Consider the following 55,930-nt stretch of genomic DNA (forward strand, 5'->3'; position numbering starts at 1 on the left):
ATCGCTGTCGATCGCTGTCAACCGCTGTCAATCGCTGCCGGAACGATCGTTGCCGTCCCATCCCGGTAGCTGCCCGGCACCACGAGACGGACGCGCGGAGGTCACCCGACCGTCACCAGGAGTGGTGACGGCGATCCTGGTCGCCTGGTCATCGGGTTACCCACCCGGCTGACACTTCCACCGGGTTGCCCACCCGGCTGATACTTCCCGGCAGACAGCCCATCGGCTCGACCTGACCGTGTTGGTCGGCACCGTCGCGGCCCTGCCGGGCACGTGGCCGACCAACGAGACCGGCCCTGGGGCGAACGCGCCGGGTCCGACCTCATCGAGTTCCTGGCACACCGTGAGCTCGGTCGCCGATGACGTGGCGCTGGTCTCCCTGCTGCGCTCGAGCCCGCACCCGTGCCTGACGGTCGGCCTCCGTCCACCTGAGGCGCCGGACGAGCGCCAGGGCCGACGCTGCCTACCGTGCTCAAGCCCTGCGCCGCCCAGTCGCCGCTGCCAGGCCGATGGCCACGCACCTGCTGTGACCGGGCATCGCGCCGCTGCACGACGCAGCCCGCGGCGAGCGTTCCGAGCGCACACCCACACCGCGGACGCGGCCGCCCCTCGGTGCCGACACATCGCCCACGGTCGCCCCTCGGTGCCGACACATCGCCCACGGCCGCCTCTCGGTGCCGACGACGCGCCGTCGGCACCGAGAGCAAGGATCAGCCGGCCGCCCCGTCGCGCACCTGCTTGGCCACGCGCAGGATCGCCTCCGCCGACCGCTCCACGTCGGCCGTGGTGGTGCCGTAGTTGGACACCGAGAGCCGGAGCAACCGCTGCCCCCGCCAGGTCGTCGCGCCCAGCCAGCAGGTCCCCTCCTGGCGCACCGCGGCCGCGACCGCGTCGGCATCGGCGTGCACGTCGACCAGAACCTGATTCAGCACGACGTCGTTCACCACGCGTGCTCCGCCTGTGGCCAGCACGTCCGCGAAATGCCGCGCGTGGCGACAGCACCGGTCGACCAGCTCCGCGACACCTTCCCGGCCCAGCTCACGCAGCGCCGCCCACACCGCGAACCCGCGCCCGCGGCGGGACGAGCCCAGCACGAAGCTCGAGCCGGCGACCTGCTCGGCCGATCCGGTCAGATACGCCGCGGAATGACTCATCGTGCCGGCATGGGCCTCCGGCCGGGACACGAACACGAAGCCGGAGTCGTAGGGGACGTTCAGCCACTTGTGCGCGTCGCAGCCCCATGAGTCCGCCTTCTCGATTCCCGCGACCAGATGCGCGGTGCGCGGATTGGCGGCGGCCCACAGCCCGAAGGCACCGTCGACGTGCACCCACGCGCCGTGCCGGTGCGCGATGTCGGCAGCTTCGCCGAGCGGATCGCACGCGCCCGTGTTGACGTTGCCCGCCTGCAGGCAGACGATCAACGGCCCGGGTTCGCCGTCGGCCAGCACGCGGTCCAGCTGAGCCGGGTCGATCGCACCGTTGTCGTCGGCGGGCACCAGCTCCAGCACCCGGTCGCCGAACCCCAGCAGGCGCAACGCGCGGTCGATCGTGGCGTGCCGTTCCTCGCCCGCGACCACCCGGATGCGCGGGGCGCCGACCAGGCCGTCCCGCTCGACGTCCCACCCCGCGGTGGCGAGCACGTGGTGCCGGGCGGCCGCCAGCCCCACGGTGTTGGCCTCCTGAGCACCGGTGACGAAGCCCGCCGACGCGGTCCGCGGGATGCCCAGCAGCTGTTTGATCCAGTCCGCCGCCACCTCTTCCGCGGCGATCGCCGCTGGCGCGAGCACGCCGTTGAACGCGCACTGGTCCCAACCGACGGCCAGCATGTCGGCCGCCGTCGCGCTCGGCAGCCCACCGCCGATGACGAACCCGAAGAACCGTGGCCCGGCGTTGGCCGTCAAGCCGGGATCCGCGGTGCGGATCAGCTCGTCGACCACCTCGGATGCCGGTGTCGGGGTTTCCGGTAGCGGCGCGGCGAAGGCAGCCCGCATGGCGTCCACGTCGGCTCGAGCGGCCACCGGCCGCTCCGGGAGCCCGGTGCGGAACTCCGCGGCTGTCCTCGCCGCCTTCTGCAGCAGATCGGTCAACGCATCGGTCACACGGCCGACGCTACCGCGTCCCGGGCGCCGGCAGCGCGGACCGAACGGGCCGGATGGCGTCAGGACGGGTCAGCAGCGCGCCGGACAGGACCCGCGTCGTCCCCGCATCGCGTGCAGTCGCAGCCACCGACGAGCCCGAACGCCACCTCGTCGGCGACACACACCTCGAACTCCTCCACTTTCAGGCCGTCGCCGGACACCAGCAGCCGCACGCCGCGTCCACCCTCGACCGGCGTGTACTCGGTGTGGCTGCTGTCGTGATGCATCAAGCCGATCACGCGGTACAGCGCATCGGGACGGAGCTTGCGATCCAGGGCCTCGTACGCCAGCCGGACGTCGGCCCGGCCCGCCAGTGATTCGCCGGACTGGAGCCAGTCGGAGTGGCCGGCCGTGATGTGCCACCCCATCGCTTCGAGTACGTACGACTCCTGCGCCGTCATGACCACCCCATTCGCTTCTGTCCCGTGCAGTCGCCGGGGCAGGCGGGTTTGTTACTCCTCCGTAGACAGACCGCGGGCAGACCACGACATGGGACACAAATCGGGCGCCAGTTCGGACATTTTTCCCTGGCGCGACGGCCGCAGGTGCGAGAATCTGCAACCCGTGACCCCCTCGCGAAGCTTCTCCGATCACACGCTCGGGCGATTGCTCCGGCGCACGCTCGGCTGGGCGCTGATGCGCACCGCGGCTTTGGCCTTGGCGCTGTTCCTCGGGGCGTACCTGACCCGCCAGCTCGGTGGTGACCCGGCCGCACTGGTGGTGCTCGGGATCGTGCTCCCCGCGGTGTGGCTGCTCGCCGAGCTGCTCGTGCCGCGGACACTGCCGGTGGCCACCGGAAGCGATCTTCTGGTCGGCAGGGCGGCGGCGGCCGACGACGTGTTCGCCGCGACCTACCGGTCACTGCGTGACCAGCACGCCGCACCGGTGGCGATCCATCCCCGGCGGGCCAGGGTGGGCGGCCCCGTTCCCGGCGTGCGCAACGTGCTGCGCTTGCGGATGGGTGCCTACGCGGGCGTGGTCGCGGTCGCACCGTTCGGCAACGACCTGCACGTCGGCTGGCGCCTGACGTTCCGCCACGTGCCACTGGTGACCACGCTCCGGTGGCTGGTGGCAGTGGTGGCCGTCGACAACGGCTACATCGACCTCATCGAGCTGGAGCCAGCTCGCGCCCTGACCGACGTCGTGCGGCACGCCGTCCACGTCGGCGCGAACACGCCCACGGCCCAGCCCGGCGAGATCTTCGTCACGACTTTCGGCTCCGACCTGCCCATGGAGCAAGCCGACCACCGCTCGTCCGCCTGACCCGGCTACCGTGGGGCCGTGAGCTCCCGCCCGTACGTGCTGCTGTCGGTCGCGGTGTCGCTCGACGGATACATCGACGACGCGAGCGCCGAGCGCCTGGTGCTGTCGAACGAGCAAGACCTGGCTCGGGTCGACGAGGTGCGCGCCGGCGTGGACGCGATCCTGGTCGGCGCGAACACCGTACGGTGCGACAACCCGCGGCTGGTGGTCCGCGCACCCCGGCTGCGCGAGCGACGCCGGGCCAGGGGCGAGCCGCCGGACCCGATCAAGGTCACCATCACCGGCAGCGGCGACTTGGACCCCGCGGCCAACTTCTTCCAACTCGGCGAAAGCCCGAAGATCGTCTACGCGCTCACCTCTGCGGTGCCCAAGGCCGCCGAACGGCTCGGCGCGCTTGCCGACGTGGTCGACGCCGGTGATCCACTGGACGTGCCAGGAATGCTCGCCGACCTGGCATCGCGCGGAGTGCGCAGGCTCATGGTCGAAGGGGGCGGAGCCATCCACACCCTGTTCCTCGCTGCCGGCTTCGTCGACGAACTCCACGTGGTCGTGGCACCGCTGTTCGTGGCAGACGAGCGTGCGCCCCGATTCGTCAACCCAGGAGCCTTCCCGGTGACCGAACGGATGACCTTGGCCGAGGTACGGCAGATCGGAGACTGTGCGCTGCTGCGCTACCTTCCCGGAGCGGCGGATGCCTGACCTCACCCAAGCCGATCTCCGGTTGCTCCGCCAGGCCGTCGAGTTGTCCAGGCGCAGCCCGCGCGGCCACACCTACGCCGTCGGAGCGGTGATCGCGGACGCCGAGCATCGGGTGCTGGCCACCGGCTACACCCGCGAGACCGGCCCGGCTGACCACGCCGAGGAAGTCGCGCTGGCCAAGCTGGCCGCCGACGACCCGAGGCTGGCCACCGCGACCATCTACACCTCGCTCGAACCATGCAGCGTGCGGTTGTCCCGGCCGCGGTCGTGCACCGACCTGATCCTCGCCTCCGGCATTCCCCGGGTGGTGTTCGCGTGGCGTGAGCCGGAGCTGATCGTGGTCTGTGAGGGCGCGGAACGACTCACCGCGGCCGGGCGCACGGTGATCGAGGTTCCCGAGCTGGCTCCCCGGGTGCGGGAGATCAACGCCGACGTCCTGCGGGTGCTGGAAACGGTCGAGCCGAGCCGCGACGTGTGACGATCGCGCAATCGCGGGGTAACGCCCCCGCGACCCGAGTACGACACTCCGGGTACGCCGGAGGCCCTGTCCCCGACCGGCACGGGACCGCCGACGGAAGGAGCGGTGCCATGGCAGCGAATCGTCGCATCTCCGATTCGATGCGCACCAGCATGCCTGCCAACCTCGCGACGTGGGCCTTGCAGCTCGCGCTGGCCATCTACCTCGGGGTCTTCTCCGCGCTACCCATGTTGCGTGGCGACGCCTACGTCACCGAGACGTTCGATCGCATCGGCTTCGGCGACTGGTTCCGGCACCTGACCGGTTTGATCGAGCTCGCCGGCGCGGTCGGCTTGCTGATCCCGCTGCTGTGCGGCCTCGCGGCGCTGGGCCTGACCGCCGTGATGATCGGTGCGATCGTCGCCGAGTTCGCGGTGCGCTCGCCCGGCGGCGCGGTCGTGCCCGCCGTCCTGCTGGTGCTGTTCGCCTTCGTCGCCTGGTACCGCTGGCCCCATACGCTCGCGTTTGCCGACCGCGTCCGCAGGTAGTACCACCAGGCCAGGTGTGCACGCCACCAGGCCGAGCACGCCGAACACCACAGCGGCCGCGACCCCGTGCGCGGCGCCGAAACCCGCGGCGGCGAAACCGGCCGCGCATGCCGCCTCCCGCGGCCCCCAGCCGCCGACGCCGATCGGCAGCGACATCGCCACCAGCGCCAGCACCGCCAGCGGAAACATGTCGGCCACCGGCGCGGTGTCGTCAACCGCCCGGGCGGCGACGACGAACACCACGAGATGTCCGGCCACGGCAAGCACGGAGAGCACCAGTACGACCAGCGCACCTGTTCCGGTCAGGGCGGAGCTGATCTCCGCGCGCAACGCGCGGACCCTCTCGGTACCGGCGGCCACGGCCACGACGGCGACGAGCAGCATGCCCGCGACGACCACCAGCGCCGCATTCTTCGTCGCGAGTTCGGCGAAGATCCGGCGCAGCTGGGGGTGTCCGATCAGGGCCACCGTGCCGAGGATCAGCAGCGCCACCTGGCCGGCAAGTCGTTCGTAGACCACCGTCCGCACCCCGCGGGCGACGTTTCCGGTGAGGCGGCCGAACCGGATCCCGCGATGCGCGTCCCCCACGACGCCCGCGGGCAACACGGAGTTGAGCAGCTGGGCACGGTAGTACTCGGCGAGCGCCGGGCCGAAACGCAGTTCGCAGCCGGTTCGGCGAGCGATCAGGCACCACCTGGCCGCGCAGCACGCCGTCGCCGCCAGTCCGATGCCCGACGCGATCAGCATCTCGGCGCTGCCGACCCTGGCGAATCCGGCGGCGACACCGTCCGCACCGAACTGCACGACGAGCAGCGCCACGACGGCCGCGGCCACCACCCAGCGGAAGGCCGGACGCAACCGCCGGTTCACAGCTGCCGCTCGTAGGAGGCCCAGGCCACGTGGGACTCGCGCAGCGTGACCTTGAGTCCGGTCAGGTTCGGCATGGCCAGGTGAGCGATGCGGTCCGCGAGCCGGTCGGCGATGACCTTGGCCAGGAACTCGGTCGACGTGTTCCGGCCCGCGAAGGCGGGCTCGTCGTCCAGATTGCGGTAGTTGAGCTCGGCGACGACCGCGGACAGTTCCCGGGCGGCGAGCCCGATGTCCAGCAGGATGCCGTCCTCGGTGAGTTCCGGGCCGCTGAACGTCGCGTCGACCACGTAGGTCGCGCCGTGCAGCCGCTGCGCGGGGCCGAACACCTCGCCACGGAAACTGTGGGCGATCATCAGGTGATCGCGCACGGTCACGGTGAACATGCGATCACCGTACGCCGCCGGGGGCACGATCTCCGAGGATCGCCTCGCCCTTGGTCAGCCACGCGACGCCGAACGCCACCGTGGCGATCGCCTCCAGCCACAGCACCGGCCGCAGGTCGTCCAGGCCGCCGATCAGCTCGACGACGGCGACGAGCACCAGGCACGCCACGATGATCAGTCCGGTGACCAGGTACATCTCGTTGCGGCGGCGTTTGCGGCCTGCCGGGCGTGCCGTGTCGCTCTTGCGGAACTCGATCAGGCAGAAGTAGGCGAAGGTCGCGAACAGCACGACGGCGAAGGCGATGTGCAGCACGCCGCTCACCGTGCTGGTGACCCGCGCATTCCCGGGGACCGGGAACAGCGCCACCCCGATCGCCGAGATTCCGGCGACGATGCTGGCCACCCGGTCGCTGCGGGCGTAGCCGCGGTAGAACAGCAGGAACACGCCGATGGCGCACATCGTGCCGACGTAGACGTCGCGCATGCTCGAGTGGTAGTAGCCGCTGATCGAATACAACAGCTCGCCGTCGGCGATCGCGGTGCCGAGGATCAGCACGAACGGCAGCGCGATCCCCATCAGGCCGAGCCCGCGGCGCAGGAACAGATAGGAACGAACCAGCTGAGTGGCGTCGTGCACCGGGTCAGCGTAAACCCGGGCAAGATCAGTACACCACGCGATGGCACAGCGCAGGCAACGATCCGTCGGCCAGCGCGGGCAGCACGCGGGGCAGGTCGTCGAAGCGGCTTTCCCCCGTGATCAACGCGTCGAACCGGGCATCCCGCAGCATGCTCAGCGCCAATGCCATCCGCTCGGCGTGCGTCCTGTCGGGCCGGGCCACCGTGCCGACCTGGCTCGATCGCACCGACAGCCGCGCCGAGTGGAAGCGCTCGCCGAGCGGCAGGCGTACCTCCTGGTCGCCGTACCAGCTCAGCTCGATCACCCGGCCATCGGTGCGGAGCAGGTCGAGGGCGGTGCGCAGCCCTTGCTCGGTGGCGCTGGCGTGCAGCACGAGATCACAGTCGCGCGCCGCCTCGTGCGGCGCCACGAACTCCGCTCCGATGGCCTCTGCCACGGATCGGCGAGCCGGATCGACGTCGACCAGCTGCAGCCGGAGCCCGGGGAAGGCGGCCAGCAGGGCCGCCACGGCACAACCGACCATGCCGGCACCGACGACCGCCACCCGGTCGCCGATCAGCGGCCTGGCGTCCCACAAAGCGTTGATCGCTGTCTCGACGGTGCCCGCCAGGACGGCACGAGCGGCAGGCACCTCGTCCGGTACCACGGCCACGGCGGCCGCAGGCACGACGTAGTGCGTCTGATGCGGGTAGAGGCAGAAGACGGTCCGGCCGGCCAGGTGCGGCGGCCCCTCCCGGACCACGCCGACATTGAGGTAGCCGTACTTCACCGGTCCGCCGAAGTTCCCTTCCTGGAACGGAGCGCGCATCACCTCGTACTGGCCGACCGGAACGCGTCCGGTGAACACCAGGGTTTCGGTCCCCCGGCTGATCGCGCTGTAGCGGGTATCGACCAGCACGTCGTCCGGGTCGGTGCGTTCCACCGAGCACGGCCTGATCTCACCGACGCCCGGTGCACTGACCCAGAACGCGCGCGCCGGTGTCACTGCTGCCCTCCAGGAATGCGTGCTCGTCGGCGGCCGAGTTCGACCGTGGAGTCCCACCATAGATCGACTGCACACGACGCGCCGGTCGCCGTCGGACTCCGTCAGCCCGGTCGAGCCCAGCCCTCCCCGTGCCGTGAATCGCCCCGCCACCAGCCCGCGCATCCGGTTGGGCTTCGTGGCGGGACGTCACGTTCGCCATCCCGGACCACGGGGGTCCGCATACGTTCCGGAGTCCGCATACGGTCCCGGTGCCCGCGCTGGTCAGCAGTACTTGGCGCTTCCCTTACTGCCCCAGGAGCACTTGTCCAGCAGCCGGTTGTTGGGCGACCGCAGGTAGGCGGTGTCCCCCGTGTTGTTCCAGACGTGCCAGCTGCGTCCCCAGTACCGATTCAGGTAGTTGTTCGTGCCCTTGCCGGTCCGGACGTAGATGACCTTGCCCGGCTTCAGCTTGGTGGTGCCGAACACGTACCGGTGACCGGCTTCGTCCTGCAGCCGGTATCCGGTGATCGTCTTGGTCTGCTTCGAGGTGTTCTTGATGACGACGTACTCGCCGTTCAAGCTCTTGTTGGACCTGGTGTCCGTCCCCGGAGAGTTGTACTGCACCTTGTAGATCACCACTGCCCCGGCAGCTTGCGCCGTCGCCGAGGACACCATCGTTCCGGCCAGGGTCAGCACCGCCACCCCCAGCACGGCCGCTACTCTCCGCATTCACTTCTCCTCACTTCGGTAACCGTCCGCGAGAATGTGATCGACCGAGACCGACCAGCAGTTACCCACTGCTACAAGTTCACCGGATCTGCTGTTAGTCAGTGACTCGTTGCCAAGGCCGCTGCGCAGCACGCGCAGCCGCCAACCGGAATCGGATCGGCCGTCGCCCGGCGGTACAGTCACCACCGTGCTGGAGCATCCCAACGTCATCCGCGTCGTCGAGGCGCTGCGCGCGCACGGGGAGACCTCCGAAGTCCGCGCCTTCACCGAGCCGGTGCCCACCGCCACGGCCGCGGCCGAGCAGCTCGGCGTGGAAGTCGGCGCGATCGCCAACAGCTTGATCTTCGACGCCGACGGTGAGGCGGTGCTGATCCTGGCCAGCGGCGCGCACCGGGTGGACACCGAGCGCTGCGCCAAGCTGCTGGAGGTCGGCAAGCTCCGCCGGGCGAAGCCGGAATTCGTCCGCCAGGCCACCGGGCAGCCCATCGGCGGGGTCGCCCCGGTCGGCCACCCGGCTCCGCTGCGCACACTGGTGGACACCTGGCTCCGTCGCTACGAGACGGTCTGGGCCGCTGCCGGCCATCCCAACACCGTCTTCCCCACCACCTTCGACACACTGCTGCGCATCACCGGCGGGACCGCTGCCGACGTCGGCGACTGACGCGGACCCGGCTCACTGAGCCGGTGACCCCTCCCACCCCACACCCGCGTCGCCCGTCGAAGCCTTGACGGCACACCACCCGACAGGCGAAAGTGAACCATCTTCACGTTTGGGTGGTCGTCATGAGCACGGTGCTGGTCGAGCCGACCGAGAACGTCCGCTGGCCGTGGACGCTGCGCTACAACACGGCCTGGGTCGGCGTGATGGTCGGCTTCTACGGGCCGATCCAGGTGCTGCTGCCGAACCAGGCGGAAGCCATCGCCGCCGAGTCGAAGGAAACCGTGCTGGCGTGGGTGTTCGGCGTCGGCGCAGCCTTCTCGACGGTGTTCAACCCGCTGTGGGGTGCGCTGTCGGACCGGACGCTGTCCCGCTTCGGCAGGCGGCTGCCGTGGATCGCGGTCGGTGGGCTGGCCGGCGCGGCAAGCCTGGTCCTGCTCTCGGCCGCCGACACGGTCGCCGAGCTGGTCATCGGCTGGTGCCTGGTGCAGACCGCGCTCAACGCCCCGTGGGCCGCACTCACCGCCGTAGTGCCCGATCAAGTGCCGCGGAGGCAACGCGGCACCGCCGCGGGGTATCTCGGGTTGGCGCAGATGCTGGGCGTGGTGATCGCCACCGGGCTGGCCGGTGTGCTGCCCGGTGCCGCGGGCTACCTCGCCTGCGCGGTGGTGCTGCTGGTCAGCCTGGTGCCGTTCCTGCTGCAGCGGCGTGACCCGCCGTTGCCACCCGAGCAGCGACCACCGTGGGACCTGCGCGCTTTCCTCCGCGGCTTCTGGGTCAGCCCGCGCCGGTACCCGGACTTCGGCTGGGCGTGGCTGACCAGGTTCCTGCTGAACTTGTCCAACGGGCTGCTGCTGGCGTATCTGCTGTACTACCTGCGCGACGAACTGGGCATCGCCGACGCCGAGGGCGCCCTGCTGGTGCTGACCGTGGTCAACGTGCTCGGCGTGATGGCCGCGGTGCTGATCGCCGGCGTGTGGTCGGACCGGCTGGCTCGCCGCAAGGTCTTCGTCATCGTCTCCGGCCTGATCATGGCCGCGGCCGCGTTCCTGCTGGCCGGCGTCGCCACCTACCCGGTCGCGATCATCGCCGCCGCGGTGGTCGGCATCGGCTTCGGCGTCTACACCTCGGTGGACTTCGCGTTGATCACCCAGGTGCTGCCCGCGGCCGCGGACCGCGGCAAGGACCTCGGCGTGCTCAACATCTCCAACACGCTGCCGCAGGTGGTGGCTCCCGCGCTGGCCGCGCCGCTGGTCACCCAGCTCGGCGGCTATCCGGCGCTGTTCGCCGCGTCCGGGCTGGTCGCGGTCCTCGGCGCGGTGCTCGTCGGCAGGATCACCTCGGTGGCGTGACAGGCACATGAAAAGTCACACGACGAACCGGAAAGGCAGCCGATGATCCCGCGCGAATTCCTCTGGGGTGTGGCCAGCGCAGCGTTCCAGGTCGAAGGCGCCCTCACCGCCGACGGCCGGGGCCGTTCCATCTGGGACACCTTCTGCGCCCAACCCGGTCGTATTCGCAACGGCGACAACGCCGACGTGGCAGCGGACCACTATCACCGATACCGCGAAGACGTGGCGCTGATGCGCGAACTCGGCGTGGACGCCTACCGGTTCTCCATCTCCTGGCCACGAGTGCAACCCACCGGCTCGGGCCCGGCCAACCCGGCGGGACTCGACTTCTACGACCGCCTGGTCGACGAGCTGCTGGCAGCGGGGATCAAACCCGTGGTGACCCTGTACCACTGGGATCTGCCGCAGGAGCTGCAGGACGCCGGCGGCTGGCAGTCCCGGGACACCGCGGCCCGGCTGGCCGACTACGCCGCGCTGGTGGCCAGGCGGCTGGGCGACCGGGTGCACCTGTGGATGCCGATCAACGAACCGGTCGTGGTGACGATGTTCGGACACGCGGTCGGCAGGCACGCACCCGGCCTGGAGCTCGGTTTCGGCGCGCTGCCGGTCGCCCATCACCTGCTGCTCGGCCACGGCCAGGCGGTGCGCGCGCTCCGCGCCGAGGGCGCCGGCACGATCGGGATCGCCTCCAACCACGCGCCGACCTGGCCGGCCAGCGACGACCCCGCCGACGTCGAGGCTGCGAACGGCTACGACACCCTGGTGAACTGGCTGTTCGCGGATCCGATCCTGCGCGGCGAGTACCCCGATCCCCTGCTGGCCGCCGCGATGCCCGGCCCCGTCGAGGAGGATCTGCGGATCATCGCCGAGCCCCTGGACTTCTTCGGCATCAACTACTACCAGCCCACCCTGGTCGGAGCGCCCGACCCGGACGGCGAGGCCGACTCGTCCGTCCTGGAAGGGGCGCAGCTGCCCGCCGGCCTGCCGTTCGCACCGCGCGCCCTGACCGGCTACCCCACGACCGCGTTCGGCTGGCCCGTCGTGCCGGACGGGTTGCGGCAGATTCTCACCACGTTCAAGTCCCGCTACGGCGAGCAGCTCCCTCCGGTCTACATCACCGAAAGCGGCTGCTCGTATCACGACGAAGTGGGGCCGGACGGCAAGGTCGACGACCAAGAACGCATCGCCTACCACAGGGCCCACATCGACGCCCTCGGCCAGGCGATCGCGGAAGGTGTCGACGTGCGCGGCTACTTCGTCTGGTCGATCACCGACAACTTCGAATGGGCCGAGGGGTACAGCCAGCGATTCGGCCTGATCCACATCGATTACCAGACCCAGCGCCGCACGCCGAAGAACTCCTACTACTGGTACCGCGACATGATCCGGCAGCACAAGGAAGCCGCATGACCGGTCCCTGGGGACCGGTCATGCCCTGGAGTGAGCCCGAGGGCGCACGGAACGCCCACGCGCCCTCGGGCTCACCGGCACCTGACCTCCAGCGCTCAGCCCGTGACGACGCGCTCGAGGATGGCTTTGGTGTTCACACCGGCAGGCAGGGTCCCGAAGGCGACGCCCCAGTCGCGGCTCAACCGCGTGGCGCAGAAGGCGTCCGCGACCGCGGCGTTGCCCTGCATGTGCAGCAGGGCCCCCTGCAGCACCATGGCCATCAGCTCGACCACCCGCCGGGTTCGGTACTCCAGGTTGCCGGGGTCCGACAGTTCCTTGCGCACCAGCGCGATGGCCTCGTCCAACCGCGGGTCCACCCCAGCGGCCTTGTCGACCTCGTCGAAGTAGGCCTGCAACGACTCCGGCTGCTTGGCCATGGCGCGCAGCGCGTCCAGCGCCGCGACGTTGCCGGAGCCTTCCCAGATGGACATCAGCGGGGACTCCCGGAACAGCCGCGGCATCCCGGATTCCTCCACGTAACCGTTGCCGCCGAGGCATTCCAGCGCTTCCGCGGCGTGCGCGGGCGCTCGCTTGCACACCCAGTACTTCGACACCGCCAGGGCCATGCGGCGCAGCTGCGCTTCGTGCTCGTCGCCAGCCGCCGCCCGGTCGACGGCCGCAGCCAACCGCATCGCGACGGTCGTCGCTGCTTCCGCCTCGATCGCCAGGTCGGCCAGCACGTTGGCCATCAGTGGCTTGTCGATCAGCAGGCCGCCGAATGCCGAGCGGTGCCGCGCGTGGTGCACCGCCTGCAGCAGGCCCGCGTACATCCCGGCGGCCGAGCCGATGGTGCAGTCCAGCCGGGTCATGTTGACCATGTGAATGATCGTCTGGATGCCGCGGCCCTCTTCCCCGACCAGGTAGCCGACCGCTTCGTCGTACTCGATCTCGGCGGACGCGTTCGACCGGTTGCCCAGCTTGTCCTTCAGCCGCTGCAGGCGCATCGGGTTGCGCGTGCCGTCCGGCAGGATCCGCGGCACCAGGAAACACGACAGGCCACCGGGCGCCTGCGCCAGCGCCAGGAAGATGTCCGACATCGGCGCGGACGTGAACCACTTGTGCCCGACGAGCAGGTAGTGATCGCCGTTGGGGGTGGCCCGCGTGGTGTTGGCGCGCACGTCCGAGCCACCCTGCTTCTCCGTCATCGACATGCCCGCGATGAGACCGCGCTTGGACATGGGTTCGCGCAACCCGTAGTCGTACACACGGGACGCAAGCAGCGGCTCGAACCGCTCGGCCAGCTCCGGCTCTTCGCGCAGCGCAGGCACCGCCGCATACGTCATCGAGATCGGGCAGATGTGCCCGGGATCGGCCAGCGTCCACACGAACGTCTTGGCGGCGCGGGCCAGATGAGCCCCCGGCCTGCTGTCGGCCCACGGTGCGGCGTGCAAGCCGTTCTCCACCGCCACCCGCATCAGTTCGTGCCAGTACGGGTGGAACTCGACCTCGTCGATGCGATGCCCGTAGCGGTCATGGGTGCGCAGCACCGGCGGGTTCTGCTCCGCCAGCCGTCCCCATTCCTGCGCCTGCTCGCTGCCGGCCAGCCGCCCCAGCGTATGCAGCTCCGCCTCCGCCCACTCCGCTCCCCCGGCGCGCACGCTCTCCAGCAACGCCGGATAGTTGGCGACGTCGTGACCGGCTAGTGGCGGGACCTGGTTGGTGACCTCATGGGTTGGGGGCATGCTGCACTCCTAACGCTCGCAGGGTGAACGCGGTCATCGCGGGCACGATGTCGGGGTGATCGCCGGTGGACAGCGGGCCGATCAGCGCTTCCGCCACGGCCCCGACCAGCGCGGCGGCGGTCAGCTCCGCATCCTGTGGCGGCAGGACCCCGGCGGCGACGCCTTCGGCGACGTGCTTGGCGATGATGTCGCGGAATGCGCGCCGGTAGACCAGCCGTTCGGCGTCCACCGCGGGGTCGACCGGCTCGGCCAGCAGCGCGTAGGCCAGCCGGGGCGCCTTGAGCGCGCGCCGGGCGAACGTCTCGGTGACGGCCACGACCCGCTCGAGAGCATCACCGGACGCGCTCGCCTCGGCCACCGCGGACACCTCCCGGTCCACCACGGCCCGGAACAGCTCCACGGCCAGCGCCGACTTGCTGGGGAAATGCCGGTAGATGGTGCCGGTGGCAACACCTGCCCTGGCCGCGACCGCAGCCATCGTGCACCCTGTGTAGCCGTGTTCGGCCAGGACGTCGTGGGCGGCCTGCACGATCGCAGCCCGCTGGGCGTCCAGCCGGGCTTGCACGGCCGGTGTCCGGCGATACGCCATGCAAGAAGTGAATCACGAATTCACTTCTTCGCCAAGGGAATCGCCGCGCCGTCGTGGCCGTTGCACACGGCATGCTCGACCATGCGCAACGAGACCTGTTGGACAAGGTGCGGCACGGTGTGCTGACCACGCTCAAGCGCGACGGCACCCCGCAGATGTCGATCGTCGGGTTCGCCTACGACGACCAGGACCGGCTGATCCGCATTTCCGTCACCGACTCGCGGGCCAAGACGCGCAACCTGCGGCGGGATCCGCGCGCCAGCCTGCTGGTCACCCCGCCGTCCATGCGCGGTTACGTCGTCCTGGAAGGCACGGCCGAGCTCACGCCGGTCGCGCGGCAACCCGACGACGCGACGGTCGACGAGCTGGTCGACCTCTATCGCACGATCGCCGGGGAGCATCCGGACTGGGCGGAGTTTCGCCAGGCCATGGTGGACGAGCGCAGGCTGGTGCTGCGTATCGCGGTCAGCCACACCTACGGGTGGCTCGCCTGATCACCGCGTGCGGGTCCGCCAGAGCAGGTAGACGAAGTACGGCGTGCCGATCAACGCGGCCAGCAGGCCGGCCGGGATCTGTGCCGGGGCGATCACCGTCCGGCCCACCGTGTCGGCAAGCGAGATGACCAGGGCGCCGATGAGCGCGGCCACCGGGATCATCCGGGCGTGTTTGCTCCCGACCAAGCCGCGCGCGATGTGCGGGGCGACCAGCCCGACGAACCCGACGACGCCCACCGCGGCGACGGCGGTCGCGGTGAGGACGGCCGCCGCCCCGAGCGCGAGCAGCCGGGCCCGTTCCAGTCGCACCCCGAGCACCCGCGGGGTGTCGTCGTCGAGGGCGAGCAGATCGAGCTCCCGGCGCGCCAGCACGATCAGCGGCGTCAGCACCAACAGCGCGACGCCCACCGGGAGCAGCTGCTCCGGTGTCCGACCGTAGGTGGACCCGGACAGCCAGGTCAGCGCCTTGACCGTGTTCCACGGATCGAACGCGACGATGAGGAACGTGCTGATCGCGTTGCAGCCCATCCACATGCCGACGCCGATGAGCACCAGCCGGTCGGAATTGAGCCCGCCGCGGTACGCCAGCAGGTAGACCGTGCCGAACGCAAGCAGCGCGGAGCCGGTGGCGATCACCGTCATGGTGACCGTCCCGGCCATCGGCACCACGGTGATCAGGGTGACCGCACCGACCCCGGCTCCCGCGGTGACGCCGAGGATCCCGGGTTCGGCGAGCGGATTGCGGCACACCGCTTGCACCACCGACCCGGCGATCGCCAACGCCAGACCCGCCAGCAGCGCTGCCGCCACCCGCGGCCAGCGGCCTTCCAGCATCGCCGCCATGCCGACGCTGCTGTTGCCGGTGAGCCAGTTGACGATGTCGCCGGTCAGCACCCAGCGGTCGCCGAGCAGCATGCCCGCCAACAGCGCCGCACCGAGCAGGACGGCCAGGACCGCCACCACGGTGAGCACGAAACGACGCGAACGCACCGCCGCCGAATGCGGTGTCGGTGGCCTGCGGGTCGGTCCCGCGTCCCGGTAACGACGGGCGAGCGCGATCAGCACCCCGGCGCCGAGGATCGTCGTCACGACCCCTGCCGGAACGTCCACGCCCGCCTGCCCGCCGAGCACGGCACGCACCGCGATGTCCGAGCTCAGCACGATCACCACGCCGACGAGCGAGGACAGCGGGAACAGCACCCGGTGCCGCATCAGACCGGGGATGCGCGCGCCCATCAGCCGCACGACCGCGGGGGCGACCAGTCCGATGAACGGGATCGGCCCGGCGAGGCTGACCGCGGCGGCGGCCAGCAGCACGGCCAGCATCGCGGTGATCAACCGGGTCTGCCGCACCCGCACCCCGAGCACCGATGCGGTGTCGCTGCCCAGCGCCAGGATGTCCAGCCGATGACCGAGCAGCATGCAGCAGGCGACGCACAGCAGCACCACCGGCGCGAGCTGCACGACCGGGGTGACGTCGGCCTGGACCAGGGATCCCATCCCCCATGCGAACAGCCCGTGCGTCTCCTCCTCGTAGAGCAGCAGGAAGAGGTAGGTCACCGACTGCACGGCCATGGTGATCGCCGAGCCGGCCAGAATGATCCTGGTCGGCGAGGTCCCCCCGGACGACAGCAGCAGCACCAGCCCGGCGGCGAGCAGTCCGCCGACGAAGGCCGAGCCGAGCGCGGCCAGCCCGCTCAGCAGAGAACTGCCCGCGGTCAACGAGATGCCGAGCGCCGCCGACAGCACGACCGCAAGGTGAGCGCCCGCGTTCACCGCCAGGGTGTCCGGCGAGGCCAGCGCGTTGCGCGCCACCGACTGCAGCGCGGCGCCTGCGCAGCCGAGCGCCACGCCCACCAACAGCGCGGCGAGCATGCGCGGCAGCCGTGAGCCGCTGAGGATGTCGAGCACCTGCTGATCGGCCGGGCCGGCCAGCAGCTCCAGCAGATCGAGCGCGCCGACCCCGGACGTGCCCTGCGTGAGGTGCACCGCCGCGAGCACCACCACCGCCGCGGTGGCCACGACGAACGCCGTGGCCACCGGGATGGGCCGAAGCGGCGGGGGTGCCTGATCCGCCTGCGGTGCCGCGACGGTCTGGCTCAAGACGTCAGGATCCGCACGAGCTCGTTGGCGTACTGGGCGCAGGACTTCGGGCCGCCGAAGGTCCAGATGCCGTCGGTCAGCTTGTGCACGTTGCCCGCCTTGACGAACGGCAGCGACTTCCAGATCGGGTTGCTGCTGAGCCCGTCGGCGAACACGTCGTTGCCGTCGGAGGCGTTGTAGAAGAAATGCACGTCGGCGTCCTTGATGGTGGTCAGGCCCTCGACGTCGGTGGCGCCAAGGCCCCACATCTCGTCGACCTTGCCCTGCCAGGCGTTCTCCAGCCCGATCTCCTGCGCGACCCGCGACACCAGCGCGCCCTGCCCGAACGGCCGGATGGAGATGACGTTGCCTTCCTTGTAGCCGTCGGCCATGACGAATTTGGCGCCGTCCTTGCCCGCGTCGGCCAGCTTCTGTTTCGCCTCGGCAAGCGTGGCGTCCAGTTCCTCCAGCAGCTGCTCGGCCTTGTCCTCGGTACCGGTCGCGGTGGCGATCATCATCAGGTCGTCACGCATCCGGTCCAGCTCGCCGCGCTTGGCGTCGGCACCCTTGGTGACCAGCACCGGGATGCCCTTGTCCTCCAGCCGCTTGCTCAGGTTGGAGTCCCGGTTCTCCTCCATGACGACCAGATCGGGCGTCAGGCCGAGGATCGAGTCCTCGCTCGGCTCGGCGCGGGTGCCGACGTCCTTGACGCCGGCGTCCAGCTTCTCGGCGGTCACCCAGGTGGAATAGCCCTTGACGTCGGCGACGCCGACCGGCATGACCCCGAGGCTGGCCAGCATTTCCGCCTCGCCCCACTCCAGCGCCACGACCTTCTTGGCCGGGGCCTTCAGTTCGATGGTCTTGCCGCGGCTGTCGGTCACCGTGACCGGGCCGGACGACGCGGCGGAGCCGGAGTCGGCGACCTGCTCCGGGTTCTCGGTCGTGCCGCAGGCGCCGAGCGCGAGCAGCATGGCAGACGCCGCGAACGCGGCGATCCGGGTCCTCATCATCATGTCCTGACTACTCGATGGGTGTGTTTGCCGACCGGGACAGCGGTGAGCTGGCCGGTCGTGTGATCGGTGGTGACGTCGATGCGGATGCCGTAGGTCTCGGTCAAGTGCTCGCTGGTCAGCACGTCGGCCGGGGGACCGAAGGCACGCACCCGCCCCCGGTGCAGCAGCACCACCTCGTCGGCCACCTGGGCCGCTTGGTTCAGGTCGTGCAGCACCACACCGACGGCGACGTTGTGCTCGTCGGCCAGGTCACGCACCAGGTCCAGGATTTCCACCTGATAACGCAGGTCGAGGAACGTGGTCGGCTCGTCCAGCAGCAGCACGCCGGTGTCCTGGGCCAGGCAGGTCGCCAGCCACACCCGCTGCAGCTCACCGCCGGACAGCTCGTCCACCGGGCGGTGCGCCATCGGCGTCGTCCCGGTGACCTCCAACGCGTGCTCCACCGCCCGCAGGCCGTCCGGGTCTTCGCCGCTGAACCGGCTCCGGTAGGGGTACCGCCCGTAGCTGACCACGTCCCGGACAGTGATGCCGGTCGGGGTCGGCCGGCTCTGTGCCAGCAGCGTCACGCGCCGCGCGAACTCCTTCGGCGCCAACGCGAACGCGGACTCGCCGTCCTCCAGCAGGACGTCGCCGCAGGTCGGCTTGTGCAAGCGGGCGAGTGCGCGCAGCAACGTCGACTTCCCACTGCCGTTCGGTCCGACCAGGGCAGTCACCTTGCCCGCCGTCAACGTCAGGGAAGCCGCGTGCACGACGGTGGTGCCGTGATAGCCGACGTCGAGTGCGTGACCGCTGAGCACATTCACGGCTAGTGAGGCTAGCCTAACCTCACTTCCCTGCCAATGTCCGATTCGGCATGAATGTGGCGACGCGCGTCACAATCAGGACTCGGCCGGTAGCCCGGCCGCCTCGGCGAGCAACTGCGCGGACCGCAACCGGGTGTCCACGGTCGGGCTCTGGAGGGCGACGATCAGCTCGTCGGCGTCGGCGTGGTCGGCGAACTTGGCCAGGTACTCCACCACACGATCCGGGGTGCCCGCCGCGGTGTAGGTGAGCATTTCGTCCACCTGCGCCGCATGCGGCCCGCGCAGGATCTCGTCCGCCTGCTCGTCGGTGATCTTGCGGTCCCTGCGGCCGAACAACACCCGCACCCGGGTGCGGCGGGCGGCCTGCAGATGCTCCTGCGCCTCCTCCTCGGTGTCGGTGGCGATGACGTTGACCGCGGCGATGACGTAAGGGCGCTCGAGCTGATCGGAAGGCCGGAATCGCTCGCGGTAGATGCGCACCGCCTGCTGCAGCGCGGCGGGCGCGAAGTGAGAGGCGAACGCGTACGGCAGCCCGAGCTGGGCAGCCAGTTGAGCGCCGAACAACGACGAGCCGAGGATGTAGAGCGGGACGTTGGTGCCACGGCCGGGTATCGCCTGAACGCCGGGGACCCGGCTGTCCCCGGTCAGGTAGCCCTGCAGCTCGAGGACGTCCTCCGGGAAGGTGTCGGCCGCCTGCGGGTCCCGTCGCAGCGCTCGCACGGTGACCGGGTCGGTGCCGGGGGCCCGGCCGAGACCGAGGTCGATCCGGCCCGGATGCAGGCTGGCGAGCGTGCCGAACTGCTCGGCGATCACCAGCGGCGCATGGTTGGGCAGCATCACCCCGCCCGCGCCGACCCGGATGCGCGTGGTGTTGGCCGCGACGTGCGCGATGAGCACGGCCGTCGCCGAGGAGGCGATCGACGCGAAGTTGTGATGTTCGGCGTACCAGACGCGGCGGTAGCCGGCCCGCTCGGCCAGCTGGGCAAGCCGGACACTGCCTTGCAAGCTCGCGCTCACCGTCGACCCACGGTCGACGGTGGCCAGGTCGAGCACCGACAACGGAACCGGAAGCATCACGCCGTCCTCGCCACTGGGAGATCACGTCGGATCACGACACTGCCAGCTGCAACGGCCACCGCAGGCCGGGATATTCCGAGACGTTCGCACGGAGTTGCGCACAGACTTCCGCACGGACTTCCGCACGGCGGCTTTCGTGCCGCCCGAGTCACAGCTCGGGCACCGACCGGCGCGGGTCCACGGGTTCGTCGGCCGACCCGGTTAACCTTCTCGCTCGTGACTGCCACCGTGGAGCCCCTGTACGGGGCGGACGACCTGACCCACCTCGAAGGCCTGGAAGCGGTACGCAAGCGGCCCGGAATGTACATCGGGTCCACCGACAGCAGGGGAATCAACCACCTGCTGTCGGAGATCCTGGACAACTCCACCGACGAGGGCATAGCCGGGCACGCCACCCGCATCGTGGTGACGTTGCACGCCGACGGCAGCGTCCAGGTCGACGACGACGGCCGGGGCATCCCGACCGACGTGCACGCCAAGTCCGGGCTCAGCGGTGTCGAGCTGGTGCTCACCAAGCTGCACGCGGGCGGCAAGTTCGGCGGGGCAGGCTACAAGACGTCCGGTGGCCTGCACGGCGTCGGCGCGTCCGCGGTCAACGCGCTGTCACACCGCATGGACGTGGTGGTGAAACGGGACGGGAAGGTCCACGAGATCTCGTTCGCCCACGGCACGCCGGGCGAGTTCCACGGTCCGGGGCCGAAAGCCCGGTTCACCGAGCGGTCCGGGCTGCGCGTGGTGCGCAAGATGAAGCGCGGCGAGCCCACCGGCACGTCGGTGCGGTACTGGCACGACTCCCGCTACTTCGAATCCGGTGCCGCGCTGGACGTGGAGGCGGTGCGGCAGAAGATGCGGCACACCGCGTTCCTGGTGCCCGGTGTGACGTACGTGCTGCGCCTGGCCGGCGAGGACGGCATCTCCGAGGAGGTCTTCCACTATCCGCGAGGCCTGGCGGACATGGTGGAGTTCCTGGCGCCGAGCGACGAGAAGCCGGTGTCCGGGACGCTGGTCATCGCCGGGGAGGGCACTTACCGGGAGAACGCGGCCGACGCCAACGGCGTCATGCGGTCCAACGTGGAACGCCGCGCCGAGGTCGAGGTCGCCCTGCGCTGGGGCACCGGCTACGAGCGCATCGTCGAGTGCTTCACCAACACCATCCGCAACCAGCACGGCGGCACGCATCGCAAAGGGTTCGAGCGGGGCGTGCTGCGCGCGATCAACGACGCGATCTCCCGCAGCCGCGGCCTGCTGAAGCCGAAAGAGGCGCTGCCGACGCTGGAAGACGTGCTGGAGGGCATGACGGCGGTGGTGCACGTCAAGCTGCCCGAACCGCAGTTCACCTCGCAGACCAAGGACGAGCTCTCCACGGCGGGCATCACCAAGGTCGTCCAGCAGATCGTCGAGCGCGAGGTCAAGGCGTGGACCCAGGCGCGCAGGACGAAGTCCGAGGCCAAAGTCGTGCTGCAGAAGGTGGTCGACGCGGCCCGGGTGCGCCTGGTGCAGAAGCAGCAGAAGGACGCCGCCCGGCGCAAGACGGCGCTGGAGGGCGCGGCCATGCCCGCCAAGCTGGTGGACTGCCGGTCCACCGGGATCGAGCGCAGCGAGCTGTTCCTGGTCGAGGGCGACAGCGCGCTCGGCTCGGCCAGGCTGGCGCGGTCCTCGGAGTACCAGGCGCTGCTGCCGCTGCGCGGCAAGATCCTCAACGTGCAGAAGGCCAGCCTGGCCGACACGTTGAAGAACGCCGAGATCGCCGCGATCGTGCAGGTGCTCGGCGCGGGCACCGGCCGCACGTTCGACCTGTCCGCCATGCGCTACGGCCGGGTGATCATCATGGCCGACGCGGACGTGGACGGCTCGCACATCCGCACGCTGCTGATCACGCTGTTCGCCAAGTACATGCGGCCGGTGATCACCGCGGGCAGGCTGTACGCGGCGATGCCGCCGCTGCACAAGGTGATGACCAAGGGTCGCAATCCGCAGACCCACTACACGTTCACCCAGCGGGAGATGGAGCAGACCGTGGCCAGGCTGGAGGCGGCCGGCCATCAGGTGGTCAAACCGGTGCCCCGGTTCAAGGGCCTCGGCGAGATGGACCCGGACGAGTTATGGGAGACCACCATGAATCCCGCGACCAGGTCGGTCCGCCGGATCACGCTGGAGGACGCCGAGGCCGCGGAAGCGGCGCTGGAGCTGCTGATGGGCGAGAAGGTGGAGCCCCGGCGCAACTGGCTGGTGGAGTCGTCCTCCCGCGTCGACCAGGAAGCCATCGACATCTGATCCCACACGCGTAGCGCTACACGAGGAGCCGCAGCATGGCACGCCGCACCGGCCCTACCACCCGCATCGACCCCGCTGCGTTCGACAAGGCGGGCGCGCACGTCTACGACAGCCCGGTCAAGCAGGAGATCGAGCAGTCGTACCTGGAATACGCGTACTCGGTCATCCACTCCCGTGCCCTGCCCGATGCGCGGGACGGGTTGAAGCCGGTCCATCGGCGGATCCTGTACTCGATGAACGAGAACGGCTACCGGCCGGGGCACGCCTACGTGAAGTCCTCGCGGGTGGTCGGCGACGTGATGGGCAAGTACCACCCGCACGGTGACGCCGCGATCTACGACGCCATGGTGCGGATGGCGCAGGACTTCTCGCTCAACGTTCCGCTGGTCGACGGCCACGGCAACTTCGGCTCCCCCGACGACGGCCCGGCGGCCAGCCGCTACACCGAGGCCCGCCTGTCGGCGGAGGCCATGCTGATGGTGGGCGAGCTGGACGAGGACACCGTCGACTTCCGGCCGAACTACGACGGGTCGCTGCAGGAGCCCGCGGTGCTGCCTGCGGCGTTCCCGAACCTGCTGGTCAACGGCACGTCGGGGATCGCAGTCGGCATGGCGACCAACATGATTCCGCACAACCTGGGCGAGGTGATCGACGCCGCCAGGTGGCTGATCGACCACCCGGACGCCTCGCTGGACAAGCTGATGGAGTTCGTGCCGGGCCCCGACCTGCCGACCGGTGGTCAGCTGCTCGGGCTGGACGAGGTGCGCAAGGCGTACGAGACCGGCCGTGGCGTGGTGCGGATGCGGGCCAAGGTGCAGATCGGGCCGCTGCCCGGCAGCCGGGGCAGGCAGGCGATCACCATCACCGAGCTGCCGTACGCGGTCGGCCCGGAGAAGATCATCGAGAAGATCACCGAAGAGGTCACCAAGACCAAGCGGCTGACCGGCATCGCCGACGTGAAGGACCTGACCGACCGGGAGAACGGCACCCGGGTGGTCATCGAGTGCAAGGTCGGGGTGAACCCGCAGGCGCTGCTGGCCGACCTGTACCGGCTGACGCCGATGGAGCAGTCGTTCGGCATCAACAACCTGGTGCTGGTCGACGGCCAGCCCAGGACGCTGGGGCTCAAGCAGCTGCTCGAGGTCTTCCTGCGCCACCGCTACGACGTGGTGACCCGGCGCACCAAGTACCGGCGGCGCAAGCGCGAGGAACGGCTGCACCTGGTCGAGGGCCTGCTCAAGGCCCTGTTGGACATCGACCGGGTGATCGCGTTGATCCGCGGCAGCGAGAACGCGCAGGCGGCCAAGGAAGCCCTGATGGCCGAGTTCGACCTGACCGAGGTGCAGGCCACCTACATCCTGGACACCCCGCTGCGCAGGCTGACCAAGTACGACAAGCTCGAGCTGGACGCCGAGCACGCCAAGCTGCGGTCCGAGATCGCCGAGCTGAACAAGATCCTCGACGACGAGGCCGAGCTGAAGCGGGTGGTGTCGGAGGAGCTGGCGCAAGTGGCGGAGAAGTTCGCCACGCCCCGGCGGACGTCGCTGATCGACGGCGACCTCAAGGAGGTGCTCGCCGCCCAGCCGAAGGGCCCGCTGGAGGTCAGCGACGACCCGTGCCAGGTGCTGCTGTCGGCGTCGGGACTGCTGGCCAGGACCGCGGCGGAGTCCGAGGAGGTCCTGGAGAAGCGGCGGCGCAGCGGGCGGGTGAAGCACGACGCGGTGGCCGCGTTGGTGCACACCACCGCGCGCGGGAGGGTGCTGCTGATCACCAGCCACGGCCGCGCGTTCAAGACCGACGTGCTGCCCTTGCCGGTGTTGCCCGAGCAGGTCGGCACCGTGTCGCTGGGCGGCGGCATCCCGGTCACCGAACTGGTGCCGCTGGAAGCGGGTGAGAAGGTGGTCGGCCTGGCCCCGTTGGGCGAGCAGGCGGCAGGTTCCCCCGGCCTGGCGCTGGGCACGGAGAAGGGCGTGGTCAAGGTGTGCGCCCCGGATTGGCCGGTGCGGGCCGAGGAATTCGAGGTCATCTCGCTGAAGGAGGGCGACCGGGTGGTCGGCGCCACGTGGCTGACCAGCGGCGACGAGACGCTGGTGTTCGTCACCTCGGCGGCTTCCCTGCTGCGCTACTCCGCCTCGCTGGTCCGGCCGCAAGGGCTCAGGGGCGGCGGCATGGCGGGCATCAAACTCGGCGGCGACGCCCGGGTGGTGTTCTTCGGCGCGGTGGCCACCGACGATCCCGACCACGGCGAGCCGATGGTGGTGACCGCGACCCAGCAGACGGTCAAGGTCACCCCGCTGGCAGAGTTCCCGGCGAAAGGCCGCGCCACCGGCGGTGTGCGGGCGCAGCGCTTCCTCAAGGGGGAGTCGCAGCTGTCGTTGGCGTGGGTCGGGCCGCGGCCCGCGGGTTCGTCCCGCAAGGGCGAGCCGGTCGACTTGCCGGACGTCGACCACCGGCGGGACGGATCGGGGCAGGCCGGCCGGGTGCCGGACCTGGTGGGCCATCTGGTCGAACGGGGCTGACGCGTCGTCGTCGGCCGGGGCCGATCGCGGCCTCGCCGGTGTGGCGGGCACGGTACCGCGCGCCGCGGAACTGTCGGTCCTCGGCGGTACAACGGGCGCATGGCACTGCACTGGAAGCTGATCGTCGACAGCAAGAACGCCATCGCCATCGCCGATTTCTGGGCGAACGCGCTGGGCTATCAGGTGGAGGACGCGGGCGCGCTGATCGATCAGCTCGTTGCCGCCGGCCAGCTGCCGGAGGAAGCGGTCGTCGAGCACGGCGGCCGGAAGTACTTCCGCGGCTTCGCCGCGATCCGGCATCCGGACGACCCGTACGACCCGGTGTCCGGCATCGGCAAGGGACGGCGGATCCTGTTCCAGGACGTGCCGGAGGAGAAGTCGGTCAAGAACCGGCTGCACATCGACGTGCACGCGGGCGATGAAGGGCTCGAGGCGCTGGTGAGCAGGCTGGAGTCGCTGGGCGCCAAGCGCGTGCAGAAATACGACAAGGGGCCGGCCGGGCACTGGTGGCTGATGCTCGATCCGGAAGGCAACGAGTTCTGCGCCGCGGGCTGATCGCGACGGCCCGCGGAATCGGCTCCCGGACGTGCGGGCTGCGGATCACGGCTCGACAGGTCGGCGACCCCGCAGTGATGTCGATTTCGGCTGGCTCCAGCCCCTGCTCGCCTGCCACTCCCGCCCGCACAGCCAGCCGGCCAAGGCGGGCCGCTGAAGTCGCTCCGCAGCAGCACTGTACGCGGTGGCCCGTGTCGCGCGCCCCGCTGACAGGCCTGCTCCCCCGGCCCGGCCACCGCCCCACCGCTCCTCACGGCTCGCGTGCATCCCTCCCCTACGCGGGACATGCACACCGGAACTCGGATCATCCGCCCGCGAACGCCGTCCGGTTCATGAACGAGTGCACTGTTCGGTGCTGCGATCCGTAGTCGTTCATGTGGCACGGTCATTGCTCAAACGCGCCGGACAGGTGGCCCGGGCTGTGCTGGTGGCACCGCTTCGCCTGGTTCCGGCCGTGGTCATGCGCAAGGTGCAGGGCGCATACACGTCGGGGCGGATGCGCTGGGTCTCGCGTCCGCTGGTGGCAGTGCTCCGGCACCGCCCGTTCGGGCCGATCGAGGCCTTCGCGGTGCCCGGTGCCCCACGCGTCCGCATGGTCACGGCGGAGTCGCGGGCGATTCGGCAGCTGTACTGGTGCGGCGTGCAGGAGCACGCGGGCGTGGCAGCCGAAATCTGGCGGGATCTGTGCCGGAACGCGGGGACCGTCGTGGAGCTGGGCGCCAACATCGGCTTCTTCACCGTCGTCGGTGCGCAGGCGCAGCCTGCTGGCTCCGTCTACACCGCTGTCGAAGCACATCCCGGTTCCGCCCAGGTCCTGCGCCGGAACGTGGAGCTCAACGGGTTGTCACACGTCACCGTGATCCATGCGGCTGCGCTCGACGTGGCCGAGCCGGGCCACGCGGAGCTCGCTGTCCCGGACCACGACCGCGATGTCGCACCGACCGGCGGTTACGTCGTCGGGCATGCGGAAGGCGTTGCCGGCCGTCCGACAGCGCGCACGATCAGAGTGCCGACGGTCCCGGCAGCAGGCGTACTGGCCCAAGCCGACCTCGTCACGCTGGACGTCGAGGGGTGCGAGGCCGCGATTCTCGAGGCGGCCGCCGAGAACGTGCTCGCCCGCAGGGCGACCGTCATGGTGAAGGTGCAGCGCTCCCCTGGCAGGCTGCGGTCACTCCTGCTCAGGTTCCACACGGCCGGCTATGTGGTCTTCGCCGTCGGGAGATCCTGCCTGCATCTGCTCACCACGAGCCAGCTGTACTCGACCGGCCCGCTGCCGCTCCACGACTCGCGGGACGTGTTGCTCATCCCCGCGGAGTCGGCGGCCAAGCTGTGAACCGATGACACACCGCCCGAGCACCGGCACGCTGACGGGAGCTGGCCTGCATCGCGCAGGAACCTCGTCCACGCGTCGCCCCTCCCCCCGCCCGTGGTCGACGAACCCGATGGAGCTCGGCCGCGATGCATGTTTAGTGCTGTTCTCGGCGGTGCAGTCGTGCATACGACTGTGCCGCCGCACACCCGAAGGTGCACGGCGGCACAGCAAGCTGGTCGGCCGGACTTACTCCGGACGGTTCACGTCGCCGCGCCAAGCGCCGGTGGCGTGCCCCTGCTGCTCGATGAACTCCTTGAACCGCTTCAGGTCGCCCTTCACCCGCTGGCTGAGCAAGCCGGACTTGTCGGCCACGTTCTCCGCGAAGCCCTCCGGGTCGATGTCCATCTGGGCGGTGACCCGTGTCTGGTCGTCACCGAGCCGGTGGAAAGTGATCACACCCGCGTGCTGCGGACCGTTGTCCGATCTCCAGGCCACGCGCTCTTCCGGGTGCTGTTCGGTGATCGTCGCGTCGAACTCGCGCCGTACCCCGCCGACCGACACGTCCCAGTGCGTTTTGGTCGGCGTGAGCTGCTGAACACGGTCCACGCCTTCCATGAACTGCGGGAACGTCTCGAACTGCGTCCACTGGTCGTACACCGGGGCGATCGGGACGTTCACGTCGACCGAGGCCGTGATCGTGCTCATGGGCACTCCTCTCGATGGGGTCCCTTCGGCTACCCGGCCCGGCGAGATCACTACACACCCGGTGGCTGTGTGTTGGCCCACGCCGTCCTGGTAGCCGGCAGCGAACATCGCGCATCGGGAGCACGACTCGTCGCGTGCGCGAACCAGGCCCACGCTCCCGCCGCGACGACGCTCGGCCCGCTCGCTCGGAGATCTCCGGGGAGCGGGCCGAGGTGCCCGGTGCTACGGCCGCCAGACCGCCGCGAAGCGGTGTCCGGTACCGCTCGCGTATCCGGTCACCTGACGGGTTCGGTACTTCTTGCCCACCCACGTGTCGTACTCGGCCTGGTACTGCGCCGCGGTCAGCCCGTGCCGAGCTTCGAACGGCCCGGGGACTGCGGAGGTGTAGATCGCGGACAGATACGCCTTGCCGCCGTGGTTGTAAGCGTTCAGGTAGAGCGGTCTCCGGCCGAGGGCCAGCTGCGTTTCGGCGAACTCCTGGTAGTTGGCCTCCGGGATCGCCCATTCGGCGCGGTAGGAACCCAGCGACCTCTGCTCGTACACCGCGAAGTACCGAACCAGGTAGTGGTCGGACACCCCGGAGTTGATCACCGGGCGCCATCCGGCGCCGGTCAGCAGGTTGTACACGGCCTGGTGCGCATAGGACGACAGGCTGTGGGTGACGAACTGCCGCGGTCCGCCGTCCTTGACGAAGATCGCGACGTATCGGGGCATCCCGTTGTACTGGTAGCCGTCGAGGTGCCGGATCCGGTAGCCGAGCTCGCCCCATTCGTCGACCAGCTTGTCCAGCTGGGCAGCGGTGAGCCCGTGCCGGGTGGCCGACGGCAGCTGGTCCTTCGGCTGGAACACGGCGTTGAAGTACGTGTTGCCACCAACGGTGTAGCCGTCGACCACTGCGGGCTCGTAGCCGGCCGCCGTGGCGCGGTTCACCACGTCCTGGAAGCACGCCGCGGTGATGCCGTGCCTGGCCCACTCCGACAGGCCGGACGGGATCACGTCGAAACCGCAGCGGTTGGGCAGCACCAGGGCGTTCCAGCCGATGGCCTGGCCACGCGCGGTCGTCCAGTCGATCGGGCCGGCGTCCGGGTCCACGTCGGCCCGGTCACCCCGGACCAGGGCGTTCTGGAACAGCACGGGAAGCCCGTTGGGCCGCGGGCTGGCGCCGGGGTTGCCCGGTGGCACTCCGTCGAGCACTTCCAGGTGCAGGTGGGGCGCCGAGCTGTTGCCGGTGTTGCCCACCCGGCCGATCAGCTGCCCGGCCTTGACCGTCACCGTCTTGCCGTTCATCCCCCACTTCTTCTCCGAGCCCTGCGGGCAGACGGAGCTGGGGATGCTGTTCAGCTTCAGGTGGACGTACCCGGCGAACTCGCCTCCGTGGTCGATCCAGACGGAATTGGCCGGGCCGCCGCCGCTGCCCTCGTGGTCGACCACGTCCTCCCGGCAGTACATCACCTTGCCGTCGGCCATCGCGTACACCGGCTTGTCCCACACCAGGTAGTCCGCGTTCTTCGGGTTGCCCGGATCGGCACCTTCGCGCAGGCCGGTCCATTCCTTGGCCTTCTTGTCCCACCGCGACACGCCCATGTCGTAGGCGAATCGGTTGCGGTCGGTCCACGTCACGCCGGGCGCAGCTCCCATGTGCCGGGTGCGCCAGCTCCAGTACTGGCCTTTGCCGAGGTCGCCGGCCTTCGCGGGGAAGAAGTAGGCGCCGTTGGGCGCCGGGTTCTTGTGCGCGGCCAGGGTCAGCTTCGTGGTGAGCGGGGCCACGTTCTGGGCGAACTCGACCGTCACCGTCGCGGAATCGGGCACCGGGCCGACCAGGTCGCGCTTGAACCCGTCGAGCGCCTGCACGATCTGGGTCTGGCCGACGCCGATGGTGACGTTCACCGGCTCCTCCCACGCCGACGGGGCGCTCGAGCCCTGGTAGGTGACCCGCACCTTGTCCGCGTCCAGCACGCCGGAGCCGGTGTTCTCCACGTACAGGTCCAGCTTGAGCACCCAACGGTCCTTCGCCCCGGCCTTGACCGCGGTCAGCGGGGCGACCAGTGCCTTGCCCCCGGCCATCGGCTGGACCTCGTCGATCTTCGCGGCCAGCGCGGTGCGCGCCAGGGCGTTCGCTGCTGCGGGCTGGGCATGCGCCACGACGGGCAGGCCCGCACCCAGCGCTAGCTGGACGCTCAGCCCGAGCGCCGCCCAGCAGGCCACCCTCCCTCGCTTGGTTGCCATGTCGATCTCCCTGTCGTCGTGGTGTTGACGACGGCATGAGGCACCGGCACCTGCCCCGGTCACACTTTTTCCCGGGACATTTCTGTGACCACCCGAATGGCGTAGCCCTCTCACCGGCAGTGGCGCTGCGGCGCCGAACCGGACGAAGAGAGTGACAGTGATGCCCCGACCAGGCGGAACAAGAAGATCGCCGAGGCTGGCAGGCCATAGGCTCCTGCCATGGACGATGTCGCCGTCGCGACGAGAGCGATCGAAGGAGACCAGCAAGCCTGGGCGGAGATCTACGACGCCCGTGCCGATCACCTGTACGACTACTGCTACGCGATGGTGCGGAACCGGCAGGAGGCCGCCGACGTCCTGCACGACGCGTTCGTCACGGCGGCGGCCAAGATCGGCCAGCTTCGCGATCCCAGCAAGCTCCGCCCCTGGCTGTATGCGATCTGCCGTACCGAGGCGCTGGCCGCGATCCGCAGGCGAGCCCGGGAGGCTTCGGCCGCCGAGGTGCCGGAGATGACCGACACGTCGTCCGGCAGTGACGCCCACCGGAAGTACACCGAGAGCGAGCTGCGCGAGCTGGTCGTGGCGGCGGCCAACGGGCTCGAGGAGCGCGACCGTGCGGTGCTGTTTCTGCACCTGCGCGGCGGGCTCGAGGGCCGGGAGCTCGCCACTGCGCTTGGGGTGAGCGCACACCACGCGACGGTGATGCTCAGCCGGGTTCGCGAGCAGGTCCGGCGTTCGCTCACCGCGCTGCTGGTCGGCCGCACCGGGCGCGGTGACTGCGCGGATCTCGAAGCGCTTCTGCGGGGCTGGGACGGCACGCTGTCCCCGCTGATCCGCAAGCGGGTGGCGCGCCACGTCGACCGGTGCGAGGTGTGCGGCGAGCGTCGCGAGCGCATGGTCAGCCCGCTGGCATTGCTGTCCGCGGTGCCGCTGGTCCCGGCTCCGGAAGACCTGCGGCAGCGCACGCTGGACGACATCCGCCTGGTGTCCTCGCACCAGCGGCTCGGTGGCTACCGGCAGACTCGCGGCAGGGCCGCGGCCGCCGCCGCGGCGATCATCGCCGTACTGGCCACCGGGCTCGCGCTGCTGCTGACCCCGGACGAGCCGGATCCGACGGAGACCAGGACGGCCGCCGGCGTGCGTGCCGATGCGACGGTGACCCTCACGCCGAGCGTGGTCCCGTCATCCGTGGCCGCCAGCGGGCCGCCCTCCACCACCCCGTCGACCCCATCGAGTACGTCAAGAGCGCCCGTGACCACTCCGAGACCGTCGGAGCCTGCCGGAATCACCCCGGCAGCACGATCGACCGACGCGGTACCTGCCCCCTCGCCGACCACCCCGGCCCGCACCGAACCTGCGGGCCCAGCCGACCGCCCACAGCGGCCCACGCCCCCGGCGATCAGCAACCTGTCGACCGACCGGGCGTCTCTCAGTCCCGGTGGATCTTGCTCCGCGACGTCGGCGACGGCGACGGTGACCGGGAAGGACGTGGTCCGGGTGGTGCTGGTCTGGCAGCAAGGCTCCGGCGAGCCGCACTCGATGGACATGTCGCCGGCGGGCGGCAACGAGTACGCGGGCCGCATCGGCCCGGTGACCGGCACCGATCAGGTCAGCTGGCAGGTCACCGCGACCGACGCCGCGGGCAGAACCGCCACCAGCGCGGTCCAGACGCTACCCGTGCGCAGAACGTGCTGATCACGCACGCACCGATGCGCATGCGGGTTGCGGGCACGCTGGATCGCCACGATTCGCCGGACGGAGCCACGGGTAGTCACCCGCCATGAATCGCGCTCGAACGATCACCGCGGTGCTCGCGGCGTTCTACCTGCTCGTCGCGATCGCTGCCGTGGTGCTCGCACCCCGATCACTCGCCCACGCATACACCGAGAACATGGTCGCCGGTTTCGGCGTCGACGCGATCCTGACCATCGTCCATGCCGTCATCGGCGTGGCCGCGTTGATCGTCACCCTGAAGGCATTTCCCGTGGTCCGCCGGGTGTTCGGCATGGCGGTCGGGGTGGCGTGCCTGGGCTTGTTCGCCTACGGCATCCCGGCCGCGATCGATCCCAACCCGGACGCGGGGTTCAACATCGGCTGGGGCAACGTCGTGGTCTACGCGCTGACCATGGTCGCCGGCTTCTACGTCGCCTTCGAGCAGTCCGCGCGCGAAGACCGCCCCGTCCTCGCGTCCGACAGTGAACGCTGACCCGTCACGCCGCCCGCACCCGAGTCCACCTACTTCCGATCACGCGGCAGCGCCGCGGAATGGAGCGCCACCATGTCCGTTTCCGGAGAGCAACCCCAGCAGCAGCAGACCGCCCCCGGCGAGACCGGCGACATGCAGCCGGAACCGCACGACCGCATGGAGGGCTACCGGGGACGTGGGCTGCTCGACGGCCGTGCTGCCCTCGTCACCGGTGGCGATTCCGGCATCGGCCGCGCGGTGGCCGTGGCGTTCGCCAAAGAGGGCGCGGACGTGGCGGTGGCCTATCTGAACGAGCACACCGACGCGCAGCAGACCGCCGACCTGGTGCGCGCGGAAGGCAGGCGCTGCCTGCTGTTGCCCGGTGACCTGGCCGAGCCCGGCCACTGCCGCGACGTCGTCACCGACACCATCAGCGCGTTCGGCCGGCTGGACGTGCTGGTGAACAACATCGCGACCCAGCAGCCGGTCGATTCACCGGAAGAACTCACCGACGAGCAATGGCTGCACACGTTCGCCGTCAACGTGCACAGCTACTTCCGGGTGACCGCAGCGGCCCTGCCCCACCTGCGGGAAGGCGCAGCCATCATCAACACGAGCTCGGTCAACGGGCTCCGCGGGAACAAGACGCTGATCGACTACTCGGCCACCAAGGGCGCCATCATCGCGTGGACCCGTTCGATGGCGCAGGCGCTGGCCGACCGGAAGATCCGGGTCAACTGCGTCGCGCCCGGCCCGGTGTGGACGCCGTTGATCCCGGCGACGTTCCCTCCGGAACGCGTCGGGTCGTTCGGTGAACAGGCCCCGATGGAGCGAGCCGCGCAGCCGGACGAGCTCGCCCCTTCGTACGTGTTCCTGGCGTCGGAGCGGCTTTCGTCGTACTACAGCGGTCAGGTCTTTGCCGCGCTCGGCGGTGAGACCACGCCCGCGTGACCGGCCGGCGAACCGGGGTCGTCGCAGGTACGACCACGGGCCGGCTACCCGCTGACGTCAGTTTCGTGGTGCGGCGCGCCGACGGGCTTGGATTCCGGCGACCCGCGCTGGACCAGCCACACCGTGGCGAAGATGTAGAGGAAGAACTGCAGGTACTCCGATTGCCAGTTCTCGGCGACATCGACGGCGAACTCGGCGGAGGTGACGTATCCGCCGAAGCCGATCGGCTCCTCACCGGTGATCGACTGCTCGTGGTTGAACGCGGCCAGTCCGGCGAACGCCTGGCCGGTCAGCGCGAGCAGGAACAACAGGCCGAACACCAGTCCGATCCCGTTGTCCCGCAGGAACCGCCGCCACCGCCCGGGCTCGGCCGCCACGTGCACTCCTACTTCAGCAGCGAGATGAGCAGGAAGTACAGCAGGCCGCCGAAGACGACGACCAGGTACGCGCCGAACAGCGCCCGCGAAGTCATTCGACGAAGTCGTCTTCGTCGAGGCGCACCACGGTCGCCTGATCGGCCAGGTCACCGTCGGACGCCTCGAACTGGCCGGCAGGCTCCACCGCAGGCTCCGGACGGGTCGGTCGCTGCTGGTCCAGCGAGTCGGCCTCGGGCTTGTCGAACGCGTGATCGCCGTACTCCTCGGTCATCACCGCCTCCTCCCGTCACGCATTCCCCGGTGTACCCGCCAGGGTGTACCGGTACACCGCCGCTACGTTCACCTATACCCGCTGGATCGACATCCCGCTGGGGCCACGGCCGGACGCCGCGCAATCCGGGGGCCTTACCCGGCAAGCGGCAAGCCCCGGTGCGCCACGCCCACCACGACCGAAAGCGACGCCCACACCCCCGGATCGATCACGCCAGCCCGGCGCGACCCACCCGCTGCTTCCCTCGCAAGGTCACCACCGGTGGCTTTCCGCCCGCGGCACGGCGGCGACGGCGAGTTCACCCTCGGACTCGTGCGGCCAGTTCGCGGTCCAGGCTCGCGCGGACCAATGCCGCGCTCAGGCGAGCAAGGTCAGCGTCGTCGACCAGTCCGGCGAGCGCCTTCGGCCGGTCCGGCAAACCGACCGCGCGCGCTCCGGCAAGCGCCTTGGCGTCCACGTACGGCCGCAGCTCCGGCCAGACCTGCTGGGCTTCGCGACAGAAGATGTCGGCGCCGACCGGGCCGAGGCGGGGAAACCGGGTCAGCCTGCTGCGCAGGTTCGCCAGGTCGCCTGCGGCACGCTCGCGCAACAGGCGGAGATCCCCGCGGTAGTCGTTCAGCAGCAGCTCGGCGCCCTTGCCCAGCGCGGTCGCCGTGCTTTCGTCGTACCGCACGTAATGGCCGCGACCGAGTGCGTCGACTCGCTGCTGCCAGGTGGCATCGCGCATGGTGCGCGGGGTGCCGAACTCCCGCAGCTCTCGGGCGGCGGCGACGGCGATGGACGCCTTGATCCTGGTCGACAGCAGGGTCGCCAGCACCAGCAGCCGATACAGGGGCGTCGGCTTGTTCCGCAGGGTGATACCCGCTTCCTCCGCATACGTCGTGCCCGCGAGCTCCATCAGCTTCGCGGCAAGCTGCGCTCGGCTCATGCGACGGGGTACCCAGCGCCACCGGCAGCGACGCAGCGGAAGGGATTGGCGGGGTGCGCTCTGCGGGTAGCCGACAGGAAATCCGCCGAACACTCCCCGCAGGAGGTACCGCGATGAAGGCCGTCACCTGGCAGGGCAAGCGCGACGTGACAGTCGAAGAAGTGCCCGACCCGCAGCTGCAGGAACCGACCGACGCGATCATCCGGGTCACCAGCACCGGGATCTGCGGTTCCGACCTGCATCTGTACGAAGTGCTCGGCGGGTTCCTGGAGCCCGGTGACATCCTCGGGCACGAACCGATGGGCGTGGTGGAAGAAGTCGGGGACGACGTCAGGAACATCGCACCCGGCGACCGGGTGGTCGTACCGTTCAACATCGCGTGCGGATCGTGCTTCATGTGCTCCCGCGGCCTGACCTCCCAATGCGAGACGACCCAGGTCCGCAAGTACGACAAGGGCGGGGCGCTGTTCGGCTACACCAAGCTCTACGGGCAGGTCCCGGGTGGACAGGCCGAGTACCTGCGGGTGCCGCAAGCCCACTTCGGGCCCATCCCGGTCCCGGACGGGCCGCCGGACGACCGGTTCGTGTACCTGTCGGACGTCGTGCCGACCGCGTGGCAAGCCGTCGAGTACGCCAACATCCCCGACGGGGGCAGCGTCGCGGTGTTCGGCCTGGGACCGATCGGTCAGATGGCGTGCCGGATCGCCGCATTGCGCGGCGCGGAGACCGTGATCGGCCTGGACCTGGTGCCGGAACGTCTGCAGCTGGCCAGGGAGTACGGAGCGATCACCGTCGACGTCGGCGAAGCTCGTGGCAACGCGGTGGACACGCTGCGCCAGCTCACCGGCGGCCGCGGTCCGGATTCGGTGATCGACGCGGTCGGCATGGAAGCGCACGGCGCCCCCATCGCCCACTTCGGGCAGATGCTGGTGTCGATGCTGCCCAAGCCGCTCTCGGCGAAACTGACCGAGAAGGCCGCGGTCGACCGGCTGTCAGTGCTGTATGCGGCCATCGACGCGGTCCGCCGCGGCGGCACGATCTCGTTGTCCGGCGTCTACGGCGGAGCGCTCGACCCCCTGCCCATGCTGGAGCTGTTCGACAAGCAGATCCAGCTGCGCATGGGCCAGGCCAACGTCAAGACCTGGATCGACCACGTGCTCCCGCTGGTCATGCGGGACGACGACCCGCTCGGCGTGGAATCGCTCGCCACCCATCATCTGCCGCTGGACCAGGCGCCCCAGGCCTACCGGGACTTCCAGCGCAAAAGCGACGGCGCGATCAAGATCCTGCTGCGTCCGTGACGGGCGGGATTGAGCGACAACGGGCACCGGGTAGCCGGATGCCCATCACCCACGAGAAGGGACCAGCCATGAGCACAGCACGGGAAATCATGACACCGGACGCGCAGTGCGCGAAGACCAGCGACACCGTCCTCGATGCGGCGAAACGGATGGCCGATCTCGACGTCGGCGCGCTGCCGATCTGCGGCGAGGACAACCGGCTGAAGGGCATGATCACCGACCGGGACATCGTGACCAAGGTGCTCGCGCAGGACAAAGATCCCCGCGCGGTGCGGGTCGGCGACCTGGCGGAGGGCAAGCCGGTCACCATCGGGGCCGACGACGGCGCCGAGGAGATTCTGCAGACGATGGCGCAGCACCAGGTGCGCAGGCTCCCGGTCATCGACGGGCACGACATGGTCGGCATCGTCGCGCAGGCGGACGTCGCCCGATCGCTGGACCAACCCGAGGTCGGCGACCTGCTGAAGGCGCTGTCAGTGCCATGAGCGCCGCAATCACCCGGTGCCAGGGAACCAGTTGCCCGCGCGCCGACGGCGCCGACGACACCAGTTGATGCGCCGAGCACGCGTGCACCGGCGCCCCGGGGACTGTCCTGTCGTCCCCGGGGCGCCGCATGAGATCACCGCCCGCCGTCCCACACCACACCGTGTCCGCAGACGCGAGCGCCCGACGCAGGCTTGTGGTCCACACGCCTGCCTTCGGGCAGCAGGTGCATCACCTCGACTCCGTGCAGCAGCACCGCCACGTCGGCAATGAGCCTGCGGTGACAACGCCACCACACCGCCTCGGCGCACATGATCACGGTGCGATGCACCGCAGCGTCGTCGAGCAACTCACGCATGGCATCCCGGAAGTCCGGCGTGCGCGTCCATGCCGCGTAGGCCCGGAACTGGGCGACCCGCCACCAGGTGTCGACCGCGTCCGGCTCCACCCGCCGCCGCCCGCCGAGCCGCTGGTCCCAGCGGTAGCCGATGCCGTTGCCCGGTAGCCAGCCGGCGAGCGCTTCTCGCCTTGCCTGAGGATTCGCGCGGCTGTGCGGGTAGCGGCGCACGTCGACCAGCAATTCGACTCCGGCGGCCGCCAGCAGCTCGAGCAGCCCGTCCCGGTCGAGCCTGCCGTGGCCGACCGTCAGCAGCGCGGTCATACCCACGGGGATACCCGCTCCCGCACCCCGTCATGGGCGACATGGTCGAGCTTCCTGCGCTGTTCGGAGCAATCCCGCCCGCGATCGCCACCGATGCGGTTTCGCGGCGAGGTGGCCAGGTTAGCCACCGCACATGGGCAGAAGTCGAGGCGATTGCGACAAGGCATGACCACACGGAAGACCAACCGCGCATCCTCCGGGGGATCTCGCACCGGTTCGGGGGACGAGAACGGCAACGGCAGCCTGAGCATGAGCGACGCGGTGCGCCGCGCTGTCACCGAGTTCGCCGCGCTGACCAGGAAGGACCCTGAGGCGGTCACCGGTGTGCGGTCCGACGACGACGGCGGCTGGTCCGTGCTGGTCGACGTGGTCGAACTCGAGCGCATCCCGTCGTCCACCGACGTCCTGGCGACCTACCGAGTGGACATCACCAGCACCGGGGACCTGGCCGGATACGAGCGGCTCCGCCGCTATCACCGAGGAGCGACTGATCCGACATGACCGTGCAGCCGACCGCTCTGGCGCGCCGCCAGCCGGACACCCTCGCCGACATCCTGGAGCGGGTGCTGGACAAGGGCGTGGTGATCGCCGGCGACATCGTCGTCAACGTCCTGGACATCGAACTGCTGTCGTTGAAGTTGCGCCTGTTCATCGCCTCCGCGGACACCGCACGGGAGATGGGCATGGACTGGTGGACCACCGACCCGTTCTTCTCCTCGCAGGCGCCCCGGCAGCAAGTGACCGATGGCGACCGCGCCGCCCTGCCGGAGGGCGGCGACCACCAGGCGCTGGTGGAGGAGAACCGGCAGCTCCGGCAGCAGCTGGAACGGATCCAGCGGGAGCGTCGGGAATGAACGACGGTTCCCTGACCCGGCTGGCCCGCGAGCACGCCCGCGGGCTGCTGACGGAAGCGGCCGAGGAAGCCCGGGAGCTGGCCCGCGCCGACCTGGTGGACCAGCTGCGGCGAGCCATCATGGCCGAAGCCCTGCGCGCGGCCGCGGCAGCGCCGGGCGAGCACCCCGCAAACACCGCGCCAGGCGTGGCGGCGGTGGACGACCCCGCCGTCGATCGGACCTCGCAACCGGACCGGTCGCCCGGGCACGAACCGGCCCCGGCCAACGAGGCGCGCCCGGCCGCCGGCCTGGAACGCTGCCTGTACGCCTACGCCATCACCGATCGCGCCGACCTCGACTTCGCCGAGCTCGACGGCACCGGTGACGGGCTGCGTTGCATCGGCTCGGAAGACCTCGCGCTGGTCGTCTCGGACATGGCGGTGAGCGACCTGGCCGACCTGCCCACCGACGAGATCACCGAGGACGGCCCGCTCGCCCGGCTGGCCCGCAAGCACGACGACGTCGTACGGGTCGCCGCCGGCCAGGCGACCGTGCTGCCGCTGCGGCTCGGCACCGCGGTGGCCGACGACGACGCCGCCCGCGAGCTGCTGCACAGTCGTGGGGAGAGCGCTCGAGAACAGCTCGCCGAACTCCGCGGCCGACGGGAATGGGGCGTGCAGTTCCTTCCCGACGACCAGGCGAAGGGCGTCCCGGACAGTACCCCGACGCCCTCCCCCGCCGCTGCACGAACCGGTGGATCGCCATCGGGAACGGCTTACCTGACCCAGCGGCGGGAAGCGCTCGCAGCCGAGGAGCGCCGTCGCCGTGATCGGACGGTCGCGATCGATCGGGCGCACGACCGTCTGAGCGCCCGGAGCTCGGCGTCGGTGCGCCGATCCGCCAACGCCGGCGTGCTCGCAGACGTCGCATACCTGGTCGCCGCCGACGACGAAGCGGCCTTCCAGGCAGAACTCGGCCACCTGGCCCATCCGCTGTCCGCCTCCGGTGTCGCCGTCCGCCTCACCGGGCCGTGGCCGCCGTACAGCTTCGTGTCCTCCGAGGAAGGCTGATCGATGTCGGATGTGATCACCGCCGAAGGCACCAGCCTGGTCGACCTGCTCGACCGGGTGGTGTCCACCGGCGCCGTCGTCAGCGGCGACATCCTCATCTCGCTGGCGGGCGTCGACCTGATCCGGCTCGATCTGCGGCTGCTGCTGGTGGCCGTCGGTTCGGTCGAGAAGGAACCACGATGACCGCCCCGCGCGGCAGGAAACCGCTACGGCTGGACGCCGATCCGGACGACGTCGGCCGGGGACTCGGCGGGCTCGTCGTGGCCGTGCTGGACCTGGTGCGCCAGCTGTTGGAACGCCAGGCGCTGCGGCGGGTCGACGCGGGCGGGTTGTCCGCGGACGAGGTGGAGCGGCTCGGCCAGGCGCTGCTCGCCCTGGAAGAGAGATTCGAGGAGTTGCGGGAGACCTTCGGTGTCGGTTCCGGCCCGACGTTGCCGTTCGACGCCGCCGAGCTTCTCGCCGAGATGGAGAGGAAGCCATGACCGTCGCACACGGAATCAACCGGGCCCCGCGACCGAGCAGTCTTGCCGACGTGCTGGAGGTCATCCTGGACAAGGGCATCGTGATCGACGCCTACATCCGGGTGGCCGTGGTCGGCATCGAACTGCTCACCATCGACGCGCGGATCGTCATCGCCAGCGTGGACACGTATCTGCGCTTCGCGGAAGCGGTGAACCGGCTGGACTTGCAGCCGAACGACCAGGTCGGCGGCCTGCCGGGAATGATGGAGAAGATCACCGAAGGCGGCGCCCAGCACAAGACCAAGGGCGCGCTGGAAGGCGTGAAGGACTCCGCCAAGGACCTGCTCGGTTCCCTCACCGGCTCGCACGACGAGGACGACGAGGACGACACCGAGCAGGAAGAGGCATCGGAGCGGAAGTCGCGCAAGGCGCCCGCAGGCCGCAGCGCTGCGCGCTCCCGGCGAGCGCAACGGTGACGCTGGTGACCGTCTACGTCTACGGCGTCGTCCGCGCGGAGGACACCATGCCCGAAGTGCCGGGCATCGGTGATCCCGCCACGCCGGTACGCGGAATCGTCGACGGTGACATCGCGGCCGTGGTGAGCGACCTGCCCGACGCCTACGAGCTCACCGAACAAGACGCGGTCGGCCACCTCGACGTGCTCAACGCGCTCGCATCGCAGCAGGTGGTGCTCCCGATGCAGTTCGGCACGGTTGCGCCCGACGACGCCGCGGTGCGGCGGGAAGTGCTCACCGCTCCCGGGCTGCGCGCATCCCTGGACGCACTGGAGCCGTTCGTCGAGGTCCGCCTCGAATTCACCCACGACGAGGAAGCGTTGCTGCGGGAAATCATCGCGGGGGACCCAGGACTTCGCGAGGACGCGCAGACAACGTCGTTCGACGTCCGAGTCTCACTCGGCCAGCGCATCGCGGAGCGTGTCGAACAGCTCGTGGTGGAACGCGGCGAGAACCTGATGTCCGCTCTCGACGGTATTGCGGAATCGGTCGTGCGCCTCCCGGTGGACGACGTGCACGAGGACAAGTGGGCGGTGCTCGTGCGACGTACACGGCTGAGCGAGGCCGACGAGGCGGTGCGCGGCATCGGGCAGACCGCACCGGAGGTCCGGATCGGCTACTTCGGCCCGATGCCCACGTTCAGCTTCCTGCCCGCGGTGCAGGCAGAGGAACCCCAGTCGCGGTGGGGCTGGTGACCGCGAAGCAAATCGGGGGCACGAGCCGGGCGCGAGCCCGGGAAGGAGAGCACCAATGGCCGACACTGTGCGACTCGGCTCGGCGCTGGTGGCCGGGTACCTGCTCGGACGGACCAAGAAGGCGAAGAAGGCCATCACCGTGGCGCTGTGGCTGACCGGCAGGAACAAGATGCTGCAGCCGCAGAACCTGGCCCGCATGGCGCTGACGAAACTGCAGGACTCGCCGGTCGCCGGCGAGCTGATCAGCCAGATCCGCGGACCGCTTGCCTCCGCGGCGGCCAAGGCGGCGCTGGCCACGGTGGAAAGCCGGGCCGAGGCGTTTGCCGACCGCCTGCACGAGCGCACCGTGGCTCTGCAGCCCGAGCTCGCCGACCCGGACTCCGACGAGGCGGAAGGCGAATCCGCGCAGGCCGAACAGGACGAGGAAACGCCGGACGAGAAGGCCTCGGACGAGGAAGAGTCGCAGGAGCCCGCCGAGGATTCCCGCGCCGCACGCTCGCAACCGTCGAGCAGGACCGCCAAGGGACGGACGAAGCAGACCAAGACAGCACGCTCGACCGGGAGGAAGGCGGGCAGCTCCACCACGGCCAAGACGCGCAGCACGCGCACGGGGACGACCGGCGGCCGCTCGGGGACCAGCAGCCGGTCCGGATCGTCTTCGCGAGGCAAGTCCACGTCCGGCAAGCGCTCCAGCGCGTCGGCCAAGCGATAGGAGCGGTCATGGCAGACAGCACATCCCCCTTCGGCAAGATCGCCTCCGCGGTCAAGGACAGCCCGGTCGCCGGGAAGATCACCGACGAGCTCAAGTCGTACGCCAAGGCCAAGTCGTCCAGCGTGATGGGCCGGCTCGGCTCGAAGCTGACCGACGTGACCCAGCAGCTCAACGACGCCGCGGAGAACGGCGGCCCGCTGGGCAAGGCGGGCAAGGCCGCAGCGGACAAGCTCGCCGACGGCGGCTCTCCCGGCAAGGCGGCGCTCAGCGGCGCGGCCACCGGGGTGAAGGAGAAGGTGAAGTCGATGTTCGGCGGGGGCGGCGGCAGCAAGAGCACGAAGGCCACGGTGATCGTCGAGGACATCGACATCGGCGCACCGGTCGACGTCGTCTACGACCAGTGGACGCAGTTCGAGGAGTTCTCCTCGTTCACCAAGGGCGTGGAGAGCGTCGAGCAGAGCGACCAGGTGGAGAGCACCTGGCGGTTCAAGGTGGCGATGTCCCGTCGGACGGTGCAGGCCACGGTCACCGAGCAGGTCCCGTTCCGCCGCATCGCCTGGACGTCGGACGGCGCCAAGGGGTCGTCCAAGGGTGTGGTGACGTTCCACCCGCTCGCCGACGACCTGACCAAGGTGCTGCTGGTGCTGGAGTACTTCCCCAGCGGGTTCGTGGAGAAGACCGGCAACATCTGGCGGGCGGTCGGCCGCCGGGCCCGGCTGGACCTGAAGCACTTCCGCCGGTTCGTGACCACCAACGGTGAAGCCACCGGTTCGTGGCGGGGGGAGATCGCCGACGGCGAAGTGGTACGCGGCCCCGACGACGAGGACGAGACCACCGACACCGGCGACGGCGAGCCGGAGGAGGAGACGGCCGAGGCCGAGGAGACCGACGAGGTCGGCGAAGAGGCCCCGGAAGAAGCCGAAGAGCAAGAGGAAGACGAAGAGCGCGAGAAGGCGCCCGCCTGACCGGCACAGCATGGACGCGCACGACGCGGAGTAGTCACCGCGCATGCCCCTCACTGATGCGGTGGGGCGCGGTGCGGCTGCGGCGTAGTGATCCGTCTCGGCCGGGCATCAACGCGTGCGCCGCGGGCACGGACACTCCTTCCACAGCGCCGACGGGGCACCGGTGGACGAAGAAAACCGCGACCGGATTCGACGCTCTGGTCATTCCGCTGGCGTGGCGTGACGTGTGGATCGCCCGGACGAAAACGGACACCTGCAGGCGATGGGTGTCGATGACGCCAGCCGCGAGCAGTACCTGTACCACGACCAGGGGCATCGCGCGAAACGCGAGGAAGAGCAAGAGCGCGTCCTGGAGCTCGCCCGGCTGCTGCCTGCCTTCCGCAAAGAGGTCGCAGGCAGCTGAGTGCGCGCGGGACCGGACGCGAGCGCGTGCTCGCTGGGGCGTTACGAATCCTCGGCTTGGGCGTCTTCCGCACTGGCGGCGAAGAGTACGCCCGGAGCAACGTCAGCGTGGCGACGTTGCAGCGCGACCACGTGCGGTTGTGCCGCGAGCAAATCCGGTTCCGTCATGTGGCCAGAGGTGGCGCGCTCCGTGAGGTGGTCATCGCCGATGCCGCCCTGGCTGCGCTGGTGCGGTCGCTGCGCCGGGCACGGCCGGGCACCGAGCGCCTACTCGCCTACCGCACCGGCTCGGGGTGGCGCGAGGTCCAGTCCGAGAACGTCGACGAGCGCTACCGAGAACTGACCGGCGCGAAAACTGACCGGCGGCGATGACTTCATCGCCAAGGATCTGTGCACGTGGAACGCCACGGTGCTGGCCGCCGCAGCGTTCGCCGAGCACGAGGCCCCGCGAAGTCCGCGAGCGCGGCAACGCGTGCGTGCAGCGGTGATGCGCGAGGTCGCCGACGAGCTCGGCAACACTCCCGCCGTTGCCCGCGGTTCCTACGTCGACCCTCGGGTCGTTCAGCAGTTCGAGGCCGAGCGCAGCATCCGTCCGGCGCTCCGTCGGCTGGGCCGCGGGCTGCAGGACGCAAGCGAACGGGATGCGATCGAGCGGGCGGTCGTCCGCCTCTCGGTGGCTGAACCGCGGACCCGGGTGCCGCCTACTTCTTGCCGTTCTTCTTGCTCTTCTTCGGCCACGTTCCGGTGGCCTTCTGGAATCCGGTCGCCGCTCCCCGGTCCACCAGCGCCTTCACCCCGCCGAAGATCGCGCCGTGCACCGCCGCCGCGGTGATGACCTCCGACCACGACCGATCGGGGTCGGCGGCGTCCGGTGCGTCCTTCTCGCCGGTGGTCGCCTTCCACAGCCGGTGGAAGGCGAGCGAAGCGATGATCCCGCCCAGCACGCTCGCCACCAGGCTCAACGGTTGGTAGAGGATCCTCATTCGTCCGCCGCCTTCCGCTTGGCCACCCGACGCAGCATGACCCACAGGGTCAGCAGCATGCCGAGGACGACCGCCATCTGCTTGGGATTGCTGCGGGCGGCCGCCACGGCGTGCTCGGCCTTCTCGCGAGCCGGGGGCGGCAGCTTCGCCATGGCCTGCTCGGTCATCTGCGACGTGCGCTGCTTGACCGTTGCGGACGTCGCCCGGGCGCGGTCCTTCATCCGCGACGGGATGTCGGCCTTGTAGGCCAGTGCCTCGACCGTGTCGGCCAGGTCCGCGCGGGTGCGTTCGATGTCTTCCTTCAGCTCGGCCGTCGTCGGCTTGGCCGCCGCGGCACCATCCGGCTTGCGGTGAGCTCCGTTCATCGGTGCAGTCCTTCCTTCACCGCGTCGATGTCCGCGCGGACGTTGCCCACCGTGTCCTGGGGGACGACGGGGGTGGCTGACTTCAGTTGCTTGCGACCCAGCAGGGCCATCACGGCGGCCGCGATGAGCACGACGACCGCGACGATCAGCGTGGCCGCCCATGCCGGCAACACCAGCGCCAGTGCCAGCACGGCGGTGGCCAGCAGGGTCGCCACCCCGAACAACGCCGTGACGCCTGCGGCGCCGAGCAAGCCGGCACCCATGCCCCCGTGCTTGCCCTTGTCCCGCAGCTCCGCGACGGCGAGCTGGATCTCGTCGCGCACCAGACGGGACAGCTGCGCCGAGGCGTCCCCCACCAGTTGACCGATCGGGCGGTCCGCCGCGGGTGGCGCGGCCGCCTGGCTCGATGTGTCGACCATGCCTCTCGATGTGTCGACCATGCCTATCGCCTTCTTTCTGGGTGTGGTGACTGCCGGGTACCCCGCGTGCGCACCGAGCCATGCACCGAGCGCTCTGCCCGGGCGGGTGCCCCGGCCGCCGGTGTGTGGCCGGTCACGGTTGCGGGTAGTCCCGGCGCATGCGGCATCACAGCGTCTGGACCGCCACGGCCGACCTCCCCTCGTTCCCCGCACTCGACGACGACATCGGGGCCGACCTGGTCGTGGTGGGTGGCGGCATCGTCGGGTTGACCACCGCCCTGCTGGCCACGCAAGCCGGCTTGAGCCGCGTCGTCGTCCTGGAAGCGCGCACACTCGGGTCGGGCACGACCGGCTCGACCACCGGGAAGGTGAGCACCCAGCACGGCCTGACCTACGCGAGCCTGCGCCGGCGGTTGGGCGACGAAGCAGCCACCTGGTACGCCGCGGCGAACCAGGCGGGCATGGACAAGGTCGTCGACCTGGTCGAGGAGTTCGGCATCGAATGCGATCTCACCCGGGCGCCGTCCTACCTGTACACGCAGGAGTCGAGCAGGCGGAAGGACCTCGTCGCCGAGGCGGAGGCCGCCAACCAGGCCGGCCTGGCCGCCGAAGTGGTGACCGAGACCGATCTGCCGTACGCGGTGGCCTCCGCGGTCCGCTTCCCCGACCAGGTGCATTTCCATCCCGCGAAGTACCTGGCGGGGCTGGCCAACGCGTTCGTCGCGGCAGGTGGCCTGATCTACGAGAACTCCCGCGTCGTGCGCTACCACGAGCGCAGCGGGCGGGTGCACGTGCGAACGGCTCGCGGCACGATCCGGGCCCAGAACGCGCTGCTGGCCACGCTGCTGCCGCCCGGGCTGACCGGCGGCTTCTTCGCCAGGGCAAAGCCGGTCCGCTCGTATGCGTTCGCCGTGCGGTTGCGTGAGCAGGCTCCGGTGAGCATGTCGCTGTCGATCGACCAGCCGACCCGGTCCATCCGCCCGTGGCTGGCACCGGACGGCGGCAACGGACTGATCATCGGGGGCAACGGGCATCAGACCGGCGACAGCACCGACTACGCCGCGGCGTACGAGGATCTGCAGCGGTGGGCGGAGAACACCTTCGACGTGGACTCGTGCGAGTTCCGGTGGTCGGCGCAGGACTACCAGACCTTCGACCAGGTCCCCTACGTCGGGCGAGTCCCGCTGCACAAGTCTCTGTACGTGGCGACCGGTTTCCGCAAGTGGGGCCTGTCCAACGGGACCGCCGCCGCGCTCATGGTGCTCGACGAGATGCTGGGGCGATCGAACCCGTGGCAGAAGGTGTTCGACACCGGCCGCATCGGTGACACCCGCGCGGTGGTGCAGGCGGCCGAGCACAACCTGAAGTCGGGGGTCGAGCTCACCGGTGGTCACCTGATGCGCGCACTGCGCTCACCGGACCCCGAGCTGAAGCCGGGCGAGGGCGGCATCGTCAAGCTCAAGGGCGACACGGTCGGCGCCTACCGGGATCCCGACGGCCGGCTGCACGTGGTCAAGCCGACCTGCACCCACCTCGGCTGCCCGCTGACCTGGAACGGTGCGGAGACCAGCTGGGACTGCTCATGTCACGGCTCGCGGTTCACCGCCGACGGCGACATCCTGGAGGGCCCGGCCAAGACACCGCTGTCGCGCCCGCATGACTAGCCGGTACGCCTCGGCTCGAGCAACGCGCAGATGGCTCACGATCGCGCACTGCACCGAACTCCGTCGCTCAGCCACGTGATCCCGCACCGGACCGGCCGGGATACGCGGAAACGTGCCGTGAAGCCACGCTGCGCAGACATCGGCGGCCGGACAATCACCAGGTCGTACCGGCGTTTCAGTTCTGCATGCCATACGAGCGCTGACAGGGGTAGCCGTCGTTGGTCGCGGACCAATTGGGCGGGTAGCCGTGCTGCGCCCAGGCCGCGAACGCCTGCGGATACGAGTAGCCGTTGGCGTGCAGCCACTGGCACGGTGTCTGTCCAGTGCCCGGGGTGATGTCGATCCACGGCTGCGACTGGATCCACTCCGGCTGTGCGTACCACCGTTCGGATGCCGGGATGCGTGCCGATCCGGGCTGCGGGACGTAGACCGTGTGCGTGCGCGGGGGCTGCACATACACCGTTTTCGTCTTCGCCGGCCGCCGCTTCTTGGCCGAGGTGCGCGGCTGCGGTTGCGCGGTCGTGGTCGTGCTTGTTTCCTGCGCAGTGGTGCCCGACACCGGAACGGCCTGATTCCCGGCGACTTCACACGATGTCAGGGCGGCCGCAACCATGGCGACAAGGACGGCGGCACCGCGGGCACGCGGGCGCAGCCGATCGGCACTTCGCTGCACGGATTCCTCCCAGGTCTACGCCGCTGTTGACGCGAGCGGCTTGCCGGGGTTGTCGAGCTGTCCGCACCGTTCGTGAGCAAGAAACCGAGCGCGTTGCCGTCCCGTGACCGAGAAGCCGACCAAGGTCCCGCCGCGCCGAGCACGAGGACCCGGCCGGAAGCCCCCGCGGGCACCGAGCCGTGGCAGGCAACCGCCACGCTGGCACGCCTGCTCCACAGAGTTCCCCGCGAGCACCCCCGCGAGCACCGAGCCGTACGAGAGCCCACCCAGGAGACGTCAACAGTCCGAACAACCCCCACCGGCACCAAGCCGTGCGTGGCCGTGCCCTGAATGAGCGCAACTCGTCGTTTGCCCGCGGACGCCGGGCCCGTTCGTTCTCCTCCCCCACGTCCACGGTTGCTGTGCGCAGTGTTTGAAGGTGCACCTCTGCCGGGGAGCCACTGGAGAACCAGCGACTACGGGAAAGAGGTCAGCCATGGCACGACGGCGCGTCGTGGTGGTCGGGAGTGGCTTCGCGGGGTATCACGCGGCCAAGGCGCTCTCGGCGCAGGTGTCGCCCGACCACGTCGAGATCGTGCTGGTCAATCCCACCGACTACTTCCTGTATCTGCCGCTGCTGCCGGAAGTCGCCGCCGGTATCGTCGATCCTCGTGCCATCGCGATTCCCGTACCGGGTCGTCTCCGCAACGTACGGCTGGTACTCGGCGACGTGCGAGACATCGACCACCAGGCACACGAGCTGACCTACGTCGATCCGGAGAACACCAAACGTTCGCTGGCCTACGACCGTCTGGTGCTGTCGGTCGGCAGTGTCAACAAGCTGCTGCCGGTTCCTGGGCTGGCCGAGCACGGCCGTGGGTTCCGCGGCATTCCCGAGGCGCTGTACCTGCGGGACCACATGACCCGGCAGATCGAACTGGCCGCCGCCACCGACGACCAGGCCGAGCGGGACGCCCGCTGCACGTTCGTCGTGGTCGGGGCCGGGTACACCGGCACCGAGGTGGTCGCGCAAGGTCAGCTGTTCACCGCGTTGCTGGCCAGGAAGCGTCCCGAGCTGGCCGGCCAGCCGATCAGGTGGCTGCTGCTGGACACCGCCCCGCGGGTGCTGCCCGGCCTGGACGAGAAGATGTCCCAGGCCGCGGACGCCGTGCTGCGCCGACGTGGCGTCGAAGTCATGACGGAGATGTCGATCCGCGAGGCCACCGCGGACGGCGTCGTCCTGCAGGACGGCACGGAAGTGGCCACCCGGACCTTGCTGTGGTGCGTCGGCGTGCGGCCGGACCCGTTGGTCGAGTCGACCGGCATGGAGACCGTGCAGGGTCGCCTTGTGGTCGACGAAGAACTGCGCGTGCCCGGCTACCCGGACATCTTCGCGTGCGGGGACGCTGCCGCCGTGCCGAAACCGGGCGATCCGGGGCAGCTGTGTCCCATGACGGCGCAACACGCCGTGCGTCAGGGCAAGCTGGCCGGCCGCAACGTCGCGGCCTCTCTCGGCTACGGCACACCGCGCCGCTATCGCTATCGCGACCTGGGCTTCGTCGTCGACCTCGGCGGCAAGGACGCGGCCGCGGACCCGCTGCACATCCCGATGTCCGGTTTGCCGGCGAAGGTGATCACGCGCGGCTATCACCTGCTGGCGATGCCGGGCAACCGCGTTCGCGTGGCATTGGACTGGCTGACGGATGCTCTGTTGTCGCGTCAGCGGGTACAGCTGGGCCTGGTCCGTTCCGGCGTCGTTCCGTTGGACACCGCGGCTCCCGAGTACCCGAAGCTGTTGCCCGAGTCGGCCGACCCGATGCCGACCGCCCGCGGCGGAGAACACGGACACTAGCCACCGCCGAGGCTGACGTCGCCGCAGCCGCGTCCCTTCCCGGACAATCGAGCCGAGGAGGTTGCGCTGTGGCCGACATCCACCGGCGACGCGTCGTGCTGGCGCCGGACAAGTTCAAGGGAACACTGACGGCACGGGAAGTCGCGGAGGCGATGCTGCGCGGGGTCCCCGCCGACATCGAGGCCGACGTGGTTCCCGTCGCCGATGGCGGCGACGGCAGCGTCTACGCCGCGATCACGGCAGGCTGGCAGCCGGGAACCCTCCCCACCGTCGACGCGTGGGGAGACCGACAGGAGACCCCCGTGGCGGTGTCCGGTCGAGCTGCGATCGCCGAAGTGGCGTCGATTTGCGGGCTGGGAGCCCGCAAACCCACAGCGCAAGACGCAGCGCGTGCCTCTTCCTACGGCGTCGGCATGGTGCTGCACGGCCTCGTCACGCGCGGCTTCAACGAGATCACGCTGGGCTTGGGGGGCTCCGCCACCACCGATGCCGGCACCGGCATGCTGCGCGCCCTGGGTGTGCGGCTCCTCGACGCACACGGACGGGACGTGTTCGGTGACTCCCGCGCCCTGACGTCGGTGACCGGCGTCGACGGTCTCGAGCAGGCAACTCGCCTCTTGGACGGCGTCCAGCTCACGCTGGCATGCGACGTCGACACGCCCATGGTCGGCTCCGACGGGTCCGCGGAGATGTTCGCCGCGCAAAAAGGAGCCGATGAGCCGACGATTCACCAGCTCAGCGAGGCGTTGCGGCATGTCGCCGACGTCCTCGAACCGGCATTCGGTGTGCGCGGGGTGTGCCGGGAACCCGGATCCGGTGCCGCCGGTGGCCTCGGGTGGGCGGGCATGCTGCTCGGGGGAAAGGTCACGTCGGGAGCGCGCACGTTCCTCGAGTTGCTGGGCGCGGCGGACAAGATCGCCCATGCCGACGTGGTTGTGACCGGTGAAGGCCGCCTCGATCGGCAAACCTTGCGGGGCAAGGCACCGTATGTCGTAGCGGAACATGCGCGCAACCACGGCGTGCCGTGTGTCGCGGTCGTCGGCCACTCGAGCCTGCCTGGCTCCGCACCCGGCCCGTTCGACGAGGTCGTCGCGATCGACCGGGCCGACCCGAAGTGCATCGACGACCTGGACTTGGCCCGGAAACTGATCGCGGACGCCACCGGAAGCTTGCTCTCCCGTCACCTTTCGAGCTCACGGTGAGGCACTGCTGACGCAGCCGGCTGCAAGCTGGCTCTTTGCCACAGCCAATGCGCGGGCCACCTGCGTACGCTGGCCGAGTGGGTGGTCTGGAATCCGCGTACGCGACGCCACGTGTCGCCGCAGGCGTGCTGTTCCATCAAGGCAAGTCGCGCGTATTGATGCTGCGCACCACGTACAAGGACTATTGGGAAATTCCCGGTGGGTACGTGCAGCCGGGCGAGTCACCCCGCCAAGCGGCGCACCGGGAAGTCGCCGAAGAACTCGGCATCGATGTCCCCGTCGGGCGGCTGCTGGTCGTCGACTGGGCACCGTCGGAGCAGGAAGGCGACAAGCTGAACTTCGTCTTCGACGGTGGTGAGCTGCCGGCAGGCACGGAATTCACCTTCGCCGACGGCGAGATCTCCCTCGCCCGCTACGTCGATCTGGACGAGGTGGACGAGTACACCGTTCCCCGGCTCGCCCGCCGGATTCACTGCGCCGCGCACGCCGACCAGGTGCGCTACCTCGAGCACGGAGTCCCGGCCGGCTCCTGACGTGCTCGCGCCTTGCTCGCAGCGTCCTGGTGTCCGCGCCGATGGCCGGTCGCTGCCACGGGCCGCTCAGCAGCCGGATTCGTCCGTAGCATCGCCTGATGCCGCTGACCGGCAGACAGGGAAGGAACTGAACAGCGCATGGCCATCGAACTACGCACGCGACTGCGCCGCGCCGGTGCCGGGGCACTCGCGGCTGCCGCACTCACCCTCACGATGTCGCCGGCCGATGCCGCCGCGACACCGACCGCACCGGCCACCGAGGCGACGGCGAGCGCGAGCCTGCAAACCGTCTCCACATGCTGGAGCGGCGGGAAACGGCTCAAGCACTTCGCGGTCAAGGCCGGTAGCCGCACCGTCGGCTACGTGAACGTCTACCGCTACAGCGGGAAGAGCAAGTGCGCGCAATTCATCCACGCCGGGGCGGCCAAGGGCAAGGCCCGGTACACCACGATCCGCGTGGTCGCCGGCAGCCTCTCGCTCTACAACGGCGGAACGACCACCCAGAAGTCGGTCGGCATCAAGGCCCTCGGCTACACCTGCATCACCGCGCGCGGAACCATCAACTGGTCGGGCAAGACGCGTTCGCGGAGCGTGCGCGCCTGCAGCAGCTGACCAGCCGGCCACCGAGCCACGAGGCGCCCGGGTCGTCCCGGGCGCCTCGTTCGTTTCGCTCCAAGATGTCGCGGGCGTCACGCATACTGCCCAGGGCGTGCTGACCCGGCATCGTCCTCCTCGCCTGCGCCCGCCGTGCCCGGCCACGCGTCGGTCGGCAAGGCCGGACACGCAGTGGTGAAGTGATCGCTGATGGAATCAGTCACCTGCCGTGATGAAGCCGTCGAGGCCAAGTCATGATCAAATTCGGCAGCACACCACCCAATTCTGAAATTCGTCCGATTTCCTTCCCTCACTCAGGTATTTCTGCCGTCGCAGGCGGGACGACCACCTGATCGGCAGATTCCCGTTTCCGGCGGATCTGGCACCGTGGTATCCCGCAGGTCTTCAGCAAGCGGTGCAGCGTTCGAGTTCCGGAGGCAAAGCCCAGGTGGCCGCGGTTGATCACAGAAAAGCACACCCAGCGACGACGAGTACACCGTCATGCAGGATTGATGCACCCGGGCGGCGCAACCCGTCGACACGGTCGATGAACGACAATCCGCGTCTTCCCACGTAATGGGAGCATCTTGCCGCCACGCACGAAACCATTCGAGCGCTGACGTCCACGTGACCGTGGCAGCCCAGTGAACGGCGACCGATCGTGCCGCCCGAACGGCCGCGCGATCGACTGTGATCTTGCTACCAGCTGGCCGATCGGCCGGAAACGGAGAATCCCGTGTCGTCCTCACCCACACCACACCATCCGGGCCAACCCGTCACGAACATCTCCTACGGCGGTCAAGCCGTGCAAGGCGTCGACGTCAAGGGCAACATCGCCATCCAGGCCGCGGCCCCGGCGACGTCCCCGACCGACATCGCCGCGGAACTGGAGGCGCTGCGGCACCAGCTGGACCGCGCAGCCACCGAGGGGCGCATCGACGCCGACACGGTCGAGGCCGCGCACGACGAGCTCGCCCAAGCCCGCTCCGCCCTCCGCCAGAAGACGCCACACAGCGAAAAACGGGTGGTCATGGCGTTGAAACGGCTACGAGGGCTGGTCGCTGACGCCGCCGACATCGCCGCCAAGGTAGCCGTCGTGCTGACCGCGCTGGGGGTGCAGTCATGACCGAGTCGCCGCAACCGGTCGGCAACCTGGCAGGAGGAAACGCCAAAGGCGTCTTCCAGGGCCACACCGTCGAGGACAACATCGCGATCGACGGTGACGACAACGTCGCGATCATCGACTCCACGCTGTATCTGGGCTCCGACGAGCTGTCGGCCGAGGAAAAATTCGAACGCGGCCTGCGCTGCCTGGACCACGGCGTGCCGAGCAAGGCTCGCGAGTACCTGAAGGACGCGCTGGCAGCGGGAATGACCAACCCGGAGGTCTACTTCCACCTGGTGCTCGCGGTGTTCAGCAAGCGCTCTCGCCGCGAATTGACCGCGGAGGATCACCACCTGCTCGACGACATCGCGGGCAAGATCGCCCGGTGCTCGAAAGACCGGTGGACCACCGCACTCCAGGCAATCTTCCAGCTGATCGGTCAATCCGAGAAAAATGCCGACGACGAAACGGCCGGCTGGCGAATTTTCGCCGGATTGCCACCGGACATCCGCGAGAAGATCACCCGACATCTGGAACTGGTGCTGTCCAGCAGCATCACCGACGCGTTGTGGGAATCCACCAAAGAATCCGCAAGGAAAGCCCAGCTCGACAACAACCGGACACAACGGGCTTGGATATTCTTCCAGCCCAGACCTGCCGGGCCGCGGGCGCGGCAACCGATTCAGCCACAGGTGTTCGACCACACCCGGACGATCGTCTACTCGGTGCTCGGCGGGCTGGCCATTCTGTTTCTCGGCTGGCTGGTGGTCAGCGAACCCGCGCTGGCCCCGATCGCCGCTTACCTGATCAGCATCCCGGCGGCGTACCTCGGCGGTCGCGCGGCGTTCGACTGGAAGTACCGAGCCGGCAGGCTGGCCGAGCTGGATCGCATTCGCCAGGGGCTGGTGTGGGTGAACCACGCCCCGCAGGACGGTTTCACCGACCGGGTACGCCAGTCGTTCGAGCACTACTTCGGCAAGTTCCGGCCCCCGGGAGTGTCCGCAGAGCGCTGGCTGGAGGAAACCGAAGGAGTCCGGCACCAGCTCAGCGACGAGCTGGCCGAGATCTACCGGGAACAGCGGGTCACCGTCGGTCAGATCAACTGGCTGATCCGGTTCCTGGCCCAGGACGTCCGCGACCGGTACACCAGCGGGCAGTGGCAAGCCGAGCGGGATGCGGTGCGCGTCTCCGCCAACACCCAGCTGACGTGTGTGGGTTCTCTCGGTGTCGCCGCCGTTGCGGCCCTTGTGGCGCTCTATCACGCGGTGATGAACGCACCCGTGCAGGCAGTCATCGCGATCGTGGTCGCGGCTGCGGCCGGTCGCGTCGCAGTGCCGGGCTGGTGGACCTACGTGTCAGAACGCCGCCGCTACGCGGACGACCTGCACGAGTACACCAAAGCCAAGACGGCACGAGAGATCGCGTACCAGGAGTGGGCGCGTTTCCTGCGAGAGAACCGCCCGTCGGAAGCGGAGATGGAAGCCTGGCTGAACGCGGACCGGGCCGTGCTCCTGGACCGCGCGCTCAACGTCTACAAGCTCCGCAAGAGCGACGTCGTCGAGTACAGCTTCCTGCTCACTCCGGCTCGTCCGTGCCAGTCCGCTCGGGCGCGCGGCGGCCCGGCCCGCTACTCCCGCTACAACGTGCTGCTGGTCCTGGTGTCCCGCGACGGGGTCCGGGAGTTCGGCACCGAACTGCAGTTCACCAAGGCGACCTTCGTCGGCGAGGAGCGCAGGAACTATCGCTTCGACGCCATCTCGTCGGTCGACGTGACCAGGCGCCCCGACCAAGGTCATTCCTTGTCGCTCACGCTGACCAACGGTCCGACACGCACCGTGGAAATCCCTCCCCCGCGATCCGGCGACGACGCCGGTGACCTGCCCCCGATCGGCTTGTCGCCGGAGGAGCTGGACAAGCAGGTGGCGAGCATCGACCTGGACATGGCCGGCTTCCAGCACACACTGCACCTGCTCGAAGGCATCGCCGCCGAAGGCAGGCGGTGGCTGGACCGCACCCTCACCGAGGCCCGTCGGGACCGCTGGCGCGACGACGCCGCCTAGTCGCCGCAGCCCCCTCGCCCAGCGGACCGGCGTTCCGGGAAGGTCGCGGTAGCCGCCGAGCCGAGCCCTCCTCCATCACCTGCCTCCCCGGCTCGGCAAGCCGCACCGCGACCTTCCCTTCTAGCGCCAATGACTTCCATGACGCAGCACGGCACCGATTCCGTGCCCGGATTCCACCGGTCAGCCGATCGCCGTCTGCGGATCGGCCATGGGCCGGGCGTCGACCCGAGCCGCTTCACCCAGCGTGCGTCCTTTGGTTTCCGGAGCCCAGGCGATGCACACCAGCAGGCCGGCGGCGGTGATGACGGCGCCGAGCATCATGGTGGTGCCCAGTCCCAGGTGCGTCAGGCTGTAGGGCAGCAGGTAGGTGCCGATCGCGGCGCCGATCCGGCTGGCCGAAGTCGCGATGCCAACCGCGGTGCCCCGGATCTCCGTAGGGAACAGCTCGGTCGGATACGCCCACTCCAGGATGTTCGGACCGCCGGAGAACAGCGCGTACGCGCAGAAAGCCACCACCACGACCCACGGGGCCGCGTCAGGCACGACACCGAGGACGGCCAGCGGCACGGTCATCAGCGCGAACGAGTAGATGATCAGTCGGCGGCGTCCGATGCGGTCGATGAGCCAGATGGCAGGGAACAGGCCCACCAAGAACACGACGCTGATCAGGACCTGGCCGAGCAGGGATTGCTCGGAGATCTTGAAGGCAGCGAGGATGGTGGGCCCGTACGTGTAGAGCGCAAACAGCGGGATGATCTGGAAGGTCCAGAACAGGGACACGAACAGCGTCCGCTTGAGGTACCCGCTCTTGAAAGCGCTCCAGAAGGTCATGCCGCTCGGCGACTCGTCGGAGATGAGCGCGTCCAACTCGGCGTCGGTGCACTCGTGCCCGAGCGAGGTGCTGATGACCTCGCGCGCCTTGTCCCGCTCACCGTTGGCCACCAGCCACCGCGGCGATTCCGGGGCATGCCGCCGCGCGATCATGATGACCACGGTCGGCACGGCGGCACTCGCCAGCACCCACCGCCACGAGTCGTCGCCGAGCAGCTCGACCATGCCGTAGCCGACCACCGTCGCGGCACAGGCGCCGGTGAACCACCACGCCATCAACTGCCCCATTGCGCGCCCACGTTCCTTGCGGGGCAGCCATTCAGACAAGATCGCCGTGGCGATCGGATAGTCGGCGCCGATGGCGATGCCGAGCACCAAGCGCAAGACGATCAGCTGCCAGCCCTCCTGCACGAACAGGCACAGCGCCGAACCGATCGCCAGCGCCGCCAGATCCACCGTGTACATCAGCTTGCGGCCGATGATGTCGGTGACCCGGCCGAACGCCAGACCGCCGACGAACAGGCCGACCAGCGCCGCAGCGCCGACCAGGCCCAACTCGGTCTCGTCCAGACGCAGCTGCTGCTGAATGAGCGCACTGACCACGCCGATGTTGGTCAGCACGTAGCCGTCCACGAACGGCCCACCGGCGCTGAGCAGAACCATTTTCCGGTGGAACGAACCATATGGTGCTTCGTCGATCACTGACTGAGCCATGGCATTCTCCGAAGGTGCCGAAACAGGAAACCGACAACGGGAAGCTGCGCGAGGACTCTCGGCAGGCATGACGTCACGGCGAGCGGCCTCACCTCGCCGGGGTCCACGGATTACGGGTGCCGACCGTCCATCCACCGTCCACGACGATCTCCGCTCCGCTGCAGTAGGAGCTGTCGTCGGAGGCGAGGAACGCCGCGACCGCGGCGATTTCCGCGGGCTGTCCGATACGGCCGAGCGGTGCCTTGGCGTACTCCTCTGGCACCACGCCGCCCGGCGCGCCCATCTCGGTGGACACGCCGCCGGGATGGATCATGTTGACCCGGATTCCGAGCGGACCGAACTCACCGACCGCGGCCTTGGACATGGCCAGCAGGGCCGACTTGGTCGAGGCGTATGCGGCGGTGTAGTCCAGCGGCGCATACGCCGAAATCGACACGATGTTGACGATGGAGCCGTGACCGATCTCCGCCATGTGCGGGGCCAGGGTCTGCATGCCCAGGAAGACCCCGATCTGATTGACGTCGATCAGTTTCCGGTACGTCTGCAGTGGCGTTTCGGTGATCGGCCCCTGGTGGTAGATCCCGGCGTTGTTGATCAGCACGTCCACGTACCCGAAGGCCGATTTCGCGGTGGCCAATGCGGCTGACCACTGATCCGGGTCACTGACG

The 55,930-nt window shown here is 69.6% G+C and carries 59 protein-coding genes and 1 pseudogene (1 of these 60 cut by a window edge); 35 read left to right on the plus strand and 25 right to left on the minus strand.

Going from position 1 to position 55,930, the window contains the following annotated elements; translation table 11 throughout:
- Positions 1-710: 710 nt before the first annotated feature.
- Both CXP56_RS16955 and CXP56_RS16960 read right to left on the minus strand, forming a co-directional pair.
- A complete protein-coding gene (locus CXP56_RS16955; RefSeq protein ID WP_156899155.1) occupies positions 711-2,087 on the minus strand; it encodes a pyridoxal phosphate-dependent decarboxylase family protein in 1,377 nt (458 codons plus the stop codon).
- Between the two features lie 71 nt (positions 2,088-2,158).
- Entirely contained in the window at positions 2,159-2,539 is a 381-nt protein-coding gene (locus tag CXP56_RS16960; protein WP_156899147.1) for a hypothetical protein, read from the minus strand.
- Between the two features lie 163 nt (positions 2,540-2,702).
- On the opposite strand from CXP56_RS16960, the gene CXP56_RS16965 reads away from it, so the two are divergent.
- The 4 genes from CXP56_RS16965 to CXP56_RS16980 all read left to right on the plus strand — a co-directional run bounded on the left by CXP56_RS16965 (position 2,703) and on the right by CXP56_RS16980 (position 5,105).
- Complete coding sequence (locus tag CXP56_RS16965; protein ID WP_286901909.1) at positions 2,703-3,401, plus strand: hypothetical protein; 699 nt, start codon at positions 2,703-2,705, stop codon at positions 3,399-3,401.
- Between the two features lie 18 nt (positions 3,402-3,419).
- Complete coding sequence (locus tag CXP56_RS16970) at positions 3,420-4,100, plus strand: RibD family protein (RefSeq protein ID WP_028847205.1); 681 nt, start codon at positions 3,420-3,422, stop codon at positions 4,098-4,100.
- A complete protein-coding gene (locus CXP56_RS16975; RefSeq protein WP_051310043.1) occupies positions 4,093-4,578 on the plus strand; it encodes a deaminase in 486 nt (161 codons plus the stop codon). The genes CXP56_RS16970 and CXP56_RS16975 overlap by 8 nt, the downstream gene beginning before the upstream one ends.
- A gap of 227 nt (positions 4,579-4,805) precedes the next feature.
- A complete protein-coding gene (locus CXP56_RS16980) occupies positions 4,806-5,105 on the plus strand; it encodes a DoxX family protein (protein WP_245566607.1) in 300 nt (99 codons plus the stop codon).
- A 30-nt stretch (positions 5,106-5,135) separates the two neighbouring features.
- Here the strand turns inward: CXP56_RS16980 and CXP56_RS16985 are convergent.
- The 5 genes and pseudogenes from CXP56_RS16985 to CXP56_RS17005 form a co-directional block, all read right to left on the minus strand.
- A pseudogene (locus tag CXP56_RS16985) lies at positions 5,136-5,975 on the minus strand (lysylphosphatidylglycerol synthase domain-containing protein); the annotation flags it as partial.
- A complete protein-coding gene (locus CXP56_RS16990; protein WP_028847206.1) occupies positions 5,972-6,358 on the minus strand; it encodes a 6-pyruvoyl trahydropterin synthase family protein in 387 nt (128 codons plus the stop codon). The gene CXP56_RS16990 and the pseudogene CXP56_RS16985, both read right to left, overlap by 4 nt.
- Positions 6,359-6,362: 4 nt before the next feature.
- Positions 6,363-6,995, minus strand: coding sequence for a hypothetical protein (locus CXP56_RS16995; protein WP_028847207.1), 633 nt, complete (start codon positions 6,993-6,995; stop codon positions 6,363-6,365).
- A gap of 25 nt (positions 6,996-7,020) precedes the next feature.
- Positions 7,021-7,980: a zinc-dependent alcohol dehydrogenase gene (locus tag CXP56_RS17000; RefSeq protein WP_028847208.1), complete on the minus strand. Its 960-nt coding sequence runs from the start codon at positions 7,978-7,980 to the stop codon at positions 7,021-7,023.
- 261 nt (positions 7,981-8,241) lie between these two features.
- Positions 8,242-8,688, minus strand: coding sequence for a lamin tail domain-containing protein (locus CXP56_RS17005; RefSeq protein ID WP_286901914.1), 447 nt, complete (start codon positions 8,686-8,688; stop codon positions 8,242-8,244).
- 187 nt (positions 8,689-8,875) lie between these two features.
- Here CXP56_RS17005 and CXP56_RS17010 point away from each other — a divergent pair, with 187 nt between their 5' ends.
- The 3 genes from CXP56_RS17010 (at position 8,876) to CXP56_RS17020 (ending at position 12,108) form a co-directional block, all read left to right on the plus strand.
- Entirely contained in the window at positions 8,876-9,349 is a 474-nt protein-coding gene (locus tag CXP56_RS17010; protein ID WP_028847210.1) for a YbaK/EbsC family protein, read from the plus strand.
- Between the two features lie 122 nt (positions 9,350-9,471).
- Entirely contained in the window at positions 9,472-10,698 is a 1,227-nt protein-coding gene (locus tag CXP56_RS17015) for an MFS transporter (protein ID WP_286901917.1), read from the plus strand.
- Between the two features lie 42 nt (positions 10,699-10,740).
- Positions 10,741-12,108: a GH1 family beta-glucosidase gene (locus CXP56_RS17020; RefSeq protein WP_028847212.1), complete on the plus strand. Its 1,368-nt coding sequence runs from the start codon at positions 10,741-10,743 to the stop codon at positions 12,106-12,108.
- Between the two features lie 95 nt (positions 12,109-12,203).
- Here CXP56_RS17020 and CXP56_RS17025 read toward each other — a convergent pair whose 3' ends face one another.
- Positions 12,204-13,829, minus strand: a complete 1,626-nt coding sequence (locus tag CXP56_RS17025) for an acyl-CoA dehydrogenase family protein (protein WP_286901921.1) — start codon at positions 13,827-13,829, stop codon at positions 12,204-12,206.
- Positions 13,813-14,418 (minus strand): TetR family transcriptional regulator, encoded by a 606-nt coding sequence (locus CXP56_RS17030; protein ID WP_028847214.1) that lies wholly within the window; start codon positions 14,416-14,418, stop codon positions 13,813-13,815. Before CXP56_RS17030 ends, CXP56_RS17025 begins: the two co-directional genes overlap by 17 nt.
- A gap of 71 nt (positions 14,419-14,489) precedes the next feature.
- Between CXP56_RS17030 and CXP56_RS17035 the strand changes: the two genes are divergently transcribed.
- Positions 14,490-14,912, plus strand: a complete 423-nt coding sequence (locus CXP56_RS17035; protein WP_028847215.1) for a PPOX class F420-dependent oxidoreductase — start codon at positions 14,490-14,492, stop codon at positions 14,910-14,912.
- On the opposite strand, the gene CXP56_RS17040 is transcribed toward CXP56_RS17035, so the two are convergent.
- The 4 genes from CXP56_RS17040 to CXP56_RS17055 form a co-directional block, all read right to left on the minus strand.
- Complete coding sequence (locus CXP56_RS17040; protein ID WP_051310047.1) at positions 14,913-17,015, minus strand: iron ABC transporter permease; 2,103 nt, start codon at positions 17,013-17,015, stop codon at positions 14,913-14,915. It lies immediately after the preceding gene.
- Positions 17,012-18,007, minus strand: a complete 996-nt coding sequence (locus CXP56_RS17045) for an ABC transporter substrate-binding protein (protein WP_211227501.1) — start codon at positions 18,005-18,007, stop codon at positions 17,012-17,014. Before CXP56_RS17045 ends, CXP56_RS17040 begins: the two co-directional genes overlap by 4 nt.
- On the minus strand, positions 18,004-18,810 hold the full coding sequence (locus CXP56_RS17050) for an ABC transporter ATP-binding protein (protein ID WP_028847218.1): 807 nt from the start codon (positions 18,808-18,810) through the stop codon (positions 18,004-18,006). Before CXP56_RS17050 ends, CXP56_RS17045 begins: the two co-directional genes overlap by 4 nt.
- 75 nt (positions 18,811-18,885) lie before the next feature.
- Positions 18,886-19,884, minus strand: a complete 999-nt coding sequence (locus tag CXP56_RS17055) for an LLM class flavin-dependent oxidoreductase (protein WP_038044826.1) — start codon at positions 19,882-19,884, stop codon at positions 18,886-18,888.
- A 219-nt stretch (positions 19,885-20,103) separates the two neighbouring features.
- Between CXP56_RS17055 and CXP56_RS17060 the strand changes: the two genes are divergently transcribed.
- The 4 genes from CXP56_RS17060 to CXP56_RS17075 all read left to right on the plus strand — a co-directional run bounded on the left by CXP56_RS17060 (position 20,104) and on the right by CXP56_RS17075 (position 26,568).
- Positions 20,104-22,161 carry a DNA gyrase/topoisomerase IV subunit B gene (locus CXP56_RS17060; protein WP_028847220.1) on the plus strand — a complete coding sequence of 686 codons (2,058 nt, stop codon included), beginning with the start codon at positions 20,104-20,106 and terminating at the stop codon, positions 22,159-22,161.
- A gap of 35 nt (positions 22,162-22,196) precedes the next feature.
- Positions 22,197-24,680 carry a DNA gyrase/topoisomerase IV subunit A gene (locus CXP56_RS17065; RefSeq protein WP_286901925.1) on the plus strand — a complete coding sequence of 828 codons (2,484 nt, stop codon included), beginning with the start codon at positions 22,197-22,199 and terminating at the stop codon, positions 24,678-24,680.
- A 99-nt stretch (positions 24,681-24,779) separates the two neighbouring features.
- The gene (locus tag CXP56_RS17070; protein WP_286901927.1) at positions 24,780-25,235 is read left to right on the plus strand and encodes a VOC family protein; all 456 of its coding nucleotides are present in this window, start codon (positions 24,780-24,782) and stop codon (positions 25,233-25,235) included.
- A gap of 427 nt (positions 25,236-25,662) precedes the next feature.
- Positions 25,663-26,568, plus strand: a complete 906-nt coding sequence (locus tag CXP56_RS17075; protein WP_286901929.1) for an FkbM family methyltransferase — start codon at positions 25,663-25,665, stop codon at positions 26,566-26,568.
- A gap of 225 nt (positions 26,569-26,793) precedes the next feature.
- Here CXP56_RS17075 and CXP56_RS17080 read toward each other — a convergent pair whose 3' ends face one another.
- Together CXP56_RS17080 and CXP56_RS17085 are read right to left on the minus strand one after the other, a co-directional pair.
- Positions 26,794-27,252, minus strand: coding sequence for an SRPBCC family protein (locus CXP56_RS17080; RefSeq protein ID WP_286901931.1), 459 nt, complete (start codon positions 27,250-27,252; stop codon positions 26,794-26,796).
- 222 nt (positions 27,253-27,474) lie between these two features.
- Positions 27,475-29,478, minus strand: a complete 2,004-nt coding sequence (locus tag CXP56_RS17085; RefSeq protein ID WP_286901933.1) for a peptidoglycan DD-metalloendopeptidase family protein — start codon at positions 29,476-29,478, stop codon at positions 27,475-27,477.
- Between the two features lie 219 nt (positions 29,479-29,697).
- On the opposite strand from CXP56_RS17085, the gene CXP56_RS17090 reads away from it, so the two are divergent.
- The 3 genes from CXP56_RS17090 to CXP56_RS17100 all read left to right on the plus strand — a co-directional run bounded on the left by CXP56_RS17090 (position 29,698) and on the right by CXP56_RS17100 (position 32,614).
- Positions 29,698-31,173 (plus strand): sigma-70 family RNA polymerase sigma factor, encoded by a 1,476-nt coding sequence (locus CXP56_RS17090; RefSeq protein WP_286901935.1) that lies wholly within the window; start codon positions 29,698-29,700, stop codon positions 31,171-31,173.
- Positions 31,174-31,258: 85 nt separating this feature from the next.
- A complete protein-coding gene (locus CXP56_RS17095; protein ID WP_286901937.1) occupies positions 31,259-31,684 on the plus strand; it encodes a DUF4383 domain-containing protein in 426 nt (141 codons plus the stop codon).
- 72 nt (positions 31,685-31,756) lie between these two features.
- The gene (locus CXP56_RS17100) at positions 31,757-32,614 is read left to right on the plus strand and encodes an SDR family oxidoreductase (RefSeq protein ID WP_028847227.1); all 858 of its coding nucleotides are present in this window, start codon (positions 31,757-31,759) and stop codon (positions 32,612-32,614) included.
- A 44-nt stretch (positions 32,615-32,658) separates the two neighbouring features.
- Here CXP56_RS17100 and CXP56_RS17105 read toward each other — a convergent pair whose 3' ends face one another.
- From CXP56_RS17105 to CXP56_RS17115, 3 genes are all read right to left on the minus strand, one after another.
- Positions 32,659-32,991, minus strand: a complete 333-nt coding sequence (locus CXP56_RS17105; RefSeq protein WP_286901939.1) for a DUF6766 family protein — start codon at positions 32,989-32,991, stop codon at positions 32,659-32,661.
- A 91-nt stretch (positions 32,992-33,082) separates the two neighbouring features.
- On the minus strand, positions 33,083-33,262 hold the full coding sequence (locus CXP56_RS17110; protein WP_286901941.1) for a hypothetical protein: 180 nt from the start codon (positions 33,260-33,262) through the stop codon (positions 33,083-33,085).
- 298 nt (positions 33,263-33,560) lie between these two features.
- The gene (locus tag CXP56_RS17115) at positions 33,561-34,190 is read right to left on the minus strand and encodes an endonuclease (RefSeq protein WP_286901942.1); all 630 of its coding nucleotides are present in this window, start codon (positions 34,188-34,190) and stop codon (positions 33,561-33,563) included.
- A 113-nt stretch (positions 34,191-34,303) separates the two neighbouring features.
- On the opposite strand from CXP56_RS17115, the gene CXP56_RS17120 reads away from it, so the two are divergent.
- Complete coding sequence (locus CXP56_RS17120) at positions 34,304-35,491, plus strand: zinc-dependent alcohol dehydrogenase (protein WP_028847231.1); 1,188 nt, start codon at positions 34,304-34,306, stop codon at positions 35,489-35,491.
- A gap of 68 nt (positions 35,492-35,559) precedes the next feature.
- Positions 35,560-35,976 carry a CBS domain-containing protein gene (locus tag CXP56_RS17125; protein ID WP_028847232.1) on the plus strand — a complete coding sequence of 139 codons (417 nt, stop codon included), beginning with the start codon at positions 35,560-35,562 and terminating at the stop codon, positions 35,974-35,976.
- Between the two features lie 134 nt (positions 35,977-36,110).
- Here the strand turns inward: CXP56_RS17125 and CXP56_RS17130 are convergent, their stop codons facing one another.
- The gene (locus tag CXP56_RS17130; RefSeq protein WP_286901944.1) at positions 36,111-36,635 is read right to left on the minus strand and encodes a DUF488 domain-containing protein; all 525 of its coding nucleotides are present in this window, start codon (positions 36,633-36,635) and stop codon (positions 36,111-36,113) included.
- Positions 36,636-36,800: 165 nt separating this feature from the next.
- On the opposite strand from CXP56_RS17130, the gene CXP56_RS17135 reads away from it, so the two are divergent.
- The 11 genes from CXP56_RS17135 to CXP56_RS17185 all read left to right on the plus strand — a co-directional run bounded on the left by CXP56_RS17135 (position 36,801) and on the right by CXP56_RS17185 (position 42,660).
- A complete protein-coding gene (locus CXP56_RS17135) occupies positions 36,801-37,136 on the plus strand; it encodes a gas vesicle protein GvpO (RefSeq protein ID WP_286901946.1) in 336 nt (111 codons plus the stop codon).
- The gene (locus tag CXP56_RS17140; protein WP_051310051.1) at positions 37,133-37,489 is read left to right on the plus strand and encodes a gas vesicle protein; all 357 of its coding nucleotides are present in this window, start codon (positions 37,133-37,135) and stop codon (positions 37,487-37,489) included. The genes CXP56_RS17135 and CXP56_RS17140 overlap by 4 nt, the downstream gene beginning before the upstream one ends.
- Positions 37,486-38,538 carry a GvpL/GvpF family gas vesicle protein gene (locus CXP56_RS17145; RefSeq protein ID WP_286901948.1) on the plus strand — a complete coding sequence of 351 codons (1,053 nt, stop codon included), beginning with the start codon at positions 37,486-37,488 and terminating at the stop codon, positions 38,536-38,538. The genes CXP56_RS17140 and CXP56_RS17145 overlap by 4 nt, the downstream gene beginning before the upstream one ends.
- A gap of 3 nt (positions 38,539-38,541) precedes the next feature.
- A complete protein-coding gene (gvpJ, locus tag CXP56_RS17150) occupies positions 38,542-38,721 on the plus strand; it encodes a gas vesicle protein GvpJ (protein WP_038044787.1) in 180 nt (59 codons plus the stop codon).
- A complete protein-coding gene (locus CXP56_RS17155; protein WP_286901949.1) occupies positions 38,718-39,020 on the plus strand; it encodes a gas vesicle protein K in 303 nt (100 codons plus the stop codon). Before gvpJ ends, CXP56_RS17155 begins: the two co-directional genes overlap by 4 nt.
- Positions 39,017-39,475, plus strand: coding sequence for a gas vesicle structural protein GvpA (locus CXP56_RS17160; RefSeq protein ID WP_286901950.1), 459 nt, complete (start codon positions 39,017-39,019; stop codon positions 39,473-39,475). Before CXP56_RS17155 ends, CXP56_RS17160 begins: the two co-directional genes overlap by 4 nt.
- Entirely contained in the window at positions 39,472-40,209 is a 738-nt protein-coding gene (locus tag CXP56_RS17165; RefSeq protein ID WP_286901951.1) for a GvpL/GvpF family gas vesicle protein, read from the plus strand. Before CXP56_RS17160 ends, CXP56_RS17165 begins: the two co-directional genes overlap by 4 nt.
- Positions 40,210-40,264: 55 nt before the next feature.
- On the plus strand, positions 40,265-40,921 hold the full coding sequence (locus CXP56_RS17170; protein WP_051310054.1) for a hypothetical protein: 657 nt from the start codon (positions 40,265-40,267) through the stop codon (positions 40,919-40,921).
- Between the two features lie 8 nt (positions 40,922-40,929).
- On the plus strand, positions 40,930-41,886 hold the full coding sequence (locus CXP56_RS17175) for an SRPBCC family protein (RefSeq protein WP_286901954.1): 957 nt from the start codon (positions 40,930-40,932) through the stop codon (positions 41,884-41,886).
- A gap of 262 nt (positions 41,887-42,148) precedes the next feature.
- Positions 42,149-42,289, plus strand: coding sequence for a hypothetical protein (locus CXP56_RS17180; RefSeq protein WP_286901956.1), 141 nt, complete (start codon positions 42,149-42,151; stop codon positions 42,287-42,289).
- Positions 42,290-42,396: 107 nt separating this feature from the next.
- A complete protein-coding gene (locus CXP56_RS17185; RefSeq protein WP_286901958.1) occupies positions 42,397-42,660 on the plus strand; it encodes a hypothetical protein in 264 nt (87 codons plus the stop codon).
- Positions 42,661-42,989: 329 nt separating this feature from the next.
- On the opposite strand, the gene CXP56_RS17190 is transcribed toward CXP56_RS17185, so the two are convergent.
- From CXP56_RS17190 to CXP56_RS17200, 3 genes are read right to left on the minus strand one after another with little or no spacing between them, the layout of a single operon-like run.
- A complete protein-coding gene (locus CXP56_RS17190; RefSeq protein ID WP_028847237.1) occupies positions 42,990-43,271 on the minus strand; it encodes a DUF4235 domain-containing protein in 282 nt (93 codons plus the stop codon).
- On the minus strand, positions 43,268-43,636 hold the full coding sequence (locus CXP56_RS17195) for a DUF3618 domain-containing protein (RefSeq protein ID WP_038044788.1): 369 nt from the start codon (positions 43,634-43,636) through the stop codon (positions 43,268-43,270). The genes CXP56_RS17190 and CXP56_RS17195 overlap by 4 nt, the downstream gene beginning before the upstream one ends.
- Entirely contained in the window at positions 43,633-44,055 is a 423-nt protein-coding gene (locus CXP56_RS17200; RefSeq protein WP_286901962.1) for a phage holin family protein, read from the minus strand. The genes CXP56_RS17195 and CXP56_RS17200 overlap by 4 nt, the downstream gene beginning before the upstream one ends.
- A gap of 158 nt (positions 44,056-44,213) precedes the next feature.
- On the opposite strand from CXP56_RS17200, the gene CXP56_RS17205 reads away from it, so the two are divergent.
- A complete protein-coding gene (locus CXP56_RS17205) occupies positions 44,214-45,719 on the plus strand; it encodes an FAD-dependent oxidoreductase (RefSeq protein ID WP_028847239.1) in 1,506 nt (501 codons plus the stop codon).
- 175 nt (positions 45,720-45,894) lie between these two features.
- Here the strand turns inward: CXP56_RS17205 and CXP56_RS17210 are convergent, their stop codons facing one another.
- Complete coding sequence (locus CXP56_RS17210; RefSeq protein ID WP_156899151.1) at positions 45,895-46,278, minus strand: hypothetical protein; 384 nt, start codon at positions 46,276-46,278, stop codon at positions 45,895-45,897.
- A gap of 589 nt (positions 46,279-46,867) precedes the next feature.
- Between CXP56_RS17210 and CXP56_RS17215 the strand changes: the two genes are divergently transcribed.
- From CXP56_RS17215 to CXP56_RS17240, 6 genes are all read left to right on the plus strand, one after another.
- On the plus strand, positions 46,868-48,223 hold the full coding sequence (locus CXP56_RS17215; RefSeq protein WP_286901964.1) for an NAD(P)/FAD-dependent oxidoreductase: 1,356 nt from the start codon (positions 46,868-46,870) through the stop codon (positions 48,221-48,223).
- Between the two features lie 68 nt (positions 48,224-48,291).
- A complete protein-coding gene (locus CXP56_RS17220) occupies positions 48,292-49,425 on the plus strand; it encodes a glycerate kinase (protein ID WP_038044789.1) in 1,134 nt (377 codons plus the stop codon).
- Between the two features lie 77 nt (positions 49,426-49,502).
- The gene (locus CXP56_RS17225) at positions 49,503-49,958 is read left to right on the plus strand and encodes an NUDIX domain-containing protein (RefSeq protein WP_038044790.1); all 456 of its coding nucleotides are present in this window, start codon (positions 49,503-49,505) and stop codon (positions 49,956-49,958) included.
- Positions 49,959-50,096: 138 nt separating this feature from the next.
- The gene (locus tag CXP56_RS17230; RefSeq protein ID WP_028847242.1) at positions 50,097-50,570 is read left to right on the plus strand and encodes a hypothetical protein; all 474 of its coding nucleotides are present in this window, start codon (positions 50,097-50,099) and stop codon (positions 50,568-50,570) included.
- A gap of 718 nt (positions 50,571-51,288) precedes the next feature.
- Positions 51,289-51,678, plus strand: coding sequence for a hypothetical protein (locus tag CXP56_RS17235; protein WP_156899152.1), 390 nt, complete (start codon positions 51,289-51,291; stop codon positions 51,676-51,678).
- Positions 51,675-53,717 carry a hypothetical protein gene (locus tag CXP56_RS17240; protein ID WP_286901967.1) on the plus strand — a complete coding sequence of 681 codons (2,043 nt, stop codon included), beginning with the start codon at positions 51,675-51,677 and terminating at the stop codon, positions 53,715-53,717. Before CXP56_RS17235 ends, CXP56_RS17240 begins: the two co-directional genes overlap by 4 nt.
- Positions 53,718-53,897: 180 nt before the next feature.
- On the opposite strand, the gene CXP56_RS17245 is transcribed toward CXP56_RS17240, so the two are convergent.
- Positions 53,898-55,262, minus strand: coding sequence for an MFS transporter (locus CXP56_RS17245; protein WP_286901968.1), 1,365 nt, complete (start codon positions 55,260-55,262; stop codon positions 53,898-53,900).
- Between the two features lie 88 nt (positions 55,263-55,350).
- Positions 55,351-55,930: the 3' portion of an SDR family NAD(P)-dependent oxidoreductase gene (locus CXP56_RS17250; RefSeq protein ID WP_028847246.1), read on the minus strand. It continues 182 nt past the right edge of the window; 580 of the gene's 762 nt are visible here — the last part of the coding sequence; its start codon lies beyond the right edge, outside the window; it ends in the stop codon at positions 55,351-55,353.

Source organism: Thermocrispum sp. (assembly GCF_002919275.1).
In the GTDB taxonomy this organism is placed as follows: Bacteria; Actinomycetota; Actinomycetes; order Mycobacteriales; family Pseudonocardiaceae; genus Thermocrispum; species Thermocrispum agreste.

Coding starts and splice junctions, on each gene's coding strand:
- CXP56_RS17125 (WP_028847232.1), top strand. CDS start 35,560: ATGAGCACAGCACGGGAAATCATGACACCGGACGCGCAGTGCGCGAAG.
- CXP56_RS16975 (WP_051310043.1), top strand. CDS start 4,093: ATGCCTGACCTCACCCAAGCCGATCTCCGGTTGCTCCGCCAGGCCGTC.
- CXP56_RS17035 (WP_028847215.1), top strand. CDS start 14,490: ATGCTCGACCATGCGCAACGAGACCTGTTGGACAAGGTGCGGCACGGT.
- CXP56_RS17095 (WP_286901937.1), top strand. CDS start 31,259: ATGAATCGCGCTCGAACGATCACCGCGGTGCTCGCGGCGTTCTACCTG.
- CXP56_RS17025 (WP_286901921.1), bottom strand. CDS start 13,829: ATGCCCCCAACCCATGAGGTCACCAACCAGGTCCCGCCACTAGCCGGT.
- CXP56_RS17160 (WP_286901950.1), top strand. CDS start 39,017: ATGACCGTCGCACACGGAATCAACCGGGCCCCGCGACCGAGCAGTCTT.
- CXP56_RS17215 (WP_286901964.1), top strand. CDS start 46,868: ATGGCACGACGGCGCGTCGTGGTGGTCGGGAGTGGCTTCGCGGGGTAT.
- CXP56_RS17110 (WP_286901941.1), bottom strand. CDS start 33,262: ATGACCGAGGAGTACGGCGATCACGCGTTCGACAAGCCCGAGGCCGAC.
- CXP56_RS17240 (WP_286901967.1), top strand. CDS start 51,675: ATGACCGAGTCGCCGCAACCGGTCGGCAACCTGGCAGGAGGAAACGCC.
- CXP56_RS17245 (WP_286901968.1), bottom strand. CDS start 55,262: ATGGCTCAGTCAGTGATCGACGAAGCACCATATGGTTCGTTCCACCGG.
- CXP56_RS17020 (WP_028847212.1), top strand. CDS start 10,741: ATGATCCCGCGCGAATTCCTCTGGGGTGTGGCCAGCGCAGCGTTCCAG.
- CXP56_RS17085 (WP_286901933.1), bottom strand. CDS start 29,478: ATGGCAACCAAGCGAGGGAGGGTGGCCTGCTGGGCGGCGCTCGGGCTG.
- CXP56_RS17030 (WP_028847214.1), bottom strand. CDS start 14,418: ATGGCGTATCGCCGGACACCGGCCGTGCAAGCCCGGCTGGACGCCCAG.
- CXP56_RS17200 (WP_286901962.1), bottom strand. CDS start 44,055: ATGGTCGACACATCGAGCCAGGCGGCCGCGCCACCCGCGGCGGACCGC.
- CXP56_RS17195 (WP_038044788.1), bottom strand. CDS start 43,636: ATGAACGGAGCTCACCGCAAGCCGGATGGTGCCGCGGCGGCCAAGCCG.
- CXP56_RS17015 (WP_286901917.1), top strand. CDS start 9,472: ATGAGCACGGTGCTGGTCGAGCCGACCGAGAACGTCCGCTGGCCGTGG.
- gvpJ (WP_038044787.1), top strand. CDS start 38,542: ATGTCGGATGTGATCACCGCCGAAGGCACCAGCCTGGTCGACCTGCTC.
- CXP56_RS17135 (WP_286901946.1), top strand. CDS start 36,801: ATGACCACACGGAAGACCAACCGCGCATCCTCCGGGGGATCTCGCACC.
- CXP56_RS17230 (WP_028847242.1), top strand. CDS start 50,097: ATGGCCATCGAACTACGCACGCGACTGCGCCGCGCCGGTGCCGGGGCA.
- CXP56_RS17155 (WP_286901949.1), top strand. CDS start 38,718: ATGACCGCCCCGCGCGGCAGGAAACCGCTACGGCTGGACGCCGATCCG.
- CXP56_RS17005 (WP_286901914.1), bottom strand. CDS start 8,688: ATGCGGAGAGTAGCGGCCGTGCTGGGGGTGGCGGTGCTGACCCTGGCC.
- CXP56_RS16980 (WP_245566607.1), top strand. CDS start 4,806: ATGTTGCGTGGCGACGCCTACGTCACCGAGACGTTCGATCGCATCGGC.
- CXP56_RS17055 (WP_038044826.1), bottom strand. CDS start 19,884: ATGCTTCCGGTTCCGTTGTCGGTGCTCGACCTGGCCACCGTCGACCGT.
- CXP56_RS17100 (WP_028847227.1), top strand. CDS start 31,757: ATGTCCGTTTCCGGAGAGCAACCCCAGCAGCAGCAGACCGCCCCCGGC.
- CXP56_RS17120 (WP_028847231.1), top strand. CDS start 34,304: ATGAAGGCCGTCACCTGGCAGGGCAAGCGCGACGTGACAGTCGAAGAA.
- CXP56_RS16990 (WP_028847206.1), bottom strand. CDS start 6,358: ATGTTCACCGTGACCGTGCGCGATCACCTGATGATCGCCCACAGTTTC.
- CXP56_RS17175 (WP_286901954.1), top strand. CDS start 40,930: ATGGCAGACAGCACATCCCCCTTCGGCAAGATCGCCTCCGCGGTCAAG.
- CXP56_RS16960 (WP_156899147.1), bottom strand. CDS start 2,539: ATGACGGCGCAGGAGTCGTACGTACTCGAAGCGATGGGGTGGCACATC.
- CXP56_RS17170 (WP_051310054.1), top strand. CDS start 40,265: ATGGCCGACACTGTGCGACTCGGCTCGGCGCTGGTGGCCGGGTACCTG.
- CXP56_RS17180 (WP_286901956.1), top strand. CDS start 42,149: ATGGGTGTCGATGACGCCAGCCGCGAGCAGTACCTGTACCACGACCAG.
- CXP56_RS17130 (WP_286901944.1), bottom strand. CDS start 36,635: ATGACCGCGCTGCTGACGGTCGGCCACGGCAGGCTCGACCGGGACGGG.
- CXP56_RS17190 (WP_028847237.1), bottom strand. CDS start 43,271: ATGAGGATCCTCTACCAACCGTTGAGCCTGGTGGCGAGCGTGCTGGGC.
- CXP56_RS17070 (WP_286901927.1), top strand. CDS start 24,780: ATGGCACTGCACTGGAAGCTGATCGTCGACAGCAAGAACGCCATCGCC.
- CXP56_RS17115 (WP_286901942.1), bottom strand. CDS start 34,190: ATGAGCCGAGCGCAGCTTGCCGCGAAGCTGATGGAGCTCGCGGGCACG.
- CXP56_RS17090 (WP_286901935.1), top strand. CDS start 29,698: ATGGACGATGTCGCCGTCGCGACGAGAGCGATCGAAGGAGACCAGCAA.
- CXP56_RS17045 (WP_211227501.1), bottom strand. CDS start 18,007: ATGATGATGAGGACCCGGATCGCCGCGTTCGCGGCGTCTGCCATGCTG.
- CXP56_RS17065 (WP_286901925.1), top strand. CDS start 22,197: ATGGCACGCCGCACCGGCCCTACCACCCGCATCGACCCCGCTGCGTTC.
- CXP56_RS17145 (WP_286901948.1), top strand. CDS start 37,486: ATGAACGACGGTTCCCTGACCCGGCTGGCCCGCGAGCACGCCCGCGGG.
- CXP56_RS17080 (WP_286901931.1), bottom strand. CDS start 27,252: ATGAGCACGATCACGGCCTCGGTCGACGTGAACGTCCCGATCGCCCCG.
- CXP56_RS17140 (WP_051310051.1), top strand. CDS start 37,133: ATGACCGTGCAGCCGACCGCTCTGGCGCGCCGCCAGCCGGACACCCTC.
- CXP56_RS17205 (WP_028847239.1), top strand. CDS start 44,214: ATGCGGCATCACAGCGTCTGGACCGCCACGGCCGACCTCCCCTCGTTC.